This window comes from Kribbella ginsengisoli, from assembly GCF_039537185.1.
In the GTDB taxonomy this organism is placed as follows: Bacteria; Actinomycetota; Actinomycetes; order Propionibacteriales; family Kribbellaceae; genus Kribbella; species Kribbella koreensis.
This window is the reverse complement of the sequence record NZ_BAABAA010000007.1, coordinates 517072-570568: the sequence shown is the minus strand read 5'-3', so window position 1 is coordinate 570568 and position 53497 is coordinate 517072. Positions and strand designations below refer to the sequence as shown.

Sequence of the window (53497 nt, the reverse complement as noted above, 5' to 3'; positions counted from 1 at the left end):
TTTCCGGTACTGGGGTGGGGACACCGCGTTGACGGCGGTGGCCGGGCTGCCGCGGCTGCTCGGGGCCGGCTGGGCTGAGCTTCTGGGTGAGGCCGTTGCGCTGTTCGGAGTACCGTACGCGCTGGATTCTGATGATCGGGCGGAGAAGATCGGCCGCGACTCCCTCGAGGCGGCGCTGGGTGAATTCGATCAGCGATTCCGCAAGTTGGAGGTTTCCACCGGCGCCGACGCCCGGCTCGCGGAAGCCATCGGCGCCAATCGAACCTGAGGCGACAAGCCGCTACCAGGTCGAGTCGACGCCGTGGAAGGTGATTCCGTGGTGGCGACAGGCCTCGGCCAGGTTTCGGTCTGCGGTTTTCAGGTCGGTGGGGTTGAGGAGCATCAGGTCGGCGAAATAGCGGAAGCCTGATGGTGAGGGGTCGGTTCGGGAGTCCACCAGGATGTGGGGGAACGGTCTGCCGGTCTTGGTGCCCAGCGACCACATGATCTGGCGTGAGCCGCGTTCGAAAACGATGTGGCGAAGGTCTGACCACGGGATCGTGTCTCTGACCTCGCCGCGGTACGTCCAGACGAGTGCGTTGTCGCGGTCGAGCAGTTGACTGGTGGAGCAGGTTCGGGCCCACCACATTGCGCGCAGGGCGCCGGCCAGGACGAATGCCAAGGCGATGAGTATCAGGTTGAGTTCGTTGAGACCGATGCTTAGTCCGAGGAATACGAGTCCGGCCGACGTCGGCAGAACGGCACCTTTCCAGGCGCCGTACGCCGTTGCCCTGACGAGCACGGATTCGGTGCTTTCGCTCGGCCGGTTGTCGCCCATAAGGGCAAGTATTGGTGATGGGTCGGCCGGCGTTGGTTGGGGTGGCTTCAGGGTTGGGGGTGGTCGCGTGGCGCGGCCTCGGTTCCTGGTGGTTGGAGGGCGTGGTTGCCTTCGAAAGGCTTGTGATTCAAGCGTTTCATCCCTTGGTGGGGTCTTGCCAGGGCGGTGCTGAGCAAGCAAAATCGAGCACGGTGAGCGATCTGAAGCTCACGGGGGTTGTATCCAACGAGGGGGGAATTTGGCATGCGCTTTTTTCGATCACGTCGGATTGTCGGAGCCGTCGCGGCGGCTGGGTTGTCGCTGGGTCTGGTAGCTGCCGGTAGTGGGCAGGCCTGGGCGGCGTACAGCGGCTTCGGCTGGGAGAGCGGTGGCGTCCAGGGGTGGGCCGTCGACTGGGACGGGACGTCGATCTCGTCGTCGACCACGTACAAGTTCGCCGGCACCCGCTCGCTGAAGTTGCCGCAGACCGGGGAGCAGTACGCGGGCTACCGTTCGGGTTCCGACCTGACCGGGATCGGGGTCGGCTCGGTGGTGACCTTCAAGATGTACCTGCCCGCCAGCGCCAACCACCCGATCGAGGCCAAGGGCTACGTGACGGACGGCAACAACGGCTCGTTCATCGAGCGGTTCGGTCAGCACATCGTCCTCACGCCGGGCGCCTGGAACACGTTCACGCTGACGATTCCGGCCGTCACCAGCATCGAGGGCATCGGCGTGGAGGTGGACAACCCGGGCTGGACCGGCGCCGTCTACCTGGACGCCGTCAGCTGGACCGCACCCTGATCTAGCACCACCTGCTTTCAGCCGCCCCCGGTCGCGCATCAGTCGGCGCGACCGGGGGCGGTTCTGCGTCACGTAGCGTGCGGTGGGTGGGCGAGATGTCTGAAGACATGGAAGAGGTGTTGACCGGAGGCAACGTGGCCGCGGAGGTCGTCCGGGTTGGGGCGACTGTGCGGAAGCCGTCGCTTGCTCAGACGGCAGGAGTCGAGGCTGTGCTCACGCATCTGGCGGACTTCGAAGGTGCGCCGCGCACGTTGGGCCGGGATGAGCGTGGGCGGCACGTTCTCGAGTACGTACCGGGTGCTGTCGCCGACACGATGCCTGCGTTCTCGCTGGACGAGTTGCGTCGCGTGGGCAGGCTGATTCGCGAGCTGCATGATGCGATGGAGAGCTTTCAGGCGCCGCCGGATATCGCTTGGCAGACGCTGGTACCGGAGCCTTCAGGGGGTGACCTGATCGGTCACAACGACCTCGCTCCGTGGAACCTGATCCGCGACGGCCAGCGCTGGGTGTTCATCGACTGGGACAACGCCGGGCCGTCGACGCGGCTGTGGGATCTCGGGTACGCCGCAACGGCGTTCGTACCGTTCGCGGCAGGAGGCGACGTCGAGGTCGACGGCCCGCGATTGCGTGCCCTGGCGGACGGATACGGACTGAACCTAGAGCAGCGGCTGGCGTTCCCCGCGCAGATCGCCGCCCGTACTTCGGGAGCGCACGAACTGCTGGTCCGCGGCCACCGTACGGGCGAGCAACCCTGGGCACGCCTCTACGCAGAAGGCCACGCAGACTATTGGGGTCCGGCCGCCGCCTACATCAAAAAACACCACGACACCTGGATAGCAGCCCTCATCGCGAACTATCCCAGCTCCTAGGCGTCCCTTACTCGCCGCCGCCGCCGCAGCCGGCCGCTGCTCAGTAAACGCCAGACGGGCGCTTTGCTGGTGCTCTTGTGTAAGCGGGCGCAGCATGCGCTTCAGGGCGGGTGGGAGCGCTTGGCGTAGCTCGCGACGTAGGAGCGAGGCGTAGCGGGGCGCGTGGGATCAGTTGGCGTCGAGGGGGTTGGTGAGCATTCTGGAATCGAGGTTGGAGTTGATGGCCCGGGCGGCTGAGCTGGTGGGTTTTCTGGTGGCTTGGGATTTGAAGCAGGTCAGGAATTCTTCGACGAGGTTCAGGCGGGGGTGTTTAGCCAGGACTTCGGCTCGGAAGGCGGGGGTGAAGTCGTCGGGGTTTTTGCCGGCTATGTCCAACGCCGCGGCTCGGGAGATCAGGTGGCCTTCGGGGTCGGTGGTTGCGTCTACTTCGGGCCACATGTGGCGGACGATGACTTCGGCCAGGCGGTCGCGGCGGGCGGCGGGCCAGCCGGCGCCGGTGGCGAAGACTCGGGCTATGTGGCCGGCGGCCTCTTCGAAGGAGAGGGTGTGGTTGTCGAACTCGGGGACCAGGCCGATGTCGTGGAGCATCGCGGCCACGAACAGCAGCTCCGCGTCGTACGCGATGTCATGTTCCCTCGCGTAGGCCGCCGCCCAGATGAAGACGCGGTGTGAGTGGCTCTGCAAAGACGGCGACTGGTACGCCGAGGCCAGCTCGAGGGCCGCCGCCGAGGCGGTCGTGGAGGGGATCACGAGGTCATCCAAAACGATCATGCTTCGACGGTACGACCGGGAAGGCCTGCCCGACTGGTCCATTCGGAGGCCGGCCGGCTGGGCCATTCGCCGCGAGAATTGGCCCAGCGCAACAGTCGGCAGGTGGACCACTGATGGCGGGCCACACGTGAGTACCGTCGGAGGTACCAGCAGAAAACGACTACCACGAGGACCATCATGCGTGCCATCGCTGTCCGGGATCGCGAGGCCGGTGTCGCCGGGCTGTCCCTGACCGAGCTGCCCTACCCGCACACCTCCGAGAACGACGTCATCGTGCAAGTCCACGCCGCCGGCTTCACCCGGGGCGAGCTCGACTGGCCGGGCACGTGGACCGACCGCGCCGGCCGCGACCGCACCCCGAGCGTCCCCGGTCACGAACTCTCAGGCGTCGTCGCCGAGGTCCCCGTCGGCACCACCGGCCTCACCGTGGGGCAGCGGGTCTTCGGGTTGGCCGACTGGACCCGCAACGGTTCGCTCGCGGACTACACCGCAGTCGAAGCCCGCAACCTGGCGCCACTGCCGGCGGGTGTCGAGCACGTCGATGCGGCCGCACTGGTGATCTCCGGCCTGACGGCCTGGCAGGCGCTGTACGACCACGCTCAGTTGAAGGCAGGCCAGACCGTCCTCATCAACGGCGTCGGCGGTGCCGTCGGCTCCCTCGCCGTACAGCTGGCCCGGGAGATCGGCGCCGAGATCATCGGTACCGGCCGTGCCGCCGACGAGGACCGCGCCAAGCAGTTGGGCGTCCACAAGTTCGTCACCGTCGAGGAGCTGGAGAAGGCCGGCCCGGTCGACGTCGTACTGGACGTGATCGGCGGCGAGGTCCTCACCCGCTCCACGGCGCTGGTACGACCCGGTGGCACTCTCGTCACGATCGCCGAACCGCCGACCGTCCAGCCCGCCGGCGGCCGTGCCCTGTACTTCGTAGTCGAGCCGAACCGCGACCAGCTGATCCAACTGGCGACCCGGCTCCGCGACGGCCGCGTGACCCCGCTGGTCAACAGCGTCCGCCCGCTCGACGAAGCTCCCGACGCCTTCGCCGCCCGCGGCCGGACGATCATCAAGGTCACCGAGGACTGACATCCCCGTGCTGAGACACTTGCCGGACGACCGGCGAGTGGTGGAGGCGATGGGATGACGCGTGCGGTGCTTGCCTTGGGCTCCAATCTGGGCGACCAGGAAGCCAACCTGCGCAAGGCGTTGGATGGGCTCGACGAGTATCTGGTGGAGGTGTCCGGGAGTTACTGGACACCGCCGTGGGGGGATCCGGATCAGCCTGAGTACCTGAACGCGGTGGTTCTGGTCGAGGGTGATGTGACGGCGGGTGGCTGGCTCGAGTTGGCGCACGGGCTCGAGCAGGCCGGCGGGCGGGTGCGGGATCCTGAGCGGAGGTTCGGGCCACGGACCTTGGACGTCGACGTGATCGCGGTGTGGGACGGCGATGAGCAGGTCGTCCAGGATGATCCGGTACTGACCCTCCCGCATCCTCGTGCGCACCTGCGGGCGTTCGTGCTGGTGCCGCTCGCGGAGATCGCGCCAGAGGTCGAGCTGGCCGGCCACGGCGCGATCACCGACCTGCTGAAGACCGACGAGGTCGCCGCGGACGTACCGACCGTACGACCCGGCCCGCCACTCCGATAGCTGCCCTCGTTACCTCGGGAGCGTGATGATTTCGGCTCCGTCGGGGGTGATGGCGATGGTGTGTTCGCTGTGGGCCGTGCGGGAGCCGGTGGCGCTGCGGAGGGTCCAGCCGTCGTCGTCGGTGACGAGTTCGTCGGTGTCGATCATCACCCAGGGCTCGAGGGCGAGGAGCAGGCCGGGGCGGAGCTTGTATCCGCGGCCGGCGCGGCCGGTGTTCGAGATGTGCGGATCCTGGTGCATCGTCGAGCCGATGCCGTGGCCGCCGAACTCGGTGTTGATCGGGTATCCGGCCGCGCTGAGGACCGTACCGATGGCGTGGGACAGGTCGCCGATACGTGCGCCAGGTTTGGCCGCAGCGATCCCAGCGGCCAGTGCTCGCTCGGTCGCCTCGATCAGCGCGACGCTCTCGGCCGGCTTCGAGTCGCCGACGATGAAGCTGATCGCCGAGTCCGCGGCGACTCCACCGAGCAGGACGGCGAGGTCGAGGGTGACCAGGTCGCCATCGGCTAGGGAGTAGTCGAACGGCAGTCCGTGCAGCACGGCGTCGTTGACGGAAGTACAGATGTAGTGTCCGAACGGGCCACGCCCGAAGGACGGCTCGTAGTCGACGTAGCAGGACTGGGCGCCGGCCTCGTCGATCATGGTGTGCGCCCACTGGTCGATCTCCAGCAGGTTGGTCCCGACCGTGGTCTTGCTCTTCGCCGTCTGCAGGATGTCGGCGACCAGGGCGCCGGTGTCCTTGGCTCGGGTCAGTTCGCTGGGGGTCAGGATCTCGATCATGTGGGGCCCTTCATCACGCAACCAATAACTATCCCGGTAATAGTATCCCGGTACTATCATTGGATCATGGTCAGACTGCCGCTCACCCCCGGAGAGGTCGAACGCGGACAACGCCTCGGCGCTCTGCTGCGTCGTGCCCGGGGCGAGCGCTCGATGCTCGAGACGGCACTCGACGCTCGCGTCTCCCCCGAAACCCTCCGCAAGATCGAGACCGGCCGGGTCGCCACCCCCGCCTTCCCGACCATAGCCGCCATCGCCGACGTCCTCGGCCTCTCCCTCGACGCCGTCTGGGCCGAAATCAACCCACCCGAGCCCCACGCCGGTCCAGCCCCCACCCGCGAGCGCATCGCCTCGTAGTCGCCGCATTTCGTCGGAGGCGTCGTCTGCTGCGCGAGCACCCCTGGGACGGCGCTCCGAATGTCGGGTTGATCGACCTGGCTGCGCGGTATGCGCTGGACAGTGGATATCACGTAGTACTGGAAGGCGGTCTGTACGAGCCGCACTACGGCGAGATGCTGCGCCGGCTCGTCGCGGATCACGTGGGGGTCACCGGCGTGTACTACTTCCAGATCCCGTTCGACGAGACGGCTCGGCGGCATCTGACCAAGCCGTTGGCGGCTGAGGTGACGGTCGAGCAGATGCGCGAGTGGTACCAGCCGGACGACTTCCTCGGCGTACCGGACGAGAAAACCATTGGCTCGTCCAGCTCCCTGGACGACACAGTGAACCGCATCATCACCGACCTCGCCTGGTACACCGGGGGCAAGGTCGAGCGACCGATCTAGGGGCGGGGTAGGACGTACCGGAGCATGTGGCCGGATTCGGTGTGCTCTGTGGGGTCGGCTGCGGCTTCGAAGTGGAAGCCGGTGCGTTCGGCGGTCGCGCGGGAGGCGGTGTTGAGTTCGTCGATGATGGCGACGGCTCGGGTGATCGGCCAGGTGGTGAAGGCCCAGGTGGTGACCAGGGGGATCGACTCGGTGGCGACGCCCTGGCGGCGACTGGGTGGGAAGACTACGTAGGACAGGTAGGCGTCGCCGCTGCCGCGGTTCGCGATGTCGATGCCTCCGGCAAGGATGTCGTCCAGCCAGATTGCCCAATGGCGCTTGGATCCTGACGTCGCCCAGGAGTTGCGGGACTGTTCGACGTGACGGACGACGTTCTCGCGTGGGGCGGGGCCGGGGGCCTCGAACCAGCGCTGTTGTTCCTCGTCGTCGCCGGCCATCCACGCGTCGACGTCAGCCATGGTGAGAACCTTTAGAGTCACCCGCGGGCCGGTCAGTACGGGCCAGGTCACAGGAAGTTCCTCAAGACGGAGGTGAAAGCGGCGGGGTCGTCCAGCCAGGGGAAGTGGCCGGCGGCCGGGTGTTCGATGAAGGTGCCATCAGCAAACAAATCAGCGAACTCGGCGACGGTCGCGGGCGGCGCTCCCAGGTCAAATTGGCCGGCTGTCAGAAGTACAGGCGCTGGGAAGGTCGCGAGCGCGGCGCGGGTGGAGTGCGGTGTGTACGCCCCCTCGGCCCCGTAGATCCGCGCCGCCGAAACGTTGCGCTGAGCATCCTCCGCGGCCTGATGCGCTTGAGCAGCCGCATCCCAACGCCCGTAGGAAAACGGCGCCAGCGCCGCCCAGTTCTTCGCCGCGTGATCTCCTGCGCTGACCGCCTCCAACGCCCGGTACGCCGAAGCGAACCACGCCTCACCCTCCCGCAACCGAGCCTGCGCCAGCCGCGTCTCGGCGCTGATCGTGAGGCCGGCCGCGTACACGCTGGGCGTGATCAGCAGGAGCTTGCGGATGCGCGACGGGTAGCGAGTCGCATACAGAACCGCCAAGTTGGCCCCAGCCGAGTGCCCCAGCAAATCCAGTTGCTCCAGCCCCAGCTGCTCGCGCAACGCCTCGACGTCCTCAACCTGCCGATCACACCGGTACGAATCCGCGTCAGCCGGTACTTCGGAAGCCCCCGACCCCCGCAAATCCAGCATCACCAAAGTCCGGTACTCCCCAAGCCCACCAAGCTCCCCGAGATACTCCGAAGCCTGCATAGGCCCGCCCGGCAAGCAAACAACCGGCGCCCCGTCGCCGGCCACGTGGTAGGCCAGCTTGGTCCCGTCAGGCGCAACGAAGGTAGGCATACCGCCGACCCTGTCAGCCACCTCCGCACCGGGCAACCGGATTACGTCGTACCCGATGGGGCAGCACCCCCGTCCCTCAACGGTGTCCGCCGGGAAGGCAGCAGGCACGACCCAGAACGGTTCACTGGAACAGTGGTGGAACTCTCGATGGACGCAGACCCGGCAGAGCCGCCGGTGTCGGTCGTCGTCGCGGACGGACACCCGGTCATCCGCGGCGGCCTGCGCGCGATGCTCAGCACCCAAACCCGCTACCGCGTACTAGCCGATGCCGACAACGCCCGCGACACAGTCCGGGCGGTGACGGTCCATCGCCCCGACGTCGTGGTCATCGACCTGGACCTGGGCGGCGTCGCCGCGATCACCGAGATCCGCCGCTGCGGAGCGCGCGTCCTGGTGTTCACCATGGCCGACGAGGACGCCGCGATCGTCTCCGCCCTCCAGGCCGGCGCCGGCGGCTACATCCGCAAGAACGCATCCCCCGAACAGATCACCCGCGCGATCTGCGGAGTCGCGGCCGGCGACGTAGTACTAGGCCCGCCGTTCGCCGCCCGCCTCGCAGAACTCCTGCTGCCGGTCCCGACCGTACGAACCGACCTCCCCGACCTGACCGCCCGCGAACGCGAAGTCCTCAGCCTCGTGGTCGAAGGCCTGCCCAACTCCGCCATCGCCCGCCGCCTGACCCTCGCCCCGAAAACGATCAGCAACCACCTCTCGGTCATCTTCGGAAAACTCCAGGTCGCCTCACGCGCGGACGCGGTCATCCTCGCCCGCCAGGCAGGCTGGTAGTCAGACCGGCTGGCACGCCGCCGCCTGCAGGTTGTAGAGCTCGGCGTACGGCCCATCGCGCCTGATCAGCTCACCATGGTCGCCGTGATCGACGATCCGGCCGTTCTCCATCACCACGATCAGATCGGCATGCCGGACGTTCGCGAGCCGGTGCGTGATCAGCAGTGTCGTCCGCCCACCGTCGCTCAGCCTGCGCAGCGACTCGAACACGGCTTGCTCGGCGCGGGCGTCCAGCGCGGCGGTGGGCTCGTCGGCGATCAGGATCGGCGCGTCGCGGTAGAGCCCGCGGGCCACGCCGATACGTTGCCATTGGCCACCGGACAGATCCCGGCCGTTGCTGAACTGACGCGACAAGACGGTCTCGCCACCAGCCGGCAGCCCATCGATCACCGTGTCCGCGCCTGACGCGTTGATCGCCGCGGTCAGCGCCAGACCATCCGGGTCGGCCCGTTCGAGCCGCCCGATCCGGATGTTGTCGTGAGCCGACATCGGCCACCGCGCGGGTTCCTGCAGAACGACGGCGATCTGCTCGTACGCCGAATCCGCCTCGACCGTCGCAAGATCGGTACCGTTCCAGCGCACCCGTCCGGCGGTCGGCTGGTAGAGCCCGGTCAGCACCTTGACCAGGGTCGTCTTGCCGGACCCGTTCTCGCCGACGAACGCGATCGTCTGGCCCTTCCGGATGGTCAGGCTGATGTCCCGCAACGCGGGCTCGGCCTGCCCCGGGTAGCTGAACTCGACCTGCTCGAGCACGAACTCCTCAGGATCGCCAGGTGCCTGTGCATCGGTCGGTGGACGAGTCCGCCGCCTCGCCTGCTCCAGTAGGGCGGTGAACAGCTCAATGTAGAGCGTGTTCTCGTACAACTGGTTCACCACGTGCACTGACCGCGTCAGAGTCGACGCAGCCATCCGCATCGCCACTACCGCAGTACCGGCGAGTGCGAGCGGCAGGGCCCCGTCATAGAGCATCCATCCGAGTACTGCGAACCCTGCCCCGGTCCCGACCCCACGGGCAGCTCGGCCGAGCAGTTGTACTTTCGACCGCGCCATCTCGACTCGCTGGTTCTCTGCCGTCAGGAGCGCGGTGATCCGAAGGTACTCGGTCAATAGGGCCGGACCGGCCGTACAAGCCCGTAGCTCCGCAGCTGTCTTGCGATCGATGATCAGCTCGCTGGCGATCGCCTGACTCCGCCGCTCCGCCACCATGTCCAGGAAGGACTGGTGTGCGAGCCGTGCGGCCCTGGTCGCCGCCCAGGCCTCAGGCAGCACGGTCACGACCACGAGCGGCGCCAGCAGCGGGTGCAGCAAGCCAGTGGCGGTGACTGCTGCAGCCAGCTGAATGGCGGCGCCGGCGAGGTCGGCGATCGCCTTGACGCTGGTCTCGATGTTGCGGACGCCGTCGTCCTGGGCCTGCCGGAGGATTTCCAGGAACTCGCTGTCCTCGAAGGCGATCAGGTCGACTCCGACCACCGCCTCATGTAGCTCCAGCTGCGCGGTCTGATGGACTCGCGCACGGAGCACGGCATGTACTGCGCCTTCGGCGGCCTCCAGCACCGCACGGGCCGAGAACAGCGACACCACAGTCAGTACGGCGGGCAGCGCATCGGTCAGACGATCCGGTGTGGGTCCGCCTGCCAGCAGGGCAGTCAGTACGTCGGCAGTGGCAAGGAGACCAAAGGCAGTCGCGCAGCCGCTGGCCACCGCGAGTACAGCGGCCACGACTGTCATCCAAGGGGACGCTCGCCAGGCCAACCGCAGCACTAGCCGAGCAGCTGATGGCAGCGACGACAACACCTTCCACATGCCGGAGCGGGAGGCTTCCTGGCTGGCCAGCGCCCAGTCAGGAGTCGCCAGGTCCTGGATGCCGACCAGCGGCCGCGCCGTCGTCACCTGCGCGGCTCTCGCCACGGCGCCCGGGCGAGGCTCTCCCTGGTCCTCACGAGCAGGCCCAGCACACGCTGCTCGGGCGGATGACCGCAACCCAGGTAGCGGTTGCAATGCATGTGCACAAAGCTCCTGGCCAGGTCGTACTTCGTGGTGCTCAGCTCTCCTCGCTGGCTCAACTCGTCAAGCTGGCGTGCGATCTCTGACACCTTCGCGGCTCGCCGCGCCAGCACCTCGGCCGCAGCCGGATCGAGCCAGTTCGGATCGCCTAGTACCGTCCGCAGCTCCCGCTGCTTCTCCCGGAACTCCTCCGACGTGGCCTTGCGATCCCTGACCCGCTCCCTGCAGTTCAGCTCCCGCTCATCCGGCGCCAGGCCGAGTGAGGCGAGCAGGTGATCGACGGTGTAGACCCCGAGCAGGGTCCGGTCGTTGTCGAGTTGCCTGTTCGCGCGGAGCTCCAGCAGCTCGGCCGCGGCGATGCTGTCGGCCTCGAAGAGGCGCTCTGCCAACTCCATCCCGGCAGGGCCGCCGTACCGCTCGACCTCTTGGTCGTAGGTGTCCAAAGCGAACCGCTGCAGGTAGCCGCCCTCAACCAACTCAGCTCCCCAAGCAAGCAACTTCGGTGCGAGCTCGCTGGCCAGTACTGCGGGGTCGCCATGCCAACGGACCCGTAGATGCGGCTCGGGGTCGGCGTACCGCATGAAGAACCACGAGTCGGCCGTGCGGTCGGCCAATGCTCGCGCACTGAACTCACGGACGGGCCCGGCCGCCAAGTCGTCCTCGTACGTCGGCAGCACGTACAGCTTCGCGTAGAGCCAGTCGCTACCTGGCGGCCGCAAGTACGACCGCTTGGAGTCGACAACAACAGGAGAACGCCGTACTACGTGGTGCTCCTGCACGGCTTCCCGCAATACGACCGGTACGACGAGCTCGCTGAGGTATGTGCCGTTGCTGCCGGCTACCCAGGCCTGGTCCGGCCCTGGGAGCGCCTCGAGGAGCCGGATTGTCTCCTTGCCCTTGTGAGCCTGCTCGAACAGCTGAGCCACGTGGTTGGGGTCGTCGAGGTCCAGCAGCAGGCGGTTGTCCGACGAACCGAAGTACACCCGCCGCGACACGTTCCACCGGGCCTGCCAGGTCTTGAAGGCAGCAGCGAAGACCTCTGCCGACTCGGTGGCGAGCACTCCCGGGTCCAGCCGCCAGACCGCCGGAGCGAGCACCAGCCGCCCGACCTGGAGCCGCGGCAGGAACGGGAACCGCGCAACCGGTCCCCAGTCGAAGCTGCCGGTCATCGCGCGACCGTCCCGGCTCACCTCGTCCAGGAAGCGCACGACATCGGGTGCGCCCATCGCGTTGAGCATGTGGCCGGCGGACGGCACCACCTCACGTCCCTGGTGCCGGATGACGAGCCGGTCGTGTTGCACCGCGACGACAAGCTCGTCCACCCGTAGCTGCTGCTCTTCAGGAGCACTGGGGGTCAGACCGAAGGCAACCTCGCGCTCCCGGACCAGCGGCCGGATCGCCACGTTGTTGCTGCGCGCATAACGTGAGGTGTAGCTGATTTCGGCGAAAAGCTTGCCCGGGTTGCGTTCTGAGTCGGCGGCGGCCGCAGTACGGAGGCCCGCCAAGGCCGGTTCGCCGATCAGGTCGGCGAACCGGCCGAGCACCCGGCCTGCCGAACCGCTGGCTAGGTTCGGGCCGACCACCAGCTGGAAGTCGCCGGTGTCCAGGGCCTCGGCAGAGGTGGCCGCGACGAGCACCACGACGTCCAACGACGACGGGGACCGCTCGGGCTCGAAGTCGTCGGAGCTGAGCTTGTCCAGTAGCTCCTGGGACAGCTCGACGACCAGTCGGCCGTCCTTGATCGCATCCAGCGCCAGCTCAGTCAGCAAACGCTCGCGCCCACCGTGGTCATGGTCGTGGTGGTCGTCACCCTCATGGTCCGGCGAGCCCAGCCCCAGTTCGGGATCGAGCAGCTCCAGCAGCGGTACTTCGCGGTCCTGCCCGTACCGCTCCTGGAAGTCGTTGCGGTACTTCTTCAGCGCACCCGTACCTCGCGGGTGCGGTGACAGTCGCAGCAGCAACTCGGCCATGCGCGCGGCCTCGTCGGCGATCTCCTGGTTGACCTTCTTGCCGACCGGTGCCAGTGCCAGATCAGTCTGGAAGGGTCCCTTCTCGGCCGGCCCCTCGTAGATCGTCCGGGCCCTCGCGACCAGCTTGGCGTACCCAGCGACGGCCTGCTCAGGGTCCAGCCGGTCCCACTCGGCCAGCTCGTCCAGCAGGTCTGTCAGGGCTGCTGCTTCCTCTGCTGCCGCGGGGACAGCGCGCAGGAGGTCGGCGACGTAGCGGGCCGGCTCGGGGACAGTCAGGGGCGGCCGTAGCTCGGTGAGGAGGACTGTCTGCTCCCACAGTTGAGCGAGGAACGGCTCTACCTTCTCTGGCGGGGCACCGCCGGCAGTGAGAGCGCAGAGCAGTTCGGCGTACGGGACTGGCTTGTGGGCGGTGCTGAGCGCAGTACGGACTGCCGGTGTCGCACGGAGGTTGATCGCGCGTGCTGCCTCGCTGGCATCGTCGATGACGGCTCGCTCGGTCAGGAAGAGGCGGTCGGCCCGGATGCAGGCCGCTGGGTTGGCGTACCAGCGCAGACCGGCCCGTACCTCGGGACGCTTCTCCAGGTCGGCGACCAGGCCTAGTAGCCAGCCCATGTCCGGTCTGGTGCGTGGCCGGGCTGCCTCGGCGTCCATGAAGAGGTCTGTGTGGTCACCCCACTCGGCTACCGCCACGCCGGCGAAAGTGCCGAAGGGGGTCGGCCGCGCGGACATCCTGATCAGGTAGCGCAACAAGCTGCTGTTGAGGCGCCGTGCGGACTTGACGTCGGTAGCGGGCTTCTCCAACGCCTGGAAGAGATCGCCCGCACCGACGGCCAGCGCTCGCTGGATCTGTGGGTCGGACGGCAGCGCGGTCCCCGGCGCGGTCGGGATCGATCCACCCGTCAAGGTCAGGTAGTCCTCGACCGGTAGCAACGGCGTGCGCACCATCACCCAGTCCAGCGGTTCGTACAGTCCCTTGCTCACGACGCCTCCCTCAGGCCATCAACAGGAGCCGGTCCCACACCGGATCCACCGCGGTCGTCGCCGCGAGCAATGCCAGCGCCGCTCCCGCGGCACCATCCAGCAGACCGACGCTCTCGTTCCGGGCACCCTCGGTCTCCAGCGCGTAGTACCCGGTACGCAGCTCAGGATCGAAGAGCTCCAGCAACCGCTCGACCTGCCCGGCAGCCTCCGCTTCGAACGCTCCGGCCGCCGTGACCTCAGCCGGTACTGCGACATCGCCGGCGGTCGCGGTCTCGGCGGCGAACAGCGAGGTCAGCTGGAGCAACCCGCCGACGCCGTGGCACAGCCCTGGCGAGTTGTCGATGCCCCGGACGTTCGAAGGGCGGCGGTAGATGCCGTCCATCGTCTCTAGCGCCTCGGCGCGCAGCCGGTCGTCACCAGTGGCCCGTCCCGCCAGCCAGAGCGCTCGGGCGACTCCGGCGCTGCCGTAGCACCACGCGTTGTGGGCAGCGTGACGTGGAGTCGGCTCGCGCTCCGCTCCGATCGACCAGCCCGGTCCCCACTCGTCGTCGCACCGTTGGTCGACCAGCCAGTGGGCCACTCGCTCGATCGCCTCCAGTTGCCCGTCGACCCGCTGGCCGGCGTCGTACGCCAGAGCCAGCAGCGCAAGCGGGCCGGGGATGCCGTGCGCGAGTCCGAGGTTGTACATGCCGGCCGGGAAGATATCGGACAGCATGGCCGGGCCGAGCGTCTCCGGTGAGACGAACCAGTTCGGTCCGCCGGGTCCGATGCCGCAGAATGCGACCAGGGCTTCGAGGATCTTCGGCAGGGCCTCGGCAACGGCCGGTTCGTCCTTGCGGAGCAGGAGATAGCCGGTGATCCCGGACAGCCCGGAGATGACGTCGTACTCCACGATCGGCCGGTCGTAGGGCTTGGCCGTGAACTCCTCGGCCAGGCGGACAGCACCACGGGTCACGCGGTCGTCCAAGCCGGCCAGCAGTCCGGCGTACCGGGTGCCGCCGCGGGACAACGACCAGGCGGTGAAGGCGAGACCGCCGAGCCCGTTGAACAAGCCCGGCTCGGTGTTCGCCGTCTCTTCGATCTCGCGCACCGACAGCTTGACGCATTCGTGCGCCGCGACGTCCCAGCCCTGGTCCGGATGGATCCGGTCCAGCTGCCCGAACAGCACCGCCGCTCCAGCCGTGCCTTCGAGCCCACCGGCGTACTCCGGATCCCCCGCCACCACCTGCCGAACCAGCCCGGCGACCTCCAATGCCCGACGCCCGGCCCTCTCCGCAAGCACCCCGGACACGACCGGCCGCCACCTCCGCCCCGACGTGTGACCATCGGCGGCACGCACCGCCTGCTGTGTCATCGGAGCCCGGCCTTCCGCCGTCCGCCGCGCCACGCCGGGTCCACGAGGTGGAGGTCGGGGTCGAACTCGTCGAGCGTCGAGGTGGTCATCTGTTCTCTCCTTGCGCGTCAGTCCCGGGTGAGGCGAGGCTGTGGGTGGTGGACCGCCGGGCTCCACCCCGTGCGGGCGGATGGCGCCCGGCGGCCTTCTCTTGGGTCGCCTAGCCGCAGCAGTTGGACCGGACGCTGCAGTCGCAGGACGTCTGGGTCGGATCCGGGTGGCGGGTCGGCTGCATCGCTTCGTCGATCCGCAGATCCAGGTCGAAGTCGTCGAGGATGGCTGTCGTCATGGTTTCTCCTTGTCTTGTTGGTGGCCGGCAGGCTGCTCAGGTCAGGCGGTGCAGCGGTCGCCCTTGGTCGTGCACTCCGGACAGAGCGTTCGGAAGCTGCATTCGCAGGACGTCTGGGTCGGGTCGGGGTGACGCTCCGGCCTGATGGCGTCGTCGATCCGCAGATCGAGGTCGAAGTCGTCGAGGACTGCTGTGGTCATACCTTCTCCTTGAGGTGTCGGTCCGCCGCCGGAGCAGGAACTGCCGGCAACGCAATGAACTCCGGCCTGCGGGCGATCCGCTGCTGCGTCTCACCCGAACCGAAGTGCTCGTCGAGCCGGCGGACGGCAACCGCCCAGCCGGTCATGTCGGTCACCGAGGCGAACACCTCGGCGAGGAAGGGATCGCGGCGGTACTCGTGCACCCGCGCCCAGACCTCCGCGGCGGATTCGGTCAGCAGACTGCCGGCCGTCCACTCGAGGAACGGGTACACCCGCACGCTGCCGTCGGCCTCCACCTCCATGAAGCCGGTCTCCGGCTGGAGGTTGTCCGCCGACGGGCGCCAGGCCTGGTAGGCGTCGAGCCCGAGCGTCACGCCACGCGGCGCCAGTGAGCGCAGTTCGGCACCCAGTTCGTCACTGGTCAGCTCGGCGCACAACTGTTCGGTGAGAAGTTCGTGCTCGGCGAATCCGGCACGGCTGGCCAGTCCGTTCGGCAGACAGGCATCGAGATTGGCCACGGTGACCTCGGGGAAGCGGTGCAGGAGCTCCCCGCAGTACTGGCGGAGCTGGCCGAAGTTGCTCCTGGTCACGCAACAGTCGATCCCCAGGTACGGGACCCACTGGCCGCGCCTGCGCCGGTCGTCGATGCCCGCTCCGAGCAGTTCGAGGGCACGGGTCGCGCGGTCGAAGGAACCGCGACGGCCACGGATCGCGTCGTGCATCTCGGCGGTGGCGCCGTCGACGCTGACGTGGATCGCGTCGAAGCTGTCCAGGATCGGGTCGATCAGATCCGGGCCGATCGTCCAGCCGCTGGTCCAGACCGAGACCCCGACATCGGCGGCCCGGATCTGCTCGGCCAGCTCGTAGACGCCCGGCACGATCAACGGCTCACCGCCACCGAGGCTGATCTCGTACGGCTCCAGGGAGATCATCGCGTCGACGACGCGCGACTGCTCGGGCCGGCTCAGCTGACGGGTGGGCCTCCGGCCGGACTCGGTGTAGCAGTGCACACACCGCAGCGGGCAGGCGTAGGTGAGTTGCCAGACGATCCCTCTGGGCGCCGCTACGTTGGCTGTCATCGCATCCCCTCCGCTCGTAACGACCAGTTGAAGCGGTCGCCGAACGTGCGGCACAGGGGGCCGGGCCGGGAAAAACCGGGAAGATTTCCCGTGCTGCCCGGCGGCGTACCAACGGCTTTCCCCAGCGGGCAGAAAGGGCCGCCCGATCAGTGATGTCGCGGATCCGCAGGCACTTCTTCGAGGTATCCGGGCGGAACTGAAGCGGAGCACCGGGGCGACGAATCCAAGGAAGCCCCGGTGCTTCGCGTGTTTCCCACGATGCCCCCATCTGTGTCACAACGCAAAACGCGGGCTGGGTGAGTCGTCGACTGTCGGGGGTGGAACATCTCGGGGGTGGGCTGGGTTGGTGGGAGAGTGGGGGTAGGTATGGGTGACGAGACGGGAGCAATGGTGAGTATTCGGGTCGGGTACAAGGCGTCTGCCGAGCAGTTCGGGCCGCGGGATCTGGTGGAGTACGCGGTGCGGGCCGAGGAGCTTGGGCTCGACAGTGTGACGGTTTCTGATCATTTCCTGCCGTGGCGGCATGAGGGTGGGCACGCCCCGTTCGCGCTCGCCTGGATGGCGGCGGTCGGGGAGCGGACGAACCGGGTGCTGATCGGCACGTCGGTGCTGACGCCGACCTTCCGCTACAACCCGGCGGTGATCGCGCAGGCGTTCGCGACGATGGGGCTGCTCTACCCGGGGCGGATCATGCTCGGTGTCGGTACCGGTGAGGCGCTGAACGAGATCGCCGTGTCCGGGCGCGAGTGGCCGGAGTTCAAGGAGCGGTTCGCGCGGTTGCGGGAAGCGGTCGAGCTGATCCGCAACCTGTGGACGCAGGACGAGGGCGTCAGCTCCGACGGACCGTTCTACCAGCTCGTCGACGCCTCGATCTACGACCGCCCGGAGACCCCGGTCAAGGTGTACGTCGCGGCCGGCGGTCCCGTCGTCGCCCGGTACGCCGGTCGTACCGCCGACGGCTTCATCGCCACCTCGGGCAAAGGCATGGACCTCTACACCGAGAAGCTCATCCCGGCCGTCAAGGAGGGCGCGGAGAAGGGCGAGCGCTCCTTCGACGACGTGGACCGGATGCTCGAGGTGAAGATCTCGTACGACCGCGACCCCGCGCTCGCGCTGGAGAACACCCGGTTCTGGGCGCCGCTGTCGCTCACCCCGGAGCAGAAGCACAGCGTCGAGAGCGCGACCGAGATGGAGCGCCTCGCCGACGAGCTGCCGATCGAGCAGGTCGCCCAGCGCTGGATCGTCGCCTCGGATCCCGAAGAGGTCGTCCGCCAGCTCCAGCCGTACCTCGACGCCGGCTTCAACCACCTGGTGATGCACGGCCCGGGCCACGACCAGGAGCGCTTCCTCACCCAGTTCACCTCCGACGTCCTGCCGCTGCTCCGTAAGCTCTAGACGCATGGACCGCTGGGCGGATACGCCGTACCGGGTTGGTATCTCCGGTTGGCGCTATCCGCCCTGGCGCAAGGTCTTCTATCCGGAGGGCCTGCCGCAAAGAGCCGAGCTGGAGTACGCCTCTCGCCGGCTCAACTCGATCGAGCTCAACGGCTCCTTCTACTCACTGCAACGCCCGACGTCGTACCAGCGCTGGTACGACGAAACGCCGCCCGGCTTCGTCTTCTCGGTCAAGGGCCCGCGCTTCGTGACGCACCTGAAGAAGCTGGCCGACGTCGAGGCGCCACTGGCCAACTTCTTCGCCTCGGGCGTCCTCGCGCTGGCCGACAAGCTCGGCCCGGTGCTCTGGCAACTACCACCGACGCTCGCCTACGACCGCGACCGGCTGGCAGCGTTCTTCGAGTTGTTGCCTAGGACAACGAAAGGCGCAATCACCCTTGCCAAGGGCCACGACGAGCGGATGGAAGGCCGGAGCCTGCTGACCAGCCCGGTCGATCAGCCTTTGCGTCATGCATTGGAGATCAGGCATCCGTCGTACGAGAACGAAGAGTTCCTCGAACTGCTGAGCGAGCACGACATCGCCGTGGTCTGTGCGGACAGCGCCGGCAAATGGCCGATGCTGGACTCCACCACCGCCGACTTCGGATATGTCCGGTTGCACGGCGCCGAGGAGCTCTACGTGAGCGGCTACGACGACAAAGCGCTCGACGCCTGGGCCGCCAAGATCCAGGCTTGGCAGCGAGACGTCTATGTGTACTTCGACAACGACGTGAAGGTGCGGGCGCCGTTCGATGCCGAGGCGCTGGCCGGACGATTGGGGATCGGTTGACGGTCGAGGTTGTGCGGGACGACGATCCGCGCTGCGCGGAACTGGAGGCGGCGGGGTATCAGCTCGTCGGCGAGTCCTGGGCGGCCAGGCTGCGTGACCCCGATCCGTCGATCCTCGAGCAGGTCGTACTCCGGGCAGCCGGCGTGACCGTCCGTGAGTTGGACCGCTCGTCCGCTGTCGCCTGGCACGAGCTGGAGACGGCGAACGAGAAGGACTACCCGTACACGCCCGCCACCCATCGAGTCGTGCAGCCGGTCGACGAGCTGGCCGAGCTGTGGACGACCGGGCGGGTGTTCGGCGCCTTCGACGGCGAGCGGCTGGTCGGAGCGACGTACATCAGCCTTCAAGACGACCCGCCGAGGGGCGAGACCGGGTTCACCTCCGTGCTCGACGGGTATCGCGGTCGAGGGATCGGGCAGGCCGTGAAGGCGGCGTCGATTCTCGCGCTGGCCGCGGACGGCGTACGGGTCTTCGGTACCGGCGGAGCGGCGCTCAACGAGGCCAGCCTCGGCGCCAACCTCGCCCTCGGCTACGTCATCGAGGAACGCTGGCGCAGCTATGCCGCACCGCCCTGGTAGCCGCCGATCAGCCGGTTGTGTCGCAGATCCTGCGGCTCACGCAGGAAGCGGCCTCGCTCAGGCACGGGTACTTCTCGCCGATCGGCCGGCTGTCCTCGATCCTGAGGTCGAGATCGAACTCGTCGAGCAGGTCATTACTCATCGTGCATCCTTTCGGCAGGGCCACCTGGATCGGTGACGGGTGGGTCAGCAGGGTGTAATGGGAGAAAGACGGGTCGATCGGCGAAGCGCGCGCGGTCTTCGTCGGTACCGAAGTGCTGGTCCATCGCCCGCACCGCCGCGGCCCAGTCCTTCGAGGTGCGGACGGTCGCGAACGCCTGCCGGACAAAGGGATCGCGGCGGCGAGCGAGCGCACGCTCCCACAACACCGGGCCAGGCTCCGTACGCACGTTGCCGACAGTGCCCTCGTAGATCGGAAAGCCGCGGACGCCGCCGTCCGGCTCCACCTCGAGGAAAGTGATCGCGGGATCCTGGTCGTTGAGGTACGGATGCTCGCCCTCATGGCCGTTGGCAAGGATCCGTACGGTTGGCGGCGCGAGGGCTTGCAGCCCGGCCACCCGTTCGGATGCGGCGAAGGCGATGACCTCCTCGTCGGTGAGGAGTTCGTGCTCGACGAATCCGAGCCGGCTGGCGAGCCCGATCGGTAGCGCGGCCTGCAAGGAGATGAACCGCAGTTCGGAGTACAGGGCTGGTATGCGGGTGCAGAGCTCTTCGAGCTGGCCGAGGTTGGACCGGGTCACGACGCAGTCGATCCCGAACAGGAGCGGGGCGTCACGACCCGTTGCCGCGTCGTTGAGGATCGCCAATGCGTTCAGAGCACGGTCGTAGGAGCCTTTGCGGCCGCGGATCGCGTCGTGCACCGCTGCCGTGGCACCGTCGACGCTGACGTGGATCACGGCGAAGCTCGCGGCGAGGGCGTCGATCCGCTCGGCGGTGAGGTTCCAGCCACTGGTCCACAGGGAGGTACTGATTCCGGCATCGCGGATCCGCCGGCCGATCTGTTCGATGCCGTGGACGAGCAGCGGTTCGCCACCGGCGATCGCGATCTCGTCGGGTCCCATCGCGATCAGCGCGTCGGCGACCGCCAGCATCTCCGTCAGGTCGAGCTGGTGGGACCGGCGGCGGCCGGACTCGGTGTAGCAGTGCACGCAGCGCAGCGGGCAGGCATAGGTGACGGACCAGACAATCCCACTGGGTTGCGACATCTCGGTCCTCCCGGCCGGTCGGTGGTCGAGTGACCAGCCTGCGGCCGGGAGCGGAACGGCGGCCAGGGATCGCGTTCGGGAAGAAGCCGGGAGGATTTCCCGGGGCAGACTTTCGGTACCGCCAGGCGTCAGGTGGGGATGCTCTTCGGCCACCACGGGGGGACGTTGGCGGGGCAGATGCCGGGCAGGGTGGCCGGTGTGCCGGCCCAGGAGAAGAGGGCGAGGTCGGCGATCGCGATGGCGATCAGGGCGGCCAGCAGCGGCATCGTCCACCGGCCGCCTTTGCCGCGGCGCATGAACCGGAAGACGATGTTGAACAGCCCGATGTTGACCACCAGGGCGACCGGTACGCCGACGAAGAACAGCGTCGGTCCGTTGCCGACCGGTCCGGTCAGGTCGACATGGCAGACGTCCCAGGCCCGCCGGGTCAGCACGAGCAGCCCGAACCCGGCCGCCCCACCGATCACCACCGACAGGAACGTCTCGCCCTTACTGCTCTTCGCCACATCCGTCACCCTAAGCGGTCCGCAGGGACACGTCTCGTGAGGCGCCGGATCGGGGTGTCGCGGCGTACTCTCCCGTCATGACGGTGAGGTTGCTGGCGCAACTCGGGGTGCTGCTGATCGGCGTACTGGCCGCGGTGGCGCCGATCCTGCAGGCGCGGTCGGCGCGGAAGAACCTCCGCGAGGACCTCACCCTGAACATCAACCTGCTCAAGGAGCTCCCGCCGGGCAGCCGCGAGCGCGGCGAGCTGACCGCCCACGTGGAACGCCAGTTCGAGGCTCGCCTCCGCCACCTCGACACCAAGCCCCAATCCACCCTCGACGCCGCCGCCCTGGTCTTCGCCGCCGTCTCCACCGCCATCGGCATCGCAGCCATCGGCCTGGGCGGCTGGTGGAACCTAGGCCTGATCCTGGCCGCAGTAGGCCTCTTCATGGCCGCCTTCGCCGACGGCACCCCCACGCCACCCCTGGAGAACCGCCCCCAGGACGCAGTACAGGACAAACCCCGCGAGGAGCTATGACCACCCGCACGCCGCAGTCCTACGCCCGCGGCTGGCGGTGGCGTGTGTTTGCTGACCTCGATGGGAACGAGTTCTGTGTGTTGCAGGGGCCTATGTCGTGATGGTGACTGGGCGGTTCGGGGGTTTGAGGGGGTCGGCGGCCAGGCGGGCGTGGCGTTCTACGTCGTAGCGGGTGCCGTCGTAGGTGAGGCGTTGGCGTTCAAGGCCTTCGTAGAGGAAGCCGGCGCTGGCGGCCACGCCGCAGGAGGCCGGGTTGTTGGTGCGGTGGCCGAGTTCGAGGCGGAACAAGCCGGCCTCGTGGTGGGCCCAGTCGACGAGGGCGCGGAGGGCGTCCCGGGCGATTCCCTGGCCGCGGACCTCGGCGATCGTCCAGTACCAGGTCCAGCCGACCTGATGACGATCGATGTTGGTCACCGCGACGCAGCCGACGGGGTGGTCGTCCGCGTCCGCAACGGCGTACACATGCCCGTTGTCGAGGTCTGCCACCCGGCCGATCCAGTCGACCGCGCTCGCGGTGTCCCGGATACCGCCCTGGTTGGCCATGTCTGGCTCCCGATGGGCATCGGTCAACCGCAACGCATCAGCCACCCGCCACCGCCGCAGATCCAGCCTCGCCACGTCATAGCCCATCCATCGAGGCTACCGCCGCCTACGCCCCCGCAAACGTCTCCACGGCGCGTACTCACAACCCTCTAACCGGTCACGGCCAGTGCGATCCCCGCCGCGTCGATCAGCGCGACCACGCCCAGTACGACGTACTCCGCCGGTGGCTTCTTGCCGTCATCGACGTCGTAGGTGGTGTCCGGGTTGAAGATGAACGTCACTCCGGAGCTGACCGCGAACGCGAGAAACAGGCAGGCGCTCGCCCCGACCATCAACCCGATCGGTGCTGCGACCCGTGTCCCCGTCGCGGTCGTCGCGATCGCGAGGGCGAGCACCCAGGTGCCCGCGCAGACGAGCAGAAACCGGGCACGTACTCGGCCGATCACCGCGGCGGCGACGGCTGTCACCGGCCAGACGGCGTACAGGGCGATCAGGAGGCCGGTGCGCATGAGGCTCACCTTAGGGCGGTGAGCGGGGTGGTCGTGCCTAGGGTTGGGCGCATGGGTTTTCTTGATTTCAGGGATCAGGTCGTTCTCGTCACCGGCGCCAGCAGCGGGATCGGGGCCGCCGCCGCGGTCGGGTTCGCGGAATCCGGGGCGACGGTCGCGTTGCACTATCACTCGAACGAGGAGGGGGCCCGGCACACGGCTGCCGCGGTCAGTACCGCCGGCGGCACTGCGACAGTGCACCAGGCCGATCTCGCCGCGCCCGACTCGGCGGCCGCGCTGGTCGACGAGGTGCTGGCGAAGCATGGACGGATCGACGTACTGGTCAACAACGCCGGTGACCTGGTCAAGCGGGCGCCGGTGGTCGACGTACCGGACGAGGAGTTCCACCGGATCATGGACGTCAACCTGACCTCGGTCTTCGCGATGAGCCGGCGCGTCATTCCGGTACTCCGTGCGCAGGGCGGCGGCTCGATCGTCAACGTCACGTCGATCGCCGGCCGGCACGGCGGAGGCGGCGGATCGGTCGTCTACGCGACCAGCAAGGGCGCTGTCAGCACCTTCACCCGCGGCCTCGCCAAGGAGCTCGCGCCCGAGGGAATCCGCGTCAACGCGATCTCGCCCGGAGTCATCCGCACGCCGTTCCACGACCGCCACACCGGCGAAGAGCAGATGAAGGCCATGCTCACCACCATCCCGATGGGCCGCACCGGCACCCCGCACGAATGCGTAGGCACCATCCTCTACCTGGCCTCCGACCGCATGTCCGGCTACGTCACCGGCCAAATCATCGAGGTCAACGGCGGCCAGCTGATGCCGTAGTCAGCGGAGGGAGTGGCGGCGGAGGACTTCGCGGTCGGTGCGGTCGGGGCGGAAGAGGGTGTTGTGGTCGAAGGTGGCGCCGGTCGAGCGGTAGCCGAGCTCGTCCAGGGCCGTGTGGAGGCGACGCCTGAGGGCTGGGTTCTTGTCCTCGACCAGTACTGCCCGAGGCAGGAACCGGATGAGCGTCCTGGTCGCGCCGGCCAGCGCAGCAGCCTCGGAGCCCTCGACGTCCAGCTTGACCACGTCCACCCGGTCCAGCGCCTGCTCGCGAACCCAGTCGTCCAGCCGGATCACCGGCACGTCCTGCACGACCTCGCCATCCGCCTGCAACGACCGCACGCCGGAGTCAGCCGGGTCATACCGGGAGTCCGCGTGCAGTGCCGCCTTGTACTTCCGTTCGCCGAGCGCCACGGGCACCAGCGTGATCAGATCGGCCAGCCCGTTGAGCTCGGCCGCCGCCCGTAGCTTGTCCAGCGAGTCCGCCGCCGGCTCGAAGGCGATCACCTTGCCGCCGCCGAGCTCACGCAGTTGCCGGGCCGCGCCGAGGCTGTGCAGCCCGATGTTCGCCCCGATGTCGAGTACGACGTCGTCCGGCTTCAGCTCGGCTCGCAGGAAGCGCGTGACGGCCGGTTCGTAGCGGCCGGCGTAGTACAGGACCGCCTGCAGGTTGTCCCGCAGGTCGAGTCGCCAGCGCAGGCCCTGCCGGCGTACTGCGATGTCCGTCGCCGCCCACTCCGGCGGGATCTTCACGAGCCGCGGATTCTGGTCGGCGACCCGTGGCGAGATGCGATTGGCGATCCGGGTGACGCCCGCCTCGGTCAGCCCTTCGGCGGAGCCCATCACCCGTGCGAGCCGGCGTGCAGCGTCGACGCCGAGCGACCGCCCGGCGGCGTGAGGAACCTCCCACGCCACCCGGCGGACCACTCCATCGCGATACTCCATCCCCCATCGTTACCCGTTAACGGGCAAAACTACGCACTTATCCGGGTAAGGATCAGTTCAAGATCCGCAGCGTGCCCTGAAGCTGGCTCAGCGCGACCTCCGCGATGGTTGCTCAGCACGACGATGTGGTTGCTCAGCGCGACAACCGGCGGAACCGGATCGCTGACAGCGGCAAGAAGATCGCTGTCAGCAACAACGGACCGATGATCGCCGCCTCCAGCGCGTGATCGCCGATCCACGACGCCGCCGACGGATCGGGGTTGCCGAACAGCGCCCGGGCCGCCGTCGCCGTCGCCGACAGCGGGTTCCACTGGGCGATCGCGCCGAGCCAGCCCGGCATCGTCGACGTGGCGACGAACGCGCTGGACAGGAACCCGATCGGCCAGACGATGATCTGCACCGCCATCACGCTCTGCGCGTTCTTCACCATCAGCCCGATGAAGATCCCGATCCAGAGCAACGCGAACCGCAGCGCAAGCAGCAGCCCGAACGCCGCCACGGCTTCGACGGCGCTCCCATGCCAGCGCCAGCCGAGCGCGAGCCCCGCGCCGCTCAGCACGATCAGCGTGACCGCCGAGTCGAGCAGATCCGCGATGCACCGGCCGAGAACGACCGCCGCCGAACTCATCGGCAGGGAGCGGAACCGATCCGTGATCCCCTTGTCGACATCGGTGGTGACCGCCGTCATCGTCGACTCCAGCCCGAACAACATGGCCAGCGCGAAGATGCCGGGCACCAGCAACTCGTAGTACGAGTCTCCGGACGGCATCTCGATCGCGCCGCCGAGCAGCGCGCCGAACATCAGCATCATCAGCACCGGGAAAAGCCAGCCGAAGATCACCGGCCCCGGCTGCATCCGCCAATGCAGCAAGGCGCGGCGCGCGATCGTCCAGCCGTCCGCCAGGGCCCAGCCCAGTCGCGCCGTCATGCCGGCACCCCCGCTCCGGTCAGGTGCAGGAAGACCTCGTCGAGGGTCGGTCTGCGCAAGGTGATGTCCGCCGGTTCGATCTTTGCCTCCTGCAACAATGTGGCGACCTCCACGAGTGCTCTCGTCCGGTCCTTGACCGGGATGCTCACCTTCAGATCGTCGACCTGGATGTCGCCGTCGGCCAGCCGCTCGGTCAGCTGCAGGATCAGCGGTACCTGATCCGTTGCCGTGAGCACCAAATCGAGCCAGTCCGCGCCCAGCTGTGCTTTCAGCGCGTCCGGCGTCCCCTCGGCAACGACCTTGCCCGCCTTGAGCATCGAGATCCGGTCGGCCAGTTGATCCGCCTCGTCCAGGTACTGCGTGGTCAGCAGCACCGTCGTTCCTTGCCTGACCAGCTCGCGTACCGCCGACCACACCTCGGCCCGCCCGGCCGGGTCTAGCCCCGTCGTCGGCTCGTCGACGAACAACACCTTCGGCGCGACGATCAGGCTCGCGGCCAGGTCGAGTCGCCTGCGCATTCCGCCCGAGTACTTCGAAGCCGGCAAGTTGGCCGACTCGGTCAGCCCGAACCGCTCGAGCAATTCGTCGGCACGGCTCGTCGCTTTGGTGTGGCCAAGATGGTTGAGCCGGCCGAACATGACCAGGTTTTGCTTGCCGGTGAGGATTTCGTCGACAGCGGCGTACTGGCCGACCAGGCCGATGGTGCGCCTGACCTCCGCGCCGTGCCGGCTCACGTCGTACCCGGCGATCCTCGCCTCGCCCGAATCCATCCTGAGCAGGGTCGCCAGGATCCGTACCGCCGTCGTCTTGCCCGCTCCGTTCGGCCCCAGCAGGCCGGTCACCGTGCCGGCCTCCACCTCCAGGTCGAAACCGTTCAGCCCCGCCCCTTCCGTGCCTCCGGCGTAGTTCTTGCGTACGTCGAACGCCTCGATCATGCGCTCAGTCGTCACCTGCCACCTCTCGTCCGGTCTGCGAACCGTAGACTGTACCGTACAGCGTACGGCTCGGGTACGATCGGGTCAACGACGACCGGCTGGAGTTTGTTCCTCGTGACTGGAAAAAAGATCGCCCCGCCCGATCCCGCGCGCAGTTTGGCGCTGCTCTGGGGCAGTCACACCAAGCCCGGCCGCTCCGGGCTGACCGTGCGCGCGATCATCGACGCCGCGATCGAACTGGCCGACGCTCGCGGGCTGGAAGCGGTCTCGATGCGACTGGTCGCCGAGCAGCTGAAGGTCGGCACGATGTCGCTCTACACCCACGTCCCCGGCAAGGGCGAGCTGACCGACCTCATGTTCGACACCGTTTACGCCGACCTGTATTCCGACCCCGACGAGCCTGGTCGGCAACCGGGTGGGTGGCGGGGCGCTCTGGAGTTCATCGCCCACCGCAACTGGGACGTCCTGACCCGCCATCCCTGGCTTCACGACGTCCCCGCCGGCCGGATGGCGCTCGGCCCGAACATCACCCTCAAGTACGAGACCGAGCTCCGCCCCCTGGACGGCCTAGGCCTGACGGATGTCGAGATGGACTCGACCCTCTCCCTGGTCCTCACCCACGTCCTGGGCACGGCCCGCGCCGGCGCCGAGCAGATCCGCACCCAACAAGAGTCCGGCCTCTCGGACCAGGAATGGTGGCTGACCACCGCCCCAGTCCTAGAGCGCTACATGGCCGGCCTGGCCGACCGCTTCCCCCTAGCCGGCCGCGTAGGAACCTCAGCCGGCGAGCAATACCAAGCCACCGTCGACCCAGCCCACGCCCTGACCTTCGGCCTGACCACGATCCTCAACGGCACAGCCCTCCTGATAGCCGAACGCCAGTAATCCCCACGCGCCCCCCGACGCCTGCTCCTAAGGTCAGCCGGCTGCTGACCTGGCGGCCGCCTCGATCTCTTCGCGGTGCTCCTTCCAGAAGGCTGGGTCGTGCGGCTGCTCGGCCATGGCCTCCGCGTCGGTACCTACCGCTCCGTCGAGCGCTTCGCGCAGGATGTCGGCGTGGCCGGCGTGCCGACTGGTTTCGGCGAGCAGGTGGACGAGGATGTTGAACAGGGGAACTTCGGCGTCCTGCCACCAGGCGACGCGGCCCGTGGCATCGAGGGCGAGGGCCTCGACCGTCGCGTCGCTGTGGTCCCACACCCGTCGGTAGCGGTTGACGATGTCGCTGCGGGTCTCGTGCTCGGTCGCCCACATGTCAGCGAGTCGCTCGGCCTCGACGTCCCACCGGGGCAGAGGTTCGGGAAAGGGACGGTCGAAGACCTCGCCGAGGTACCTGGCCTCCCATGTCGCCAGGTGCTTGACCAGGCCCAGCAGGTTGGTCCCGGTCACGGTCAGCGGGCGACGGACGTCGTACTCGGAAAGACCGTCGAGCTTGGCAAGCACCGCCTCACGTTCGTGCCTCAGGTAGTTGTACAAGTTGGCCTTCGCGGCGTCGTCGATCATGGGACAGCACCCTGCCAGCAGGTGGCAGAAGATCGCGAGTCAGGCGCTTGTCGACGGCGATCGGTAAGACCCGACCGGTGAAGATTCCGGGTAGCGAGCCGGCCACGCCTGGTTGGCGCGCACCTGCTCCGCCGGGGTAGAAACTGTCATGCCCGATTCGGTGAGCAAGGCCGCCCCTGTCGCTGACTATGACAGCTTCGCGGCTGCGTACTCGGCCAGCAACGACAACAACCTCTTCAACGCCTACTACGCGCGTCCCGAGATGATTCGTCTCGCCGGCGACGTCGCGGGCCTGCATATTCTCGACGCCGGCTGCGGCTCGGGCCCCTTGATGGAAGCCCTGCGAAACAAGGACGCGTCCGTCTCCGGCTTCGACCTCAGTCCCGCCATGATCGAACTCGCCCGCGAAAGGCTGGGCGAGGACGCGGACCTGGAAGTCGCCGACCTCGGTGCGTCGCTTCCCTATCCCGACGACACTTTCGACTGCGTCGTCGCCTCACTGTCCTTGCACTACGTCGAAGACTGGACCTCGGCACTGGCCGAACTGCGACGCGTACTCAAACCAGCCGGCCGCCTCATCGTCTCGATCATCCACCCCACCGTCTACGCGATCGTCTACCCCGAGTCCGACTACTTCGCCCTCACCCAGTACTCCGAGGACTACGACTTCGGCGAAGGAACCGTATGGATGACCTACTGGCACCGCCCCCTGCAAGACGTCATCAACACCTTCATCAACGCCGGGTTCAGCATCAAAACGGTCACCGAGCCCCCACCCGCCGCCAACACCCCAGCCGAACTCCTCCCCAACCCAGACGGCCGCTCATTCATCTGCTTCCTCTTCTTCGAACTGGAAGCCCGCTGAACAGGGTCAGCCGAAGGACTGCTCGTCGAAGGTGGTTCCGCCTCGCTGGGTTGGGGTGAGGAGCTGTCGGGGGACGTGTTGTGGGGGTGTTCGGAGGTGCTGGGTGTAGCCGGCGGCTCGGAGGTGGAGGTCGAAGTTTTGGCCTTCGATGTGCCAGAGCGGCTCTGGGGCGTTGTCGGGCGGAGCCAGGCGGTGGATGTCGGCGATCTCAAGGAGCTCGTGGAGGGGTCCGAGCTGGCCGGTGATGTTCCAGGCTCTTTCGAAGACAAGCGTCGCGGGCGTGATCCAGAAGGTGAAGTGCCGCTCGCTCCGTTCGGGCTCCACCCACCGCACGATGTAGTCGAGGTCGAGGAGCAGCCTGGCGGGTGGAAGAGTGTCGTCCTCGTACTCGCCGATGCTGACCGCATGAACTCGGCAGTCATGCCACCCCATGTCGGAGAAGTCGGCATCCGTCCAGGTGGCTTTGGACAGCCCTGAGGGATCGTGCAGTAGCCCGGTCACCGGGTCAGTATCCCGGATGTTCTGCAGATCCCACGGGCGTCTGGGTGGATCGATTTAGTTGCCTATGGCAACGCAACCACCTTGGCGTGGTGCTCAATCTTCGTGATGGGTGGCGGTTGCCGCCGCGGGGATGGCTGCGTTGATGAGGGCGGTAGCGATGGTGATGGCTGTGGAGAAGGCGTCGGCGTTGAGGACCCGGGTGCGGGCTGAGGCGCCGTCCAGGAGTAGGGCTAGTTGTGCGCCTAGGAGTTCGGGGTCGGGGGCGCCGGCTTCGCGGGCGGTTTGGGTGAGGCGGGCGGCGAAGGCGAGTTTGTAGTCGCGGGCGTAGATGCGTGCGGGGTGGTTCGGGTCGGGGATTTCGACGGCCGCCGCGATGAACGGGCACAGGGGGGCATGGATCTCGAACGCCGTTGAAAGGCGTTCGCGGGGTGTGAGGTCGGGGTTGTCGAAGACCTCGGGCAGGATGTCCGGGTCGAATCGGCGGAGGCCCTCGGCGATCAGATCGTCCTTGCCGGAGAAGTGCTGGTACAGCGTGCGCTTGGACACCGCGGCTGCCGCGCAGAGCTGGTCCATGCCGGTGCTGTTGATGCCTTGATCGCGGAACAGCTGTTGCGACGCGCTGATGATGCGCTCTCTCGCGCCCCGGCCGCGGCGCAGTCCTCGCGGGCCCTTCTCCACCTCTGTCACGCGCCAAGCGTAGCCCACTCGGGTACCGATCGGTGTGCATAGCTTGCAACTAGGGCAGCCGCCAGCTACGTTAAGTACTCAGATCGGTATACATAACTCGCAGGTGGATGGAGTTCTCGTGGGAAAGCTCGATGGCAAGGTTGCGGTGATCACCGGCGGGACCAGTGGGATGGCTCTGGCTGGTGCGAAGTTGTTCGTCGACGAAGGGGCTCACGTCTTCATCTCGGGCCGGCGGAAGGATGCGCTGGACGAGGCCGTTCAGCTGATCGGCCGGAACGTGACCGGCGTACAGGGTGATTCAGCCGACCTCGATGATCTGGACCGGTTGTTCGAGACGGTCAAGCAGGAAAAGGGTTCGATCGACGTGTTGTGGGCGAGTGCCGGGACGGGTGAGCAGGGCAGGCTGGGCGAGATCACCGAGGAGCAGTTCGACGCCGCCTTCTCGCTGAACGCGCGCGGCACGCTGTTCACGGTCCAGAAGGCGTTGCCGCTGTTCAACGACGGCGGCTCGATCCTCATGACCGGGTCGAACGCGTCGCTCCGCGGCTACCCCGACTGGAGTGTGTACGCGGCGAGCAAGGCGGTACTGCCCGCGTACGCGCGAGTGTGGGTCGCCGAGTTGAGGGACCGGAAGATCCGGGTGAACGTGCTGACCCCCGGCCAGGTCGCCACGCCGTTGATGGAGGAAGTGATGGACGCGCAGACGAAGGCGCAGTTCGAATCCGTGATCCCGCGGCGAGAGATGGGCCGGCCTGACGAGATCGCGTCGGCCGCGTTGTTCCTCGCCTCGGACGACTCGAGCTACGTCAACGGAATGGAACTGGTCGTCGACGGCGGCACCACGGTGATCTGACCGGCTGATCCGTACCCGAACAAAGGGCGCCGGCTTCGGCATCGCTCTCGGCGCTGAGGCTCGCTGAAGATTCCTTGGACCGGGTGAGCCGTAGGTACTACGACCAAGGTCCGATGGCTGTTGCCCGTGGTCGCGGATGAGCATCGGTGTATGACAACTGATGAGCAGAACGAAGCCATGGGTCAGCAGCCGAGTGTGGTGCGGCGGAAGTCGCGCCGGTACTTCGCCTGGGCCGGCAGCGGCGCGATCGCTGTGGTTGCCGTGACGGGCGTCGTGGCCGGCGGGACGCTCGCCTGGTCGGCTGTGACAACCGACGACAAGGGTGGCGACCACCGCACTCCCAGCACGCAGACGACCCAGCCCGGCGATGACAAGGGTGGTCTCCGCGCCCCGAGTTCTCGTGCGACCGCCGAACCGGGCGACGACAAAGGCGGCCTGCGCACAGCGACAACCCGCAAGTCGGCCGAGCCCGGGGACGACAAGGGCGGTCTCCGCACCCCAACCACCCACACCACCACCGAACCCGGCGACGACAAGGGCGGCCTGCGCCACCACGCCGAGCCAGGCGACGACAAGGGTGGCCTGCGCCACCACGCGGAGCCAGGCGACGACAAGGGTGGCCTGCGCGGGCAGGTGGAGCCGGGCGATGACAGGGGTGGCCGCCACGGCTCCGGTGAGTCCGGGTCGGGCTCTTCTGGGTCAGGTTCGTCCGGGTCGGGCTCAGGGAAGTCGGGTTCCGGCAAGTCCTCCGATGACGGAGCTGGGCACCACTAACCACGTGCAGTTGCGGCGACCTTGAACAAGAAGTGGTGGGCTAGGACATCGCATATCGTGTCCGAGCCCACCGCTGCATGTCCGAGCCCGCCGCTTGCTGTCCGAGCCCACCAGTGGTGGGTTCGCCGCTCGGTGCGTTAGCTGTTGAGGAGGTCTTCGAAGGAGGTGGGGTTGGCGTAGGGGTCTACGGCGGCCACCCGTTCGTTGCTCATGGCATCGACCAGTTCGGTGGCGGCTCGTTCGATCCGGGCGTGGAGTTTGGTGGCGCCGACGCCCCAGTCGGACGAAGCGGCGTAGACGCCGGTTGGGACGACGATCGCCTTCAAGTAGGAGAAGAGAGGGCGTAGAGCGTAGTCAAGGACCAGGGAGTGGCGTTCGGTGCCGCCCGTTGCGGCGATCAGGACGGGCTTGCCGGCCAGGGCCTGGTCGTCCAACACATCGAAGAACATTTTGAAGAGGCCGTTGTAGGAGGCGCTGAAGGTTGGGGTGACCGCGATCAGGCCGTCCGCTGCAGTCACCGTCTCCAGCACCTTGCCGAGCGAGGCGGACGGGAAGCCGGTCAGGAGGTTGTTGGTGAGGTCGTGCGCGAGGTCGCGCAGCTCGAACACCTCGAGCTTGTACTCCGTACCGCGCCCGTCCAGCTGATCCCGCACCGCCGCCGACAACCGGTCGGCGAGCAGCCGGGTCGACGAAGGTGTCGTCAGCCCAGCCGTCACCACAGCGATCGAAGTCATCGCGTTCCCTCCAGCCCGACAGCCTCCGGGCTTACCGACTCAAGCGAAGCGGCCCGCTCAGCAGCAGCCTTCAGCGACTCGTGCGTCGGCGCCTCCGGCACGTGCGCCGGCCGCAGCGCGTCAAACTCCTTGCGCAGCACGGGAACAACCTCAGAACCAAGGATGTCCATCTGCTCCAGCACCGTCTTCAACGGCAGACCAGCATGGTCCGCGATGAACAGCTGCCGCTGGTAGTCGCCGAACTTCTCCCGGAACGTCATCGTCCGGTCGATGATCTCCTGCGGACTCCCAACAGCAAGAGGAGTCTGCTCCATCGTCTCCTCCATCGACGGCCCGCCACCGTAGATCGGCGAGTGGTCGAAGTAAGGCCGGTACTCCGAACGCGCATCCTGCGAGTTCTTGCGCATGAACACCTGCCCGCCCAGCCCGACGATGGCCTGGTCAGCAGCCCCATGGCCGTAGTGCTCGAACCGCGAGCGGTAGTGCTGGATCAGCCGCGCAGTGTGGTCGGCCGGCCAGAAGATGTTGTTGTGGAAGAACCCGTCGCCGTAGTACGCGGCCTGCTCGGCGATCTCCGGGCTGCGGATCGAACCGTGCCAGACGAACGGCGGTACGCCGTCCAGCGGCCGCGGCGTCGACGTGAAGCCCTCCAGCGGGGTACGGAACTTGCCTTCCCAGCTGACCACGTCCTCGCGCCACAACCGGCGCAGCAGGGCGTAGTTCTCGATCGCGAGGTGGATGCCGTTGCGGATGTCCTGGCCGAACCACGGGTAGACCGGGCCGGTGTTGCCGCGGCCCATCATCAGGTCGACCCGGCCCTCGGCCAGGTGCTGCAGCATCGCGTAGTCCTCGGCGATCTTCACCGGGTCATTGGTGGTGATCAGCGTCGTCGAGGTCGACAACAGGATCTTCGACGTCTTGGCGGCGATGAAACCGAGCAGCGTGGTCGGTGACGACGGCACGAACGGCGGGTTGTGGTGCTCGCCGGTCGCGAACACGTCCAGACCGACTTCCTCGGCCTTGAGTGCGACCGTCACCATCTGCTGGATCCGCTCGCCCTCGGTCAGCGTCTTGCCGCTGACCGGGTCCTTCGTCACGTCTCCGACGGTGAACACACCGAACTGCATCTGAACTCCTCGGTCTCAGGGTAGTTCACAATTTAACTACCTTGCCACCAAGAACGCCAACCGGCGGCGAGTCATTCCATCATCGATGACCACCCGGCAGCGGGTGATCGAAGTCCAATCCGTAGAAGATCCGCGCGGCGCCGTCCAGCCGCACCGTCACCTTCCCGGCCGACCGGGTCAGCGTCGACTCCTGCCCGATGCAGTCCACCTGCTTGACCGTGGCCGTCCGGGCGCAAACAGTCAGATTGGTCTTGGTCGCCCAGGTATCGACCCACACCTCAGGCTCCGGGAACCGCCAGTCGTCCCGCGGCCCGGCGGTGTTGAGGATGTACCCATCGGTCCTGTTCCACAGCACCGCAGCCTGCCCACGGGGCGTATCAAAGAGCAGCCCCTTCGAAGCCCCGGGCAACTGCAACCAGCGTACGAAGGTCGCCCCGTCCAGCGTGCGAGTAGCGGTCGCATAAGCCAGCAGCGACGGCTTGGCGCTCGTATCCCGGTTCATCAGCCCGAAGTGGTACTCGGCGTTCGCCTCGTTGGCCAGCTGCTCGTTCCCGATCACGCTGTCGTGGAACTGGTACCAGTTCACGCACCGAACCCCCTCAGCCAATGCCAGTGCCAACGTCAGCAGCACGTTCTCCGCCGCATGCCGGTACGAGTCGTGCCACCACGCATTGGGCTGCGTGCACGCATAGGCCTCGGTCATCCAGATCTCCTTCGGCCCGTACTGCGCCATCAGCGCCTTGAGCTGCCGCAGCCCACCGAGGAAGTTCCAGTACCTGCCAGTGGCCCCCGCATCCCAGTCCTCACCAGGTCCAGCCGGGATGTAGTCCGGCGCGAAGTTGCCCCGCCCCGGATGGAACGCGAACCCGTCGATCAGGTCCCACCCACCGGCCGCGTGGAATTCCTCGAGCCAGGGCTTGTCCATCCCCGCGATCCCGTTGTTCAGCAGCTTCAGCGTCGCCCCTCGCGCCTGCACCTGCTCGTAGACCGGCCGCAGCGCCTTCGCGACGTACGCCGCTGCGGTCCCACCAGGCGTGTTCCATGGCCGATTGAGTTCGTTGCCGACCTCGAAGTACCGAGCGCCGGCGGCGATGGCGGTATCGACGCTCGTCGTGGCCCACGCCAGCGCCGCGGCGTCCGTCGTCGTCGCCAACGGCAGCGGCGGCTGCAGCTCGATGTTGTGCGGCATCCCACGCTGGTCGTAGACCGCGGGCGGCACGCCCGGCCCGCCGTCGTACGCGATCCGCACCCACCTGATCCCGACCTTCTGCCACAGATCCAGCAGCGCGTCCGCCGACGGCACCTGGAGCCACGGATAGTTGGCGATCCCGAAGATGCTCGAGTCGCCCGCCTGATAGTCGTAGTCGGGCAGCACGGTCAGATTGGTCCGCGCAAAGGCCGAATCGGAACCCGCCTGCACGCTCACCTCAGTCACGATCGACCCGTACGCCGGTGAGCTCAAACTGAACGTGTAGTCGACCGTCCCAAGCGCGGGCACCGTCACCGTCGCCGTGCTGGACCCAAGGATCGTCCCGTTGAAGTCGCGGGCCCACCAAGTGAGCACGGCCGACCGACTCTGCGGCAAAGCGTTGGCCACCTGCACCTTGACCGGCATCTGCACGCCCGGCCCGCTCCACAGGTTGAACGGCTGATCGGTCCACAACTCGATCGCGAGGTCACGACCCTGGCCGGCCGCCGCCGCAGCGTTGGGCCGCTGCTCGCTGAAGATGAAGTCGGCCCCCGTGACCGCGCTGTCGGGGCCGGTCGCCGTCCCGGGCGCGTGCACCCAGGTCGTGTTGGTCCACGCCTTCTTCGACTTCTCGAGGATGAGCAATCCATGCAACCCCGTCCACGTCGACGCGTAGGCGACCCCCGCCGCGGTCTCGAACGGAATGCCGCCGTCGGGCGCCCGGTTCCATTGGTTGATCGGGAGCCAGACGTCGTCCGCGGTCTTGCCGACGATCGCCCGGCTGAACATGAACCCGTCCGGCGTCAGCGTCGTCGACCCCGTGACGGTCCACTCGTAGTGGACAGCGCTGGTCGACACCGTCACCAGGCCGGTGACGGTGATCGGCCCGGCCGCGGCCGGCATCGTGTAGACCATCTGAAGAGCGTCGGTGCCATCAGGCAGGGAGACCCGGCTCGGCGTACCGCCGGTGGAGACCAAAGTTCCGGCGACCGCGTCCTTGAGCTGGAACTTCGAACCCTGCAGGCGGATCGCGCCGCTCGCGTCCCGGACCGTGATCATCCCGCCCGGCGCTCCGGTGACGGTGATGCCCTCGGCGGTGAGAGTCGGATCGCCGGCTGCGTCGGTGCCGGCGTGAACCTCGCTGGGCCTCAGCCAGGTCAGGACGCCGGCGGCGAACCCCGCGGCCAGGACCTGGCGGCGGGACGGGGAGAACTGCGGCTCGGATCTCGGTGCTTCCCTCACGATGACCGTCCTCACGGGTTGACAGCGGTGATGATAATTCGGATTATCAACATCAGTCACCAACTTTCATCGGCCAGGCGGCAGCTGTCAAGAGGCCGTTGCGGTTCGTCGGAGCCGCGTGTTAGCGTCCTGATAATTCGCATCATCAAACGGAAACAGGTGCGTGCATGGAGAAGCCACCCAAGGTCACGCAGCGGGAGATCGCCCGGATCGCGGGCGTCAGCCAGGCCACCGTGTCGATGGTCCTCAACGACCGGGAGTACTCGAACGTCCGGATTCCCGAGGCTACTCGCGAGCGGGTCCGCCGCGCGATCGAGCAGACCACCTACGTGCCCGATCCCGCGGCCCGCCGACTGGCCGGCCTGGACAACAAGATCCTCGGGGTCTTCACCTACGAGGCCGCCTTGTCCCGCGAGAGCCTCGATTTCTACGGCCCGCTGCTGCATGGGATCGAGCAAGAGGCCGAGCGCCTCGGCTGCGACCTGCTGTTCTTCACCTCGTCGCCCGTCGAGGACGGCACCCGCAAGCTGTTCCACAAGCAGACCCGGCTGCGGCTCACCGACGGCTGCATCCTGCTCGGGCAGCAGATGGACAGCGCAGAGCTGACCAGACTCGTCGAAGAGGGCTTCCCCTTCGTCGCCGTCGGTCGCCGCGACGAGCCGGGCGTCCCGTACGTCGGAATCGACTACGTCACGTTGACCGGCGACATCGTCGAGCAAGCCGTTGCCCTCGGCCACCGCCGGATCACCTACGCGCACTACGGCCGCAGTACGCCGGCCGCCGCCGACCGTCTTGCCGGGCTGGCGCTCGCCGCCGAGACCATGCAGGTCGAGACGACGTTGCTGAGCACCGCCGACTCCGACCTTTCCGAGGTGGCCGCGGTGATCGCGAATGGTACCGACACCGTCGTCATCACCGAAGACGTCTTCATGGCCGAGGCGCTCGCGGTCGAGCTGGCCGAGCACGGCAAGGCGATCCCGGAGGACCTGTCGCTGGCGGTCCTCGGTGATGTCGAAGGACATTCGCTGGGCGGCCGGGGCATGACCGGCTTCCAGTTGCCGCGTGAACAGCTCGCCGCCGAGGCGCTCGCCTTGCTGCAGCAGTTGATCGTGCGCAACGACAAGGCCCGGGCAAAGCTCGAGCTCCGAACGATGATCGAGGGCTCGATCGTCGCCGGAGCGACGCTGGCTCAGTTGAAAGAGTCACGGTGAAAGCGGGCGTCGACCGAGGCGCCAGGTTGATGCGCGCGGATGTCGCCGTGATCGGCGGTGGTGTCGGCGGGGTGGCCGGCGCTCTGGCCGCACTGCGCCGCGGGTTGCGGGTTCTCCTGACCGACCCCAACCCGTGGCTCGGTGGTCAGCTGACCTCGCAGGCTGTCCCACCCGACGAGCACGTGTGGGTCGAGCAGTTCGGCGTCACCGCGTCGTACCGGGAACTGCGCGAAGGGATCAGGCAGTACTACCGGGATCACTACCCGTTGAGCGACAGTGCCCGGAAGGATCCGCACCTCAATCCGGGGCTCGGTCGGGTGAGCCGGTTGTGTCATGAGCCGCGGGTGGCCGTGGCGGTGATCGAGCAACTGCTTGCGCCGTACCGATCGAGCGGGCGACTGGTGGTCCTGCAGCCGTACGAGCCGATCGCCGTACAGGCTGAGGGTGACGTCGTCCGCAGTGTGACGCTGCGAGGCGAGGGCCGGGAGATTGTCGTCGAGGCGGCGTTCGTGCTCGACGCGACCGAGACGGGCGATCTGTTGCCGCTGGCCGGCACGGAGTACCGGGTTGGCGCGGAGTCGCGGGCCGAGACGGGTGAGCCGAGTGCGCCGGAGGAGGCGGACCCGCAGAACGTCCAGGCGATCTCGTGGTGCTTCGCGTTCGATCACGTCGAGGGTGACCACACCATCGAGATGCCGGTCGGGTACGGGAAGTGGCGGCTGTACGAGCCGGACTTCTGGGGTGCGCCGCTGCTCTCGTTCGTCGCGCCGAACCCGCGGACCCTGGCTCCCGAGGAGCGCACGCTGCGAGTGAACCCCACCGAGGACCACCAGGCCGATCCCCGGGTCGATCCCGGTGACATGGACCTGTGGCAGTTCCGGCGGATCACCGCCCGGAAGAACTTCCTGCCCGGGACGTACGAGAGCGACATCGTGCTGGCCAACTGGCCGATGCTCGACTACCTGGGCGGATCCATCATCGACACCCCGGAGGCCGAATCGCATCTGGCGGCGGCCAAGGAGCTGTCGTTGTCCTACTTCTACTGGCTGCAGACCGAGGCACCTCGCCCCGACGGCGGCCATGGCTGGCCCGGCTTGCGCCTGCGCGGCGACATCACCGGTACGCCGGACGGCTTCGCGCAAGCGCCCTACATCCGGGAGTCCCGGCGCATCGTGGCCTGCCGGACCATCGTCGAGCAGGACCTGTCGGTGGCGTTGCGGGGCGACGCGCGGCCGGTCCGGTTCGAGGACTCGGTCGGCGTCGGGATGTACCGGATCGACCTGCATCCGTCGACCGGCGGCGACAACTACATCGACGTCGAGTCGGTGCCGTTCGAGATCCCGCTCGGGGCGCTGGTCCCGATCCGGACCGAGAACTTGTTGCCAGCAGCAAAGAACATCGGTACCACCCATATCTCCAACGGGGCCTACCGGCTCCATCCGGTCGAGTGGAACATCGGCGAGGCGACGGGGGAGCTCGCCGCGTTCTGTCTCGAGGAATCGGTCCGGCCGCAGGACGTCGTCGCGGACCCCGATGCCGTCCGGCGCTTCCAGACCCGCCTCGTCGAGGCCGGTGTCGAACTCCATTGGCCCGAGGTGCTCGGGTACTAGCTTGTGAGGAACCGCTGATGAGAATCACGAGGAGAGTGTTCGGGACGGCTGCCATCGGCAGCATGGTGCTCGCGCTGGTGGCCTGCGGTGGCGGATCGTCGCCGGCGGCCGAATCGCCCGACGGCGTCGACCTGCGGATGACGGTCTGGACGTCCAACAAGGATCAGCTGGCGTTGTTCAACTCGATCGCGGACGCGTACCGGGCCGAGCATCCCGGCGTACGCCGGATCACCTTCGACAGCTTGCCGTTCGCCGACTACAACAGCACGCTGACCACGCAGATCGCCGGTGGCAACACCCCCGACCTGGCCTGGATGGGTGACATCTCGCACGACCTGATCGCCGCGAAGGCGCTGGTGCCGTTGACCGGCAAGCTCAAGGGCACGGCGGGCTGGGACTACGGCGATCTGGTGGACAGCGTGACCGCCGAGTTCAGCCGGGACGGTGAGCTCTACGCGTACCCGTTCTCCAACTCGCCGTTCGCCCTCTACGTCAACAACGACCTGCTGGCCAAGGCCGGCCAGACCGCCGGGAAGGGCGAGCTCAGCTGGGAGCAGGTCAGCAAGATCGGTGGCGCGGTCCACGCCAAGACCGGCAAGGCGGGTTTCGTCATCCGCGACTTCGACTACTCGGGCTGGAACATGCTCGGGACCGTGTGGCCGGGTTGGGGCGCGTCCGCGTGGAACGCGGACGGCACGCAGTGCGGGATGAACAGCGACCAGATGGTGTCGGCGTTCCAGTTCCTGCACAACGCGATCTACGTCGACAAGTCGATGCCCGGGCCTGGGGTGAAGGCCGACTTCTTCGCGGGCGACTCCGCGTTCACGATTGCTCAGGTGTCACGGGCGACGTTGCTCGACGGTGCGTTCAAGTACTCGATCCACCCGTTGCCGACCGGGCCGTCCGGGAAGTACTCGGTGATCGGGCAGGCGGGCGTCGGCGTACTGAAGTCCAGCAAGCATGTGCCGCAGGCAACGGAATTCCTTGCCTACCTGACGAATCCGGCCAATGCGGCCAAGCTCGCCCAGTACTTCCCGCCGCCGCGCAAGTCGCTGCTGACCGGCGCCAAGCTGGCCGCGGTGAACAAGAAACTGTCGGCCGCGCAACTCCAGGCCGTCGTGATCGACCAGCTGAACGGCGCCGTGACGCTGCCCAACCACACCAAGCCGGCCGAGATCTCGCAGAAGGGGAAGGCTGCGCTGGATGCGATCTGGGCCGAGGATGCGGACATCAAGTCCGTGCTGGGCAAGACCTGCGACGCATTGCAGCCGCTGCTGAAATGACTGGGTATTGGACCGGCCGCAGACGCGACAGCTTGGCGGGGTATCTGTTCGTCGCGCCGCAGGTGCTCGGGGTCCTGCTGTTCGTCCTGCTGCCGGTCGGGCTCGCGGTGTTCTACAGCTTCAACACCTGGAACGTCTTCACCGGCGAGATGACCTTCAACGGCGGGTCGAACTACGCGGATCTGGTGAACGACCCGCAGTTGCCCAAGGTGTTGCTGGCCACGCTGTTCTTCTCCGGTGGCGTCGTGGTCCTGAATCTCACGGTCGGGCTGCTCCTGGCGGTTCTGCTCAACCGGCGGTTCCCGGGCGTCACCACCTTCCGGGCGATCTTCTTCTCACCGGTGGTGGTTTCGGTAGTCGCGTGGACGCTGGTCTGGGGGTTCTTGCTGCAGGACAACGGGGGGATCAATGGAGTGTTGTCCGTAGTCGGGATCGACGGATCGAACTGGCTTCAGCAGGGGCCGACGGCGATGGTCAGCGTCATCTTCGCCCAGGTCGTGCGCAGTGTCGGGGTCAACGTCGTGCTCTTCCTCGCTGCCCTGCAAGGGGTTCCGCGCGAGCTCTACGAGGCGGCCCGGGTGGACGGGGCCAGCAGCCGCAAGGTCTTCTTCGGGATCACGCTGCCGATGATCTCGCCGACCTTGTTGCTGACCGGGATCATCACGGTGGTCGGAGCGCTGCAGGCATTCGCGCAGATCGCAGTACTGACTCAGGGCGGGCCGGGTGTCTCGACGACGGTCCTTGTCTACTACGTGTTCCAGCAGGCCTTCGAGTTCAACAACATCGGGTATGGGTCGACTCTGGCGCTGATGCTGCTGTCCTTCGTGCTGGTGTTGACGATTCTGCAGTGGCAGTTGCGTCGGAAGTGGGTCTTCCATGAAGAGTGATCGGCTGGTCCGGCGGGCTGTTTGGTACATCGCACTGGTCGTGTTGTGTCTGCCGTTCGTGGTGCCGACGGTGTGGATGGTGACGTCCTCGTTCAAGCCGTTGCGGGAGATCTTCGCGACGCCGCCGACGTTGTTCGCGAAGAATCCGGTCGTCGGGGCGTACTCGGAAGCCTTTGATTTCCAGCCGTTCGGGCGGCAGTACGTCAACAGCGTCTACATCGCGGTCGTCGTCACGGTGATCGTGCTGCTGGTGTCGAGCCTGGCCGGATATGCCTTCGCGCGGATCAGGTTCCCGGGGCGGAACATGCTGTTCGTCGTCGTGCTGACCGGGCTGCTGGTGCCGAGCGAGACGACGATCGTGCCGTTGTTCCAGATGTTCAAGCGGGCCGGGATGATCAACACGCATTGGCCGTTGATCCTGGTCACGTCGTTCGCCGGACCGTGCGTGCTGGCGACGTTCATCATGCGGCAGTTCTTCATCGCGCTGCCGCTGGAGCTGGAGGAGGCGGCCCGGCTGGACGGGCTCGGGCGGGTGGCGACCTGGTGGCGGATCGGCGTACCGCTGTCGAAGCCGGCCGCGTCGGCGGTCGCGATCCTCACCTTCATGTCGTCGTGGAACCTGTACCTCGAGCCGACCGTGTACATCACCACGCCGGAGCTCTTCACCCTGCCGCAGGCGCTCACCCGGTTCACCGACGCGTACGGCGGCAACATGTGGAACGTCCAGCTGGCCGGCGCGTCGCTGACCGTCGTACCGGTGCTGTTCGTGTTCGTGCTGGCGCAGCGGCAGTTCGTGGAGGGGATCGCGCACTCGGGGCTCAAGGGGTAGTTCGTCGGAGAAGGCTTTCCGAGGCCTTGTCAGATCGGTCCCGTCCAGTGAAACTGGGTCCCGCCATGCGAAACCTCACCGCCCGAGGAGCGCCACCATGCGACAGGACCGTCCCCAGCTCTCCCGCCGACTACTGCTAGGTGGGGCCGTCGCGCTGCCGGCCGCGGCGGCGCTTCCCGCCACAGCCGCCGCGGTCCCGTCAGGCGGAACTGCGACCCGAGGCCGGGAGGATGTCTCGGCCGAGCTGCTCGATCAGTGGGCGGCGGCGCCCGGCACGCATCCGCTCATCCCGGATATCTCGCACGCCGGCTACGGCGGCGGCGAGCGCCCGCGCCGGCCGCGAGTCGTCGCCCGCGTCACCGATTTCGGCGCCCGGGCTGACCTCGCCGTCGACTCGGCAGCCGCCTTCACGGCAGCAGTCCGGTACGCCGGTGAGCACGGCGGCGGCACTGTCGTCGTACCGCGAGGCACGTACCGTCTCGACTCGCCGCTCTGGATCCAGTGGTCGAACGTGGTCCTCAAGGGCTCCGGCCCCGACGACACGATCCTGCACTTCACCCGGCCGCTCGAGCAGTCGTACCGGCCCAACCTCCAGCCGAGCTTGCAGAGTCGCTGGTCCTGGACGGGCGGGCAGATCTGGGTGATCGCACCCGAACGGAAGGCCAAGTCCGAGGCTGAGGACTTCGCGGCGTCGGAGGGATGGCTGCTCGGCGACACGCTCACCGCGGTCGGGTCGGCGTCACGGGGGCAGCGGACGCTGCTCGTGTCGGATACGAGTCGGCTCGCGGCGGGCGATCTCGTCGTACTGGAGACGGACAATCCTGCCGACGCGGGCGTGCTGCGGCATGTGGCTGGGGATGGCGCCGGGGTCAGCGCGTATGACTGGCCGGTGAAGGCGCCGCAGCTGACGACTGGGTCTGGTGGGCAATACATCCAGTACGCGACGCTGCAGTGGCCGGTCCGGATCGAGGCTGTGCTGGGGGACCGCCTGGTGAGGTTGGCCCAGCCGTTGCGGTACGACCTGCGGCCGAGTTGGCCGTCGCGGTTCCGGGAGATCGGGCCGACGCTGCATGACGTCGGGGTGGAGTCGCTGACGATCCGCAACGAGCTGCGGCCGATGACGATCCACAACCGGCATCCAGGGTCGAACGGCCTGTGTTTCCAGGCGGTTCATGACTGCTGGGCTGATGACGTACGGGTCGAGAACTGTGATCTGGGGTTCGGGTTCACCACTACGAAGGCGGTGACGTTGACCGATGTCGTGGTGGGTGGGCGGTCGGCTCATCACAGCTTTGCCTGCCGGATGCAGTCGCATGACAACCTGATCGACGGCTTTGAGATCGAGCAGTTCACCGTCCCGCTGCCGAGTGGGTCGCTGCATCACGGGCTCAACCTGGAAGGGTTGTCGGCCGGGAACGTCTGGCGTCGCGGCACGATGGCCGAGGGCACGTTCGACACCCACCGGGCGATGCCGTTCGAGAACGCCCGAACGGACATCACCCTCACCAACAACGGCCGGGTGGGTGGCTCGGCGGCCTCCGGTCCACTCTTCGGAGCCCGGATCGCGCACTGGAACGTCCGCATCTCCAGCGGTGTTCCTTACGCGATCGACCTGGCAGACGTCGCTCCTCGCAGCATCACCGTCGGCCTGCAGGGCTTGGGATCCGCGGGGAGCGGGCTGCCTCGGGACTTCCAGGGCGACCTCGAGAACGGCACGTATCAACTGGCGTCGCGTCCCTCGGTCGCCGACCTGTACGCCGCCCAGCGGGCCCGCGGCTAGGGGCCCGCTGACGGCGTGACGCTAGTTCTTCGTGCTGTGGCTCTGCGAGGCCAGGAGTGAATCGTCGCCGGTGAGGGCAGCGGCGATTCGGCGGTGCTTGATGGCTTCGTCGCCGCGGCTGAGGCGTTCGAGCGTACGGGCCATCAACAGGTGTGCGTACGCCTCGGTCGGGTCGCGGTCGAGGATCACCAGCAGGTGTTCCTCGGCCGGCTTCAGGGATGCACTGTGGAAGTAGGCACGCGCCAGCAACAGACGAGTGCCCACGTCTTCCGGGGTCTCCTCGACGATTGGGAGCAGTGCACGGATCGCGCCGCGATAGTCCCGCTCGTCGAAGTACTGCTGGCCAAGGCCATAACTCAACGCGCGCATGTCCTCCATGCCCGCCTCAACGTCCTTTGGCCGAGCCGGTATTCCGCCTAGGTGTTCAGGATGCGTCGAGGGTGGCGACCTGGTCGGGGGTGAGGGTCAGCTCGATGGCCGAGTAGGAGTCGCGGATGGTCTCCGGGCGACTGGAGCCGGGGATCGGGATGACGACCGGGGACTTGGCGAGCATCCAGGCCAGGGTGAGCTTCTGCGGGCTGACGCCCAGCTCGCCGGCCAGCTGGTGGAACGCCGGGTGCTTGTCGCCGAGGTCGGAGGCGTTGGAGATGCCGCCGAGCGGGGACCAGGGCAGGAAGGCGATCCCGAGTTCGTCGCACAGCTCGAGCTCGGGTTCGCTGGACCGGAAGGCCGGCGAGAACTGGTTCTGGACCGAGACGAGCCGGCCGCCGAGGATCTCGTTCGCCTGCCGGATCTGGTCCGGGTTGGCGTTGGAGATACCGGCCATCCGGATCTTGCCCGCGTCGAGCAGGTCGCGGATCGCGCCGATGGAGTCCTCGTACGGCGTCTTCGGGTCCGGCCGGTGGAACTGGTAGAGGCCGATCGCCTCGACGCCGAGCCGCTTGAGCGAGTCCTCGGCCGCCTGCTTCAGGTGCTCGGGCGAACCGTCCTGCGTCCACGCGCCCCCGCCCGGGCGAAGGTGCCCGCCCTTGGTCGCGACGAGGACGCCGGAGGTGTCGCCGCCGTACGTGCTGAGCGCCTTCGCGATCAGCGTCTCGTTGTGGCCGATGTCGGAGGAGTCGAGGTGGTAGGCGTCGGCGGTGTCGATCAGCGTGATGCCCGCGTCGAGCGCGGCATGGATGGTCGCGATCGACCGGCTCTCGTCAGGCCGTCCTTCGATCGACATCGGCATACCGCCGAGGCCGATCGCGCTGACCTGGGTGTCGCCGATCCTGCGGGTGGTTGAGGTCATACCCCTAACCTCCCGCAGGCCGGCTCACCTTTCAAACAGCAATATCCACTGAGAGTCAGCAGTGGGACTACTGAATCGCCTCAGGAGACGTGGACGTGCGGGTTGCGGTCCTCGACGACGTAGCTGGCCCGGGTGCTGATCGGGGCGCCCGGGGTGCTGACGTAGGGGAGGACGCGGAAGTCGGAGCGCCACCGGTGCTGGTCGGCGGTGACGCGGACGTAGCCTCGCTGCGAGTTGAAGAACTTGAGGTGCGGGTTGGCGGCGAGGAACTGGTCGCCCTGCGGAGTGGTGTCGGCGCCGTCGCCGCCGCTGGTGATCGACGTACCGACGAACTCGGTGCCGACCGTGCGCGAGCCGGGATCGGCGAAGTCGCGCTTGAGTTCCAGGGCGTAGTTCTGGTGACGGTCGCCGGTGATGACGACCAGGTTCCGTACGCCGCTGTCCTGCGCCGCCGCGAGCACCTTGTTGCGCTCGGCAACATAACCGTCCCACGGGTCGAGCCAGACGTGGGTGTCCGGGCCGGGGTCCATGTCGGTCTGGCCCATCGGGGTCTGGTTGCCGATCACCTGCCAGCGGGCGTTGGACTGACGGAACCCGTCCAGCAGCCACTTGCGCTGCTTGCCGCCGAGCATCGTGTTGTCCGGGTCGAACCGGTCGTCGCACGTCGCCGAGTCGCCGTCGCCACACGGCTGGTCCGTCCGGTACTGGCGGGTGTCGAGGATGGTGAAGTCGGCGAGGCGTCCGTACGGGAGGCGGCGGTGGTACCGGATGTCCGGGCCCTTGGGCATCTGTGCGTGCCTTAGCGGCAGGTTCTCGTACATCGCCTGGAATGCCTGCGCCCGGCGCTGGCGGAAGATCACCGGGTCCTGATCCGGCTCGGTGTCGGCCTGGGAGAGGTCGCCGGCCCAGTTGTTCTCCACCTCGTGGTCGTCGAACGTGTGGATCCACGGGTGCGCCGCGTGCGCGGCCTGCAGCGGCGCCTCGATCTTGTAGAGCGAGTACTGCAGCCGGTATCGGGCCAGGTCGAACGTCTCGGTGTGGAAGCGGGGATCCGTCACCACGCCACGCTTGTTGGTCTTCACGCCGGACTCGTAGAGGTAGTCGCCCAGGTGCACGACCAGGTCGAGATCTTCGTCCGCCATGTGCTGGTACGCGGTGAAGTACCCGTCTTGCCAGGCGTTGCACGAGGCGAACGCGAATCGCACCTCACGCGGCGAGCTGAGCGGATGCGGGGTGGTCCGGGTGCGGCCGACCGTCGAGATCTCGCCGCCGGTGCGGAAGCGGTAGTAGTACTCGTGATCCGGCAGCAGTCCGTTGACCTCGGGGTGGACCGAGTGGCCGAGCTCGGGGGTCGCGACCACGCTGGACCGGCGTACCAGGTGCCGGAAGCGCTCGTCGCGGGCGACCTCGTACTCCACGCGGACCGGCTTGGCCGGCATGCCGCCCTTGCCGTCGACGGCGAACGGGTCGATGGCTAGGCGGGTCCAGAGCACGACACTGCTGTACTGCGGGTCGCCGGACGCCACGCCAAGGGTGAACGGGTTGCCTGCGCCGGCCGGGGCGGCGTACGTGGTCGAGGCGTCCCAGGCGCCGGTACCGAGCAGCACCGCGCCGGCAGCACCCGCCCCTCCGAGTCCGATGAAGCGACGACGTGAAACAGCCATGGGTTTCCTCCGGTGAGCGGTCGGTGGTGGCCTCAGCCTTCCGGGCTCAGATGACCCTCGGGCGACCGGTAGGTAAACGGTTGCCGCCGGTTGCTTGCTCTTGGTCAACGGATAACGCGGCAGGATGTTCGCATGCAGACTGACGACCGAATCCGCCGCGCCCAGCCCTCCGACGTACCGGCGATCGTCGAGCTGGTCTACGCACTCGCGGAGTACGAAAAGGCTCCTGACGAGTGCCACCTGACCGCTGAGCAGCTCTCAACGGCCCTCTTCGGCCCGACCCCCGCGGCCTTCTGCCACGTAGCCCTCGCCGACGGCGAGGTAGTCGGCTGCGCCATCTGGTTCCTCAGCTTCTCCACCTGGCGAGGAGTCCACGGCATCTACCTGGAAGACCTCTTCGTCAGCCCCCTCCACCGAGGCTCCGGCCTGGGCAAAGCCCTCCTGACCGCCCTGGCCCAAGAATGCGTCCTCAACAACTACGAACGCCTCGAATGGTCAGTCCTCAACTGGAACACCCCAGCCATCGACTTCTACAAGTCCGTCGGCGCCAACCCCCAGGACGAGTGGACCGTCTACCGCCTGACCGACGAAGCCCTCACCAAGCTGGGCTCGCTCGAATAGCCGACGTCTGGGTGGGCTGAGCGAGAATGACCAGGTGGAACTGAAACCCCTGCTGATCACCCGCATCTCCAGTGCGCTTGTCTGGCCGGTCCTGGCGGCCGTGCTGGTCATCGTCTTGTACGGCAACGACGTACCGCTGGGCGTGGTGATCGGTGTCGGGGTGGTGGCGCTGGCGGCCGCCTGCTACCTCGGACTCTTCGGATGGCGCCTCGGCGTGGTCTGCGACGACGCGGGCGTCGAGGTCCACGGGTTGTTCCGCAACCGCCGGATCGCGCGGGACCAGGTGACCTCGATCACCGACTTCCCCGCCGTCCGCTGGAAGTCCCCCGACGGCAAGTCCCACTGGACCCCGATCTTCGCCTTCACCAACATCCACCGGGTGATGCCACTGGTCGACCGCCACAACGAGGCCGCCATCGCAATCCTCCAACAGTGGGAATCCGAACGACACCGAACAGCCAAAGCAGACCGCCGCCAACAACGCCGCCGCAGACAACGCCCCGCCCAGTAATCCCCAGGCGCTCTCACCAACAGCCCGAACGCGCCCTCCTGCGTCACATGCTCCGGGCCGTCCGCCCGCTACCAACAACAGTCGGCCCACCGGATCGCCACCACCACCCAACCCCGCAAACCATCGAACCTGCGACGGTAGGCGCTGGCCTGATGAGTTGGCGTGCTCCAACGGTCTGCAACCCTGGACTTGGGGAGGATCTTCCCAGGGGCCGAGGAGGTGTTTCGCCCAGATCGGGGGTACGACCCTCCCCAACCCTCCCCGCTCGTCGCCAGCTGTGCGATCGCATCCATCGGCGACCAGTCGATGCTTCAGCCCGCGGGGGAGCCGGTCAGGTCTGAGTAGCTCGGTAGGCGCGTTTGGCTTCGTACATGGCGTTGTCGGCGGTTCGGAGGAGTTCGTCGAGGTCGGCGGCGTACGGGCTGACGATGGCGGTGCCGATGCTGGCTGTGACCGGGACGTCGATGCCGTCGAGTGGTTGGCTGATGGATTCGTCGATGCGGCGCATCAGGACGTCCAGGTCGTCGCCGTCGATGTCTTCGGCGAGGATGGCGAATTCGTCGCCGCCGAGGCGGGCCACGGTGTCGCCATGGCGGACCTCGGTCAAAAGCCGATCGGCGATTTCGCGGAGGGCTTTGTCGCCGGCCTCGTGGCCGTACTTGTCGTTGACCTGTTTGAAGTGGTTCAGGTCGCAGAACAGCAGGACCCCGCGTCGCCCGCTCTGTCGCGACCGTTGCAGCGCAGCATTGAAGCGGTGCTGGAGCAGGCGGCGATTCGGCAGGCCGGTGAGGGGATCGTGGGCCGCGTGGTGGCGGAGTTCGCGCTCCTCGTCCTTGCGGGCGGTCACGTCGTCGATCTGGATCAGGATGATCCGCGACTGATCCTTGCCTTGGTCAACGATCGCGGCGGTGCCGCCCAGCCAGATGTCGTTTCCGTCGGTACGCCGGAACGTGCGCTCGAACCGGTACGGGCCGCGCCCGGTGGCAAGCTGCTGGATCTCCCGCTCAGTCTGGCCGGTCTCCTCGTCGCGCAGGTAGTCGACGAAGGTCGTGCCGATCAACTGACCCGGCGTGTACCCCGTGATGTGGCAGAAAGCGTCGTTGACGCGAAGGATCCGCCCCGCCTCCGGACCGTCGAAGGCGATCGTCGCCATCCCGTTGCCGGCGCCCTCGAAGACCAGCCGGAAAGTCGTCTCGCTCGCCTCCAGCCGCGCCTTCTCGGCGAGCAACTGATCGGTCAGCCGGGCCTTGTCGATCGCGATCCCGGCCTGGGTCGCGAAGATCTCCAGCAGTTCGCGATGGATCTGCCCCGGTCGCCGCTGGTCCTCGGGCAGATCGACCGACAACATCCCGACCAGCTCTCCATCGGACGAGTGCAGCGGCGCGAACAGCGCGTCCAGCGGATGCCAGGCGTCGGCTGCGGTCGGTACCGGGATCTCGGGCACCCAGCCGACGATCTCGCCGCCCTCGGGCAGCCGCTCGTGCGGTACGAACCGCAGCCCGCCCCACTTGTCCGCGATCGCGAACTCCGCGTCGAAGATGTCAGCCGCGCTGATCGTGCCGAGCAACGCCTCCCGGGCCTCCGGCGAGCCGGCGACGGCGATCACCTCGAACTTGCCGTCGGCCTGCCGCAGGTTGAGCACGGCGATCCCGAAGCCGAGGCCGGTGACGACGCCGTCGACGACTGCCTGCAGCGTCTCGGCCAGGCTGCGCCCAGCACCCATCCGGGCGCTCACCTCGTACAGACGGCGCACTGCCGTCATCCGTACGGTGGGCTCGTTCTGCACGTGCGATCTCTCCGGCGTCACGGCGTCGGCGGCCTCACGGGACCCCGCCGTGGTGAGGGCCCTCTTACAGAGTGACAGACCAATCACGCCGGAAGACGCTCTCCAGCGCGGCACGGACGACCGATTTACGCCGGACGGGAGCCGACCGCGTGCTGTCAGTGACGAGAATACGCCTACCGGTACGTACCGTGAGAAACCGATCAGTAGCGAATCGATGCCAGCGCCTGGTACGACGTACGCGCCGACTCCCACTGATCGGTCGGTGCATCGTGCTCGACCAGCCACTGCTGCACGCCACCCGACTCTGCGTGAGCGAAGATCGCGGCGAAGTCGAGCGTGCCGGTGCCGACGTCCGCGAACGAACCGTCCGTCGCCATGTCCTTCACGTGCAGCGCGGGGAACCGGCCGGGGTGGTCGCGGAAGTAGTCGATCGGATCCTTGCCGCCGTTGACCACCCAGTACAGGTCGAGCTCGAAGCCGAGCAGGTCGGCGTCGACCTCGTCGAGCAGGATGTCGAACAGCACCTGCCCGTCGACCTCGTCGAAGTCATGGCCGTGGTTGTGGAAGAGCAGCTTCAGCCCTTCCTTCTTCGCCAACTGTCCCGCGGTGTTGAAGGCACGAGCGGCCTCCCGGAACCCGTCGAGCGTGCGCAGCTCGACCGGAAGCGACGGTACGACGATCCACTGCCCGCCTAGCGTCTGGACGTCCGCGAGCGCGCCCTCCCAGTTGTCGGTCAGCCGGGGATAGCCGACGTGCTCGAGCACGATCTTCAGGCCGGCCGCATCGGCGTACGAGCGGATCTCCTCGGCCGAGTGGCCGAAGCGGCCGCTGACACCGATCGTCTGGTAGCCGATCTCCGCGAGTCGCTGGAGGGTGCCGGGGTAGTCGGCGGCGAGTGCCTCGCGCATCGTGTAGAGGTGCATGCCGATGCCGTCAGCGGGAATGGTCCGGTCGCTCATGGGGAGGTGGCTCCTTCGAGTTTCTGGATGATGTTTCAGGCGACGTGCTCTAGATACCGCGCCAGGGCGAGGTCGAAGACCTCCTGGCCGGGCGCGTCCCACAGTTGCTGGTTGAAGATCTCGACCTCGACCGGGCCGTCGTACCCGGCCGCGTCGCAGGCCGCGCGGAGCCGGCGCAGCTCGATCGAGCCGTCGCCCATCATGCCGCGGCCGAGCAGGTTGTCGGCGGGGAGCGGGGTGGTCCAGTCGCTCACTTGGTACGAGCAGATCCGGGCGCCGGCCCGCTCGATCTGGCGGTAGATGTCGGCATCCCACCAGAGATGGTAGGCGTCGACGACCACGCCGACCTGTTCGACGGGGAACTGCTCGGCCAGGTCGAGGGCGCCGCTCAGCGAGGAGACGACGCAGCGGTCGGAGCAGAACATCGGGTGCAGGGGCTCGACCGCCAGACGGACACCGCGCTCACCGGCGTACGGCGCAAGCTCGGCGAGGCCGTCGCGGATCATGCCGCGGGCGCCGTCGAGGTCGCGGGAGCCGGGCGGGAGGCCGCCGCTGACGAGCACCAGCACGTCGGTACCGAGGGTGGCCGCCTCGTCGATCGCTCGACGGTTGTCCTCGATCTTCGCCTGGCGTTCGGCGGCGTCGGTGGCGGTGAAGAAACCGCTTCTGCACAAGGAGGAAACGCGCAGTCCGGCGTCGGCGACGAGCTTGGCCGAGCGCTCGACGCCGTACTCCTGGATCGGCTCGCGCCACAGGCCGATCCAGGACAGGTCGGCTTTGGTGCTGGCGGCGACGACGTCCTCCAGCGGCCAGTACTTCGTGGTCGCCTGGTTGAGGCTGTAGCGATTCATGCGTCGATCCCGCCGACCGCGAGCAGCTGCTTGAAGCGGGTTGTCGCCAGCTCGGGCGAGGTCAGTACGCCGGCCGCGTCGGCCAGCCGGAAGGTGTCGGCCAGGTGTGGCAGCGAGCGGCCGGTCTGCAGCCCGCCGACCATGCCGAAGCCGGGCTGGTGTCCGTTGAGCCAAGCCAGGAAGGCGATTCCGGTCTTGTAGTAGTACGTCGGCGCCGAAAAGATCTGCCGCGCCAGCGGGACGGTCGGCGCGAAGATCTCCTCGTACTTCACCAGCTCGCCGTCGTCGAGCGCCTTCAACGCGGCCGCGGCGGCCGGCGCGATCGCGGCGAAGATCCCGAGCAACGCGTCGCTGTACCGCTCACCGTCACCCCGAATCAGCTCCGGGTAGTTGAAGTCGTCGCCCGTGTAGAGGCGGACACCCTCGGGCAACCGCTTGCGCAGGGCAACTTCTTTGGCCGCGTCGAGCAAGGACACCTTGATCCCGTCGACCTTGCTCACGTTCTCGTTGATCAGGTCGACGACTACGTCCGCGGCAGTATCGAGTGAGTCGCTGCCCCAGTATCCGTCGAGGGCGGGATCGAACATGGAGCCGAGCCAATGCAGGATCACCGGCCGGGACGACTGGCTCAGCAGGTGGTCGTACACCTTGCGGTAGTCGTCCGGTGAGTTGGCGGCGGCGCACAGGGCTCGGCTGGCCATGAGGATGGGTTGAGCCCCGACCTCTTCGGCGAGTGCCAATTGCTCTTCGTAGGCGGCGATCACGGCGTCGAGTGCGTGAGTGCCCGCAGGCAGTTGGTCTGTGCCCACGCCAACTGCGATACGCCCAGCTGGTGCTTCAGCGGCTGAGCGGCGGATCAGCTCCTGGGTTGCCGGCCAGTCGAGGCCCATGCCTCGTTGGGCTGTGTCCATGGCTTCGGCTACCGAGAGGCCCAGGGACCAGAGATGGCGGCGGAAGCCTAGGGTGTGGTCCCAGTCGATGGCCGCGGGCGCGCCCGGCGAGTTGTCGGCCAACGGGTCCGACACCACATGGGCAGCGGCGAAGGCCAAGCGAGAGGTTGCCGGGTTGTAGTTGCCGGCGGCAATCGGAGTACCGGCTAGCTGGTAGGTCTCCAGGCTGCCGTTGAGGGGTAGGCGGAGGGACAGGGTCATGGGCGGGACTCGATGTCGAGGGCGGGGACCTCTAGCTTGCGGCCTTCGCGCCAGGACTGGAGGCCCAGTTCGGCCAGCTGGACGCCCTTGGCGCCTTCGACGAAGTCCCAGGTGAAGGGGGCGTCGTCGACGACGTGGCGCAGGAACATCTCCCACTGGACCTTGAAGCCGTTGTCGAAGACCTCGTTGTCGGGCACCTCGGCCCACTGGTCGCGGAACGAGTACGCGGCCGGGAGGTCTGGGTTCCAGACGGGCTTGGGGGTCGCGGAGCGGTGCTGGGCACGGCAGTTGCGCAGGCCGGCGACGGCGCTGCCCTCGGTACCGTCGACCTGGAACTCGACTAGCTCGTCACGGAACACCCGCGTCGTCCAGGACGAGTTGAGCTGGGCGATGATGCCGCCCTCCAGTTCGAAGACCCCGTACGCCGCGTCCTCGGCGGTGGCTTGGTAGGCCTGACCCTGCTCGTCGTACCGGGTCGGGATGTGGGTCGCGCCCTGGCAGTAGACCGACTTGACCGGGGCGAAGATCTGGTCGAGCACGTACCGCCAGTGGCAGAACATGTCGACGACGATGCCGCCGCCCTCTTCGGTCTTGTAGTTCCAGGCCGGTCGCTGTGCTTCCTGCCAGTCGCCCTCGAAGACCCAGTAGCCGAACTCGCCCCGGACCGACAGGATCTCGCCGAAGAAGCCGCCGTCGACGAGGCGCTTGAGCTTGCGCAGGCCGGGCAGCGAGAGCTTGTCCTGGACGACGCCGTTCTTCAGCCCGGAGTCGCGGACCAGGCGGGCCAGGTCGACGGCTGCCTCGAGGCCTTCGGCGATCGGCTTCTCGCAGTAGATCGCCTTACCTGCTTCGACGGCGGCGCGGACGCCCTTCTCGCGGAGCTGGGTGAGCTGGGAGTCGAAGTAGATCTCGACGTCGGGCTCGGCGAGCGCCTCGGACAGGTCGGTGGTCCAGCGGCTCAGACCGTACTGGTCGGCGATGTTCTTCAGCTTGAGTTCGTTGCGGCCGACCAGGATCGGCTCGGGGATGATCATCGTTCCGTCGGCGGCCGGGATCCCGCCCTGCTCGCGGATCGCCACGATGGAACGCTCCAGGTGCTGGCGCAGGCCCATCCGGCCGGTGACGCCGTTCATCACGATGCCGACGCGTCGATCGTTCACAGTCATACCTCTCTTCGGCGCGGTCTGCGCGGGGTGTGGGGCGGTTTCACGGGTGCTGGTTCAGGTCATAGACATCGAGGCGGCCGCACATGCCGTGGCGGCCGAACTCGGTGGGGGCAGGGAGTTCGTGGAGCTCTGCGGTCTGCAGGTGGGGGGCTTTGCCTGCTTCGAGAGCTTCGAGTGCGGCGCCGGTTTCGTCGGCGAGGCGGCGGGCGCCTTGTTCCCAGCGCTTGC

The 53497-nt window shown here is 67.5% G+C and carries 59 protein-coding genes (2 of these 59 running past the window's edge); 25 read left to right on the top strand and 34 right to left on the bottom strand.

Going from position 1 to position 53497, the window contains the following annotated elements:
* A protein-coding gene (locus ABD768_RS26140) for a DMP19 family protein (RefSeq protein ID WP_343967021.1) crosses the window boundary here: on the top strand, window positions 1–268 show its 3' portion. 134 nt of this gene lie to the left of the window's left edge; the window shows 268 of its 402 coding nt (coding positions 135–402); its start codon lies beyond the left edge, outside the window; it ends in the stop codon at window positions 266–268.
* A 12-nt stretch (window positions 269–280) separates the two neighbouring features.
* Here the strand turns inward: ABD768_RS26140 and ABD768_RS26135 are convergent, their stop codons facing one another.
* The gene (locus ABD768_RS26135) at window positions 281–817 is read right to left on the bottom strand and encodes a hypothetical protein (protein ID WP_344844899.1); all 537 of its coding nucleotides are present in this window, start codon (window positions 815–817) and stop codon (window positions 281–283) included.
* Between the two features lie 243 nt (window positions 818–1060).
* On the opposite strand from ABD768_RS26135, the gene ABD768_RS26130 reads away from it, so the two are divergent.
* Both ABD768_RS26130 and ABD768_RS26125 read left to right on the top strand, forming a co-directional pair.
* Window positions 1061–1600 carry a hypothetical protein gene (locus ABD768_RS26130; protein WP_343967025.1) on the top strand — a complete coding sequence of 180 codons (540 nt, stop codon included), beginning with the start codon at window positions 1061–1063 and terminating at the stop codon, window positions 1598–1600.
* A 95-nt stretch (window positions 1601–1695) separates the two neighbouring features.
* Window positions 1696–2469, top strand: coding sequence for a phosphotransferase (locus tag ABD768_RS26125; RefSeq protein WP_344844897.1), 774 nt, complete (start codon window positions 1696–1698; stop codon window positions 2467–2469).
* Window positions 2470–2637: 168 nt separating this feature from the next.
* Here the strand turns inward: ABD768_RS26125 and ABD768_RS26120 are convergent, their stop codons facing one another.
* Window positions 2638–3240, bottom strand: a complete 603-nt coding sequence (locus ABD768_RS26120) for an HD domain-containing protein (protein WP_344844894.1) — start codon at window positions 3238–3240, stop codon at window positions 2638–2640.
* A 177-nt stretch (window positions 3241–3417) separates the two neighbouring features.
* On the opposite strand from ABD768_RS26120, the gene ABD768_RS26115 reads away from it, so the two are divergent.
* Both ABD768_RS26115 and folK read left to right on the top strand, forming a co-directional pair.
* Entirely contained in the window at window positions 3418–4320 is a 903-nt protein-coding gene (locus tag ABD768_RS26115) for an NADP-dependent oxidoreductase (RefSeq protein WP_344844892.1), read from the top strand.
* Window positions 4321–4374: 54 nt separating this feature from the next.
* Entirely contained in the window at window positions 4375–4881 is a 507-nt protein-coding gene (folK, locus tag ABD768_RS26110) for a 2-amino-4-hydroxy-6-hydroxymethyldihydropteridine diphosphokinase (protein WP_344844889.1), read from the top strand.
* A 9-nt stretch (window positions 4882–4890) separates the two neighbouring features.
* Here the strand turns inward: folK and map are convergent, their stop codons facing one another.
* Window positions 4891–5661, bottom strand: a complete 771-nt coding sequence (gene map / locus ABD768_RS26105) for a type I methionyl aminopeptidase (protein WP_344844886.1) — start codon at window positions 5659–5661, stop codon at window positions 4891–4893.
* Window positions 5662–5727: 66 nt separating this feature from the next.
* Here map and ABD768_RS26100 point away from each other — a divergent pair, with 66 nt between their 5' ends.
* Together ABD768_RS26100 and ABD768_RS26095 are read left to right on the top strand one after the other, a co-directional pair.
* Window positions 5728–6018 (top strand): helix-turn-helix domain-containing protein, encoded by a 291-nt coding sequence (locus ABD768_RS26100; RefSeq protein WP_343967037.1) that lies wholly within the window; start codon window positions 5728–5730, stop codon window positions 6016–6018.
* A gap of 68 nt (window positions 6019–6086) precedes the next feature.
* A complete protein-coding gene (locus tag ABD768_RS26095) occupies window positions 6087–6446 on the top strand; it encodes a P-loop NTPase family protein (RefSeq protein WP_344844884.1) in 360 nt (119 codons plus the stop codon).
* Here the strand turns inward: ABD768_RS26095 and ABD768_RS26090 are convergent.
* Window positions 6443–6925, bottom strand: coding sequence for a GNAT family N-acetyltransferase (locus ABD768_RS26090; RefSeq protein WP_344845316.1), 483 nt, complete (start codon window positions 6923–6925; stop codon window positions 6443–6445). The two genes, ABD768_RS26095 and ABD768_RS26090, sit on opposite strands and share 4 nt — an antisense overlap.
* A 26-nt stretch (window positions 6926–6951) precedes the next feature.
* Window positions 6952–7788 carry an alpha/beta fold hydrolase gene (locus tag ABD768_RS26085; protein ID WP_344844882.1) on the bottom strand — a complete coding sequence of 279 codons (837 nt, stop codon included), beginning with the start codon at window positions 7786–7788 and terminating at the stop codon, window positions 6952–6954.
* Window positions 7789–7935: 147 nt separating this feature from the next.
* On the opposite strand from ABD768_RS26085, the gene ABD768_RS26080 reads away from it, so the two are divergent.
* Window positions 7936–8574: a LuxR C-terminal-related transcriptional regulator gene (locus ABD768_RS26080; protein ID WP_344844881.1), complete on the top strand. Its 639-nt coding sequence runs from the start codon at window positions 7936–7938 to the stop codon at window positions 8572–8574.
* Here ABD768_RS26080 and ABD768_RS26075 read toward each other — a convergent pair whose 3' ends face one another.
* The 6 genes from ABD768_RS26075 to ABD768_RS26050 all read right to left on the bottom strand — a co-directional run bounded on the left by ABD768_RS26075 (window position 8575) and on the right by ABD768_RS26050 (window position 16490).
* A complete protein-coding gene (locus ABD768_RS26075) occupies window positions 8575–10464 on the bottom strand; it encodes an ABC transporter ATP-binding protein (protein ID WP_344844879.1) in 1890 nt (629 codons plus the stop codon). It lies immediately after the preceding gene.
* The gene (locus ABD768_RS26070; protein WP_344844877.1) at window positions 10461–13529 is read right to left on the bottom strand and encodes a lantibiotic dehydratase; all 3069 of its coding nucleotides are present in this window, start codon (window positions 13527–13529) and stop codon (window positions 10461–10463) included. Before ABD768_RS26070 ends, ABD768_RS26075 begins: the two co-directional genes overlap by 4 nt.
* A gap of 10 nt (window positions 13530–13539) precedes the next feature.
* Window positions 13540–14883, bottom strand: coding sequence for a lanthionine synthetase C family protein (locus tag ABD768_RS26065; protein ID WP_344844875.1), 1344 nt, complete (start codon window positions 14881–14883; stop codon window positions 13540–13542).
* A 199-nt stretch (window positions 14884–15082) separates the two neighbouring features.
* Window positions 15083–15211 (bottom strand): FDLD family class I lanthipeptide, encoded by a 129-nt coding sequence (locus ABD768_RS26060; protein WP_343967054.1) that lies wholly within the window; start codon window positions 15209–15211, stop codon window positions 15083–15085.
* Between the two features lie 41 nt (window positions 15212–15252).
* Complete coding sequence (locus ABD768_RS26055) at window positions 15253–15411, bottom strand: hypothetical protein (protein ID WP_343967056.1); 159 nt, start codon at window positions 15409–15411, stop codon at window positions 15253–15255.
* A complete protein-coding gene (locus ABD768_RS26050) occupies window positions 15408–16490 on the bottom strand; it encodes a radical SAM protein (RefSeq protein ID WP_343967058.1) in 1083 nt (360 codons plus the stop codon). The genes ABD768_RS26055 and ABD768_RS26050 overlap by 4 nt, the downstream gene beginning before the upstream one ends.
* 390 nt (window positions 16491–16880) lie before the next feature.
* Between ABD768_RS26050 and fgd the strand changes: the two genes are divergently transcribed.
* Genes fgd through ABD768_RS26035 form a run of 3 tightly spaced genes read left to right on the top strand, consistent with a single transcriptional unit; the run spans window position 16881 to window position 19292 of the window.
* Window positions 16881–17885 (top strand): glucose-6-phosphate dehydrogenase (coenzyme-F420), encoded by a 1005-nt coding sequence (fgd, locus tag ABD768_RS26045; protein WP_343967060.1) that lies wholly within the window; start codon window positions 16881–16883, stop codon window positions 17883–17885.
* A gap of 4 nt (window positions 17886–17889) precedes the next feature.
* On the top strand, window positions 17890–18714 hold the full coding sequence (locus tag ABD768_RS26040) for a DUF72 domain-containing protein (protein WP_344844872.1): 825 nt from the start codon (window positions 17890–17892) through the stop codon (window positions 18712–18714).
* Window positions 18715–18725: 11 nt separating this feature from the next.
* Window positions 18726–19292, top strand: a complete 567-nt coding sequence (locus ABD768_RS26035) for a GNAT family N-acetyltransferase (RefSeq protein ID WP_344844870.1) — start codon at window positions 18726–18728, stop codon at window positions 19290–19292.
* A 7-nt stretch (window positions 19293–19299) separates the two neighbouring features.
* Here ABD768_RS26035 and ABD768_RS26030 read toward each other — a convergent pair whose 3' ends face one another.
* From ABD768_RS26030 to ABD768_RS26020, 3 genes are all read right to left on the bottom strand, one after another.
* Window positions 19300–19434 (bottom strand): hypothetical protein, encoded by a 135-nt coding sequence (locus ABD768_RS26030; RefSeq protein ID WP_344844867.1) that lies wholly within the window; start codon window positions 19432–19434, stop codon window positions 19300–19302.
* Window positions 19427–20497 (bottom strand): radical SAM protein, encoded by a 1071-nt coding sequence (locus ABD768_RS26025; RefSeq protein WP_344844865.1) that lies wholly within the window; start codon window positions 20495–20497, stop codon window positions 19427–19429. The genes ABD768_RS26030 and ABD768_RS26025 overlap by 8 nt, the downstream gene beginning before the upstream one ends.
* Window positions 20498–20625: 128 nt before the next feature.
* Window positions 20626–21003, bottom strand: coding sequence for a hypothetical protein (locus tag ABD768_RS26020; RefSeq protein ID WP_344844862.1), 378 nt, complete (start codon window positions 21001–21003; stop codon window positions 20626–20628).
* A gap of 77 nt (window positions 21004–21080) precedes the next feature.
* On the opposite strand from ABD768_RS26020, the gene ABD768_RS26015 reads away from it, so the two are divergent.
* Window positions 21081–21521 carry a hypothetical protein gene (locus ABD768_RS26015; protein ID WP_344844859.1) on the top strand — a complete coding sequence of 147 codons (441 nt, stop codon included), beginning with the start codon at window positions 21081–21083 and terminating at the stop codon, window positions 21519–21521.
* 90 nt (window positions 21522–21611) lie between these two features.
* Here the strand turns inward: ABD768_RS26015 and ABD768_RS26010 are convergent, their stop codons facing one another.
* Window positions 21612–22151 carry a GNAT family N-acetyltransferase gene (locus ABD768_RS26010; protein WP_344844856.1) on the bottom strand — a complete coding sequence of 180 codons (540 nt, stop codon included), beginning with the start codon at window positions 22149–22151 and terminating at the stop codon, window positions 21612–21614.
* A gap of 62 nt (window positions 22152–22213) precedes the next feature.
* Window positions 22214–22573, bottom strand: coding sequence for a hypothetical protein (locus ABD768_RS26005; protein ID WP_344844853.1), 360 nt, complete (start codon window positions 22571–22573; stop codon window positions 22214–22216).
* A 51-nt stretch (window positions 22574–22624) separates the two neighbouring features.
* On the opposite strand from ABD768_RS26005, the gene ABD768_RS26000 reads away from it, so the two are divergent.
* Entirely contained in the window at window positions 22625–23392 is a 768-nt protein-coding gene (locus ABD768_RS26000) for an SDR family NAD(P)-dependent oxidoreductase (protein ID WP_344844850.1), read from the top strand.
* Here ABD768_RS26000 and ABD768_RS25995 read toward each other — a convergent pair whose 3' ends face one another.
* The 3 genes from ABD768_RS25995 to ABD768_RS25985 all read right to left on the bottom strand — a co-directional run bounded on the left by ABD768_RS25995 (window position 23393) and on the right by ABD768_RS25985 (window position 26197).
* Entirely contained in the window at window positions 23393–24334 is a 942-nt protein-coding gene (locus tag ABD768_RS25995) for an FkbM family methyltransferase (RefSeq protein WP_343967077.1), read from the bottom strand.
* 133 nt (window positions 24335–24467) lie between these two features.
* Window positions 24468–25262, bottom strand: a complete 795-nt coding sequence (locus ABD768_RS25990) for an ABC transporter permease (RefSeq protein WP_344844848.1) — start codon at window positions 25260–25262, stop codon at window positions 24468–24470.
* Window positions 25259–26197, bottom strand: a complete 939-nt coding sequence (locus tag ABD768_RS25985) for an ATP-binding cassette domain-containing protein (protein ID WP_425552074.1) — start codon at window positions 26195–26197, stop codon at window positions 25259–25261. Before ABD768_RS25985 ends, ABD768_RS25990 begins: the two co-directional genes overlap by 4 nt.
* Before the next feature lie 114 nt (window positions 26198–26311).
* Between ABD768_RS25985 and ABD768_RS25980 the strand changes: the two genes are divergently transcribed.
* Window positions 26312–27082 carry a TetR/AcrR family transcriptional regulator gene (locus ABD768_RS25980; RefSeq protein ID WP_343967080.1) on the top strand — a complete coding sequence of 257 codons (771 nt, stop codon included), beginning with the start codon at window positions 26312–26314 and terminating at the stop codon, window positions 27080–27082.
* A 33-nt stretch (window positions 27083–27115) separates the two neighbouring features.
* On the opposite strand, the gene ABD768_RS25975 is transcribed toward ABD768_RS25980, so the two are convergent.
* Window positions 27116–27697 carry a DinB family protein gene (locus tag ABD768_RS25975; protein WP_344844843.1) on the bottom strand — a complete coding sequence of 194 codons (582 nt, stop codon included), beginning with the start codon at window positions 27695–27697 and terminating at the stop codon, window positions 27116–27118.
* Between the two features lie 148 nt (window positions 27698–27845).
* Between ABD768_RS25975 and ABD768_RS25970 the strand changes: the two genes are divergently transcribed.
* Window positions 27846–28562 carry a class I SAM-dependent methyltransferase gene (locus ABD768_RS25970; protein ID WP_343967082.1) on the top strand — a complete coding sequence of 239 codons (717 nt, stop codon included), beginning with the start codon at window positions 27846–27848 and terminating at the stop codon, window positions 28560–28562.
* A 6-nt stretch (window positions 28563–28568) separates the two neighbouring features.
* Here ABD768_RS25970 and ABD768_RS25965 read toward each other — a convergent pair whose 3' ends face one another.
* Both ABD768_RS25965 and ABD768_RS25960 read right to left on the bottom strand, forming a co-directional pair.
* Complete coding sequence (locus tag ABD768_RS25965; protein WP_344844840.1) at window positions 28569–29063, bottom strand: hypothetical protein; 495 nt, start codon at window positions 29061–29063, stop codon at window positions 28569–28571.
* Window positions 29064–29156: 93 nt separating this feature from the next.
* On the bottom strand, window positions 29157–29750 hold the full coding sequence (locus tag ABD768_RS25960) for a TetR/AcrR family transcriptional regulator (protein WP_344844837.1): 594 nt from the start codon (window positions 29748–29750) through the stop codon (window positions 29157–29159).
* Window positions 29751–29868: 118 nt separating this feature from the next.
* Between ABD768_RS25960 and ABD768_RS25955 the strand changes: the two genes are divergently transcribed.
* Together ABD768_RS25955 and ABD768_RS25950 are read left to right on the top strand one after the other, a co-directional pair.
* Complete coding sequence (locus ABD768_RS25955) at window positions 29869–30603, top strand: SDR family NAD(P)-dependent oxidoreductase (protein ID WP_343967085.1); 735 nt, start codon at window positions 29869–29871, stop codon at window positions 30601–30603.
* 150 nt (window positions 30604–30753) lie between these two features.
* On the top strand, window positions 30754–31377 hold the full coding sequence (locus tag ABD768_RS25950; protein WP_344844832.1) for a hypothetical protein: 624 nt from the start codon (window positions 30754–30756) through the stop codon (window positions 31375–31377).
* Window positions 31378–31514: 137 nt separating this feature from the next.
* On the opposite strand, the gene ABD768_RS25945 is transcribed toward ABD768_RS25950, so the two are convergent.
* From ABD768_RS25945 to ABD768_RS25935, 3 genes are all read right to left on the bottom strand, one after another.
* Window positions 31515–32111, bottom strand: coding sequence for an FMN reductase (locus ABD768_RS25945; RefSeq protein ID WP_344844829.1), 597 nt, complete (start codon window positions 32109–32111; stop codon window positions 31515–31517).
* On the bottom strand, window positions 32108–33238 hold the full coding sequence (locus ABD768_RS25940) for an LLM class flavin-dependent oxidoreductase (RefSeq protein WP_344844826.1): 1131 nt from the start codon (window positions 33236–33238) through the stop codon (window positions 32108–32110). Before ABD768_RS25940 ends, ABD768_RS25945 begins: the two co-directional genes overlap by 4 nt.
* A gap of 79 nt (window positions 33239–33317) precedes the next feature.
* Window positions 33318–35669, bottom strand: a complete 2352-nt coding sequence (locus ABD768_RS25935; protein ID WP_344844824.1) for a hypothetical protein — start codon at window positions 35667–35669, stop codon at window positions 33318–33320.
* A gap of 167 nt (window positions 35670–35836) precedes the next feature.
* Between ABD768_RS25935 and ABD768_RS25930 the strand changes: the two genes are divergently transcribed.
* The 6 genes from ABD768_RS25930 to ABD768_RS25905 all read left to right on the top strand — a co-directional run bounded on the left by ABD768_RS25930 (window position 35837) and on the right by ABD768_RS25905 (window position 43269).
* A complete protein-coding gene (locus tag ABD768_RS25930) occupies window positions 35837–36880 on the top strand; it encodes a LacI family DNA-binding transcriptional regulator (protein ID WP_344844821.1) in 1044 nt (347 codons plus the stop codon).
* Window positions 36877–38490 (top strand): FAD-dependent oxidoreductase, encoded by a 1614-nt coding sequence (locus ABD768_RS25925; RefSeq protein WP_344844819.1) that lies wholly within the window; start codon window positions 36877–36879, stop codon window positions 38488–38490. Before ABD768_RS25930 ends, ABD768_RS25925 begins: the two co-directional genes overlap by 4 nt.
* A 17-nt stretch (window positions 38491–38507) precedes the next feature.
* Window positions 38508–39773, top strand: a complete 1266-nt coding sequence (locus ABD768_RS25920) for an ABC transporter substrate-binding protein (protein WP_344844817.1) — start codon at window positions 38508–38510, stop codon at window positions 39771–39773.
* Window positions 39770–40660 carry a carbohydrate ABC transporter permease gene (locus ABD768_RS25915; protein ID WP_344844814.1) on the top strand — a complete coding sequence of 297 codons (891 nt, stop codon included), beginning with the start codon at window positions 39770–39772 and terminating at the stop codon, window positions 40658–40660. Before ABD768_RS25920 ends, ABD768_RS25915 begins: the two co-directional genes overlap by 4 nt.
* A complete protein-coding gene (locus ABD768_RS25910) occupies window positions 40650–41489 on the top strand; it encodes a carbohydrate ABC transporter permease (RefSeq protein ID WP_344844806.1) in 840 nt (279 codons plus the stop codon). Before ABD768_RS25915 ends, ABD768_RS25910 begins: the two co-directional genes overlap by 11 nt.
* A gap of 97 nt (window positions 41490–41586) precedes the next feature.
* Complete coding sequence (locus ABD768_RS25905; RefSeq protein ID WP_344844803.1) at window positions 41587–43269, top strand: glycosyl hydrolase family 28-related protein; 1683 nt, start codon at window positions 41587–41589, stop codon at window positions 43267–43269.
* A 21-nt stretch (window positions 43270–43290) separates the two neighbouring features.
* On the opposite strand, the gene ABD768_RS25900 is transcribed toward ABD768_RS25905, so the two are convergent.
* The 3 genes from ABD768_RS25900 to ABD768_RS25890 form a co-directional block, all read right to left on the bottom strand.
* Complete coding sequence (locus ABD768_RS25900) at window positions 43291–43647, bottom strand: tetratricopeptide repeat protein (RefSeq protein ID WP_344844801.1); 357 nt, start codon at window positions 43645–43647, stop codon at window positions 43291–43293.
* A gap of 46 nt (window positions 43648–43693) precedes the next feature.
* The gene (locus ABD768_RS25895) at window positions 43694–44560 is read right to left on the bottom strand and encodes an aldo/keto reductase (protein ID WP_344844798.1); all 867 of its coding nucleotides are present in this window, start codon (window positions 44558–44560) and stop codon (window positions 43694–43696) included.
* A gap of 80 nt (window positions 44561–44640) precedes the next feature.
* Window positions 44641–46224 carry an alkaline phosphatase D family protein gene (locus ABD768_RS25890; RefSeq protein WP_344844797.1) on the bottom strand — a complete coding sequence of 528 codons (1584 nt, stop codon included), beginning with the start codon at window positions 46222–46224 and terminating at the stop codon, window positions 44641–44643.
* A 132-nt stretch (window positions 46225–46356) separates the two neighbouring features.
* Here ABD768_RS25890 and ABD768_RS25885 point away from each other — a divergent pair, with 132 nt between their 5' ends.
* On the top strand, window positions 46357–46845 hold the full coding sequence (locus ABD768_RS25885) for a GNAT family N-acetyltransferase (protein ID WP_343967108.1): 489 nt from the start codon (window positions 46357–46359) through the stop codon (window positions 46843–46845).
* A gap of 34 nt (window positions 46846–46879) precedes the next feature.
* The gene (locus ABD768_RS25880) at window positions 46880–47356 is read left to right on the top strand and encodes a hypothetical protein (RefSeq protein ID WP_343967110.1); all 477 of its coding nucleotides are present in this window, start codon (window positions 46880–46882) and stop codon (window positions 47354–47356) included.
* A gap of 331 nt (window positions 47357–47687) precedes the next feature.
* Here ABD768_RS25880 and ABD768_RS25875 read toward each other — a convergent pair whose 3' ends face one another.
* The 6 genes from ABD768_RS25875 to ABD768_RS25850 form a co-directional block, all read right to left on the bottom strand.
* Entirely contained in the window at window positions 47688–49142 is a 1455-nt protein-coding gene (locus tag ABD768_RS25875; protein WP_344844794.1) for a diguanylate cyclase domain-containing protein, read from the bottom strand.
* 200 nt (window positions 49143–49342) lie between these two features.
* Window positions 49343–50101: a sugar phosphate isomerase/epimerase family protein gene (locus tag ABD768_RS25870; RefSeq protein ID WP_344844792.1), complete on the bottom strand. Its 759-nt coding sequence runs from the start codon at window positions 50099–50101 to the stop codon at window positions 49343–49345.
* Window positions 50102–50136: 35 nt separating this feature from the next.
* Window positions 50137–50952 (bottom strand): sugar phosphate isomerase/epimerase family protein, encoded by an 816-nt coding sequence (locus ABD768_RS25865; RefSeq protein WP_344844789.1) that lies wholly within the window; start codon window positions 50950–50952, stop codon window positions 50137–50139.
* Complete coding sequence (locus ABD768_RS25860) at window positions 50949–52103, bottom strand: dihydrodipicolinate synthase family protein (protein ID WP_344844787.1); 1155 nt, start codon at window positions 52101–52103, stop codon at window positions 50949–50951. Before ABD768_RS25860 ends, ABD768_RS25865 begins: the two co-directional genes overlap by 4 nt.
* Entirely contained in the window at window positions 52100–53269 is a 1170-nt protein-coding gene (locus tag ABD768_RS25855) for a Gfo/Idh/MocA family protein (protein ID WP_343967120.1), read from the bottom strand. Before ABD768_RS25855 ends, ABD768_RS25860 begins: the two co-directional genes overlap by 4 nt.
* A gap of 40 nt (window positions 53270–53309) precedes the next feature.
* Window positions 53310–53497, bottom strand: the final stretch of a protein-coding gene (locus ABD768_RS25850) for a cupin domain-containing protein (protein ID WP_343967122.1). It continues 547 nt past the right edge of the window; 188 of the gene's 735 nt are visible here — the last part of the coding sequence; the start codon falls outside the window, past its right edge; its stop codon occupies window positions 53310–53312.

Excerpts from the sequence above, each read along its gene's own strand:
- ABD768_RS26135 (WP_344844899.1), bottom strand. The coding sequence starts at position 817 with ATGGGCGACAACCGGCCGAGCGAAAGCACCGAATCCGTGCTCGTCAGG.
- ABD768_RS26130 (WP_343967025.1), top strand. The coding sequence starts at position 1,061 with ATGCGCTTTTTTCGATCACGTCGGATTGTCGGAGCCGTCGCGGCGGCT.
- ABD768_RS26125 (WP_344844897.1), top strand. The coding sequence starts at position 1,696 with ATGTCTGAAGACATGGAAGAGGTGTTGACCGGAGGCAACGTGGCCGCG.
- ABD768_RS26120 (WP_344844894.1), bottom strand. The coding sequence starts at position 3,240 with ATGATCGTTTTGGATGACCTCGTGATCCCCTCCACGACCGCCTCGGCG.
- ABD768_RS26115 (WP_344844892.1), top strand. The coding sequence starts at position 3,418 with ATGCGTGCCATCGCTGTCCGGGATCGCGAGGCCGGTGTCGCCGGGCTG.
- folK (WP_344844889.1), top strand. The coding sequence starts at position 4,375 with ATGACGCGTGCGGTGCTTGCCTTGGGCTCCAATCTGGGCGACCAGGAA.
- map (WP_344844886.1), bottom strand. The coding sequence starts at position 5,661 with ATGATCGAGATCCTGACCCCCAGCGAACTGACCCGAGCCAAGGACACC.
- ABD768_RS26100 (WP_343967037.1), top strand. The coding sequence starts at position 5,728 with ATGGTCAGACTGCCGCTCACCCCCGGAGAGGTCGAACGCGGACAACGC.
- ABD768_RS26085 (WP_344844882.1), bottom strand. The coding sequence starts at position 7,788 with ATGCCTACCTTCGTTGCGCCTGACGGGACCAAGCTGGCCTACCACGTG.
- ABD768_RS26080 (WP_344844881.1), top strand. The coding sequence starts at position 7,936 with ATGGACGCAGACCCGGCAGAGCCGCCGGTGTCGGTCGTCGTCGCGGAC.
- ABD768_RS26065 (WP_344844875.1), bottom strand. The coding sequence starts at position 14,883 with ATGACACAGCAGGCGGTGCGTGCCGCCGATGGTCACACGTCGGGGCGG.
- ABD768_RS26060 (WP_343967054.1), bottom strand. The coding sequence starts at position 15,211 with ATGACGACAGCCATCCTCGACGACTTCGACCTGGATCTGCGGATCGAC.
- ABD768_RS26055 (WP_343967056.1), bottom strand. The coding sequence starts at position 15,411 with ATGACCACAGCAGTCCTCGACGACTTCGACCTCGATCTGCGGATCGAC.
- ABD768_RS26050 (WP_343967058.1), bottom strand. The coding sequence starts at position 16,490 with ATGACAGCCAACGTAGCGGCGCCCAGAGGGATCGTCTGGCAACTCACC.
- ABD768_RS26040 (WP_344844872.1), top strand. The coding sequence starts at position 17,890 with ATGGACCGCTGGGCGGATACGCCGTACCGGGTTGGTATCTCCGGTTGG.
- ABD768_RS26030 (WP_344844867.1), bottom strand. The coding sequence starts at position 19,434 with ATGAGTAATGACCTGCTCGACGAGTTCGATCTCGACCTCAGGATCGAG.
- ABD768_RS26025 (WP_344844865.1), bottom strand. The coding sequence starts at position 20,497 with ATGTCGCAACCCAGTGGGATTGTCTGGTCCGTCACCTATGCCTGCCCG.
- ABD768_RS26015 (WP_344844859.1), top strand. The coding sequence starts at position 21,081 with ATGACGGTGAGGTTGCTGGCGCAACTCGGGGTGCTGCTGATCGGCGTA.
- ABD768_RS26010 (WP_344844856.1), bottom strand. The coding sequence starts at position 22,151 with ATGGGCTATGACGTGGCGAGGCTGGATCTGCGGCGGTGGCGGGTGGCT.
- ABD768_RS26005 (WP_344844853.1), bottom strand. The coding sequence starts at position 22,573 with ATGCGCACCGGCCTCCTGATCGCCCTGTACGCCGTCTGGCCGGTGACA.
- ABD768_RS26000 (WP_344844850.1), top strand. The coding sequence starts at position 22,625 with ATGGGTTTTCTTGATTTCAGGGATCAGGTCGTTCTCGTCACCGGCGCC.
- ABD768_RS25995 (WP_343967077.1), bottom strand. The coding sequence starts at position 24,334 with ATGGAGTATCGCGATGGAGTGGTCCGCCGGGTGGCGTGGGAGGTTCCT.
- ABD768_RS25990 (WP_344844848.1), bottom strand. The coding sequence starts at position 25,262 with ATGACGGCGCGACTGGGCTGGGCCCTGGCGGACGGCTGGACGATCGCG.
- ABD768_RS25985 (WP_425552074.1), bottom strand. The coding sequence starts at position 26,197 with ATGATCGAGGCGTTCGACGTACGCAAGAACTACGCCGGAGGCACGGAA.
- ABD768_RS25975 (WP_344844843.1), bottom strand. The coding sequence starts at position 27,697 with ATGATCGACGACGCCGCGAAGGCCAACTTGTACAACTACCTGAGGCAC.
- ABD768_RS25970 (WP_343967082.1), top strand. The coding sequence starts at position 27,846 with ATGCCCGATTCGGTGAGCAAGGCCGCCCCTGTCGCTGACTATGACAGC.
- ABD768_RS25950 (WP_344844832.1), top strand. The coding sequence starts at position 30,754 with ATGACAACTGATGAGCAGAACGAAGCCATGGGTCAGCAGCCGAGTGTG.
- ABD768_RS25945 (WP_344844829.1), bottom strand. The coding sequence starts at position 32,111 with ATGACTTCGATCGCTGTGGTGACGGCTGGGCTGACGACACCTTCGTCG.
- ABD768_RS25940 (WP_344844826.1), bottom strand. The coding sequence starts at position 33,238 with ATGCAGTTCGGTGTGTTCACCGTCGGAGACGTGACGAAGGACCCGGTC.
- ABD768_RS25930 (WP_344844821.1), top strand. The coding sequence starts at position 35,837 with ATGGAGAAGCCACCCAAGGTCACGCAGCGGGAGATCGCCCGGATCGCG.
- ABD768_RS25920 (WP_344844817.1), top strand. The coding sequence starts at position 38,508 with ATGAGAATCACGAGGAGAGTGTTCGGGACGGCTGCCATCGGCAGCATG.
- ABD768_RS25915 (WP_344844814.1), top strand. The coding sequence starts at position 39,770 with ATGACTGGGTATTGGACCGGCCGCAGACGCGACAGCTTGGCGGGGTAT.
- ABD768_RS25910 (WP_344844806.1), top strand. The coding sequence starts at position 40,650 with ATGAAGAGTGATCGGCTGGTCCGGCGGGCTGTTTGGTACATCGCACTG.
- ABD768_RS25905 (WP_344844803.1), top strand. The coding sequence starts at position 41,587 with ATGCGACAGGACCGTCCCCAGCTCTCCCGCCGACTACTGCTAGGTGGG.
- ABD768_RS25900 (WP_344844801.1), bottom strand. The coding sequence starts at position 43,647 with ATGGAGGACATGCGCGCGTTGAGTTATGGCCTTGGCCAGCAGTACTTC.
- ABD768_RS25895 (WP_344844798.1), bottom strand. The coding sequence starts at position 44,560 with ATGACCTCAACCACCCGCAGGATCGGCGACACCCAGGTCAGCGCGATC.
- ABD768_RS25890 (WP_344844797.1), bottom strand. The coding sequence starts at position 46,224 with ATGGCTGTTTCACGTCGTCGCTTCATCGGACTCGGAGGGGCGGGTGCT.
- ABD768_RS25885 (WP_343967108.1), top strand. The coding sequence starts at position 46,357 with ATGCAGACTGACGACCGAATCCGCCGCGCCCAGCCCTCCGACGTACCG.
- ABD768_RS25870 (WP_344844792.1), bottom strand. The coding sequence starts at position 50,101 with ATGAGCGACCGGACCATTCCCGCTGACGGCATCGGCATGCACCTCTAC.
- ABD768_RS25865 (WP_344844789.1), bottom strand. The coding sequence starts at position 50,952 with ATGAATCGCTACAGCCTCAACCAGGCGACCACGAAGTACTGGCCGCTG.
- ABD768_RS25860 (WP_344844787.1), bottom strand. The coding sequence starts at position 52,103 with ATGACCCTGTCCCTCCGCCTACCCCTCAACGGCAGCCTGGAGACCTAC.
- ABD768_RS25855 (WP_343967120.1), bottom strand. The coding sequence starts at position 53,269 with ATGACTGTGAACGATCGACGCGTCGGCATCGTGATGAACGGCGTCACC.